The following is a 43,481-nucleotide window of genomic DNA, read 5'->3' as shown; positions in this document are numbered from 1 at the left end:
ACACCTTAGCGCCGATGATAGTGCAGATTACCTGTGTGAAAGTAGGTCATCGCCAGACACCTTATGTAGTAAACAGAACCCCCGTACTCGAAAGAGGCGGGGGTTTTGCTTTGCGCGCAAGAAACTCAATGGAAGGTTACGTTGTAAAAAATACTCGATCTCACCCTTGTTTGTAAGTCTTGGTATATCTCAGTCCATGTTAGAATTAAGCTTGTTGCTCTGTTCAAGGATTTAACTCATGTCTGGTAATACACTTGGTTTGTTATTTACGGTGACATCTTTTGGTGAAAGCCATGGTGCGGGAATTGGCTGCATCGTTGATGGTTGCCCACCAGGAATGGATTTGAGTGTGGAAGATATTCAGGCTGAATTAGATCGGCGTAAGCCAGGTACTTCACGGCATGTGACTCAGCGTAAAGAGCCAGACACGGTAGAAATTTTATCAGGGATCTATGAGGGTAAAACTACGGGCACGCCGATTGCCTTGTTGATTCGTAACCAAGATCAACGTAGCCAAGATTACGGCAAAATTGTGGAAACTTTCCGCCCAGGCCACGCGGATTACACGTACTGGCATAAATACGGTATTCGTGATCCTCGCGGTGGCGGGCGCTCGTCCGCACGGGAAACTGCGGTGCGCGTTGCCGCTGGGGCGATTGCAAAAAAATGGCTACGCGAGAAATATGGCATTGAAATTCGTGGCTATATGAGCCAGCTAGGCGAATTAGAAATTCCATTTAAGAGCTGGGATGAAGTCAACGGCAATGCCTTTTTTGCCCCGAATTCAGCAATAGTACCGCAGCTTGAAGATTATATGGATGCGATCCGCAAGGAGCGTGATTCAGTAGGCGCGCAAATTACCGTGGTGGCCGAGCATGTGCCAGTGGGCTTGGGCGAGCCAGTATATGACCGTCTAGACGCAGAGATTGCTTACGCGATGATGAGTATTAATGCAGTAAAAGGCGTTGAAATTGGCGCGGGCTTTGCAAGTATTGCGCAAAAAGGCTCGGTACACTGCGATGAGCTGACCCCAACTGGTTTTGCAAGCAATCATGCTGGCGGTATTTTAGGCGGTATTTCTACTGGCCAAGATATTGTGGTGAATTTGGCGGTTAAGCCTACATCCAGCATTGCTCAAGAGCGTCATTCGATAGATAAAGACGGCAATCCTGTGCTAATGGCAACCACTGGGCGGCATGATCCATGCGTGGGCATTCGCGCTACTCCGATTGCTGAAGCGATGTTAGCTTTAGTATTGATTGATCATGCTTTACGCCATCGCGCTCAGTGTGGTGATGTAAAAGTAAGCACCCCACAGATTCCTGCTAAAAGGATTTGATCATGCTGAAACGATTAGCTCTTGTTGTTTTATTATTAAGCGGCTGCGCTATGCCGCCGTTTGTGGCCTCGGTAAGCGTACGGCATACTTTGGCGAGCGCGCCTAGCGCGCAGAAATTTACCTTTGAGCGCGATGCCTCACAAGTGCAAAGCTTAGCGCAGCGTGATTTTGAAGAAGACGTATCTGCCGAGCTAATGAGTAAGGGCTATGTGTATGTGCCGAATATGAGCGCAGCAGATTGGTTGGTGCGATTGCAGTATCAGGTGGATGGCGGTAAAACCATTACCTCACAAGAGCCCATTTGGGGGACAGTAGGTTTTAGTACTTACTATCGCCGAGTTTCTACCTCAAGTGGTGTAGTTCTAGTGCCTTATACCCGGGCAGAGAATGGTATTGTTGGTAGCCGCCCCGTGAGTGACACCGTTTTTAGCCGGCAGTTAAATTTAGATATCCTAGATAAAAATGATTTAGCTGCTGGGCGCTTTGCCAAAATTTTTGAAGGCAAAGCCATCAATCGCAGCCGAGATGATGCGATTGAGCCCGCAGTGCCTTGGTTGATTCGTGCCTTGTTTGAGCAGTTTCCAGGCGTTTCTGGCTCAACACGTGAAGTTAAAATTATTTTGCCAGAACAATAATTGATTGATTTACGCAAGCCGCAAATAAAAGACGATTAGTATTTAAAACGGGCCTATTCTAAGTCTTTTATGGCTGGGGTGCTTTTTTGTGAATGAAAAGACGCTTGCGTAATCGCCATCATTAATTAAATCGGAAAGTCCTGTGACACCTGAACAATATTGTGAAGATAAAGCTGCAAAAAGTGGCTCTAGTTTTTATTACAGCTTTCGATTTTTGCCATTAGAGCAAAGGAAAGCCATTACCGCTTTATATGCTTTTTGCCGTGAAGTGGATGACGTGGTGGATGAATGCCATGAAGAAGCCGTGGCTAGAACTAAATTGGCATGGTGGCGGAGTGAAATTGGTCAGTTATTTGCAGGCTCGCCCCAGCATCCAGTAACTCAAGCTTTATTGCCTGCGATTAAAAAATACGATTTGCAACGCGAGTTATTTATAGAAATCATCGATGGTATGGAGATGGATCTAGATATGGCCCGCTATAATAGTTTTAAAGATTTGCAGTTGTATTGCTACCGCGTGGCCTCAGTTGTTGGGCAAATGGCAGCGCAAATATTTGGCTTTACCGATCGCGGTACACTTAAATACGCCCATGATTTGGGTCTTGCATTTCAATTAACCAATATTATTCGTGATGTGGGTGAAGACGCGCGCCGTGGCCGCATCTATTTACCTGTGACTGAATTGCAGCAATTTAATGTGCCCGCTGCTGATATTCTAGCCTGCCGTGATACGCCTGAATTTAGAGCATTAATGGATTTTCAAATTGCGCGTGCCGAGCAATATTATGCGCAAGCAATGAGCCAATTACCTGCGGTAGATAAAAAGCAGCAGCGTACTGGCTTGGTGATGGCGGCTATTTACCGTGCCACTTTAAAAGAAATTCAAAAAGATGGCGTAGGTAAGGTATTGAGCCAGCGCATTTCTTTAACGCCAATTCGTAAATTATGGCTGGCTTGGAAAACGTGGTGGTTTTAAATAGTAAGCCATCCGTAGCGATATTAGGCGGGGGCTATGCCGGTATGGCTGCTGCTGCTGAGCTAGCGGCAGCAGGTATTAAGGTTAGCGTCTTTGAAGCCGGTAAAGTCTTAGGTGGGCGGGCTAGGCGGGTAGAGTTGGCCGAGCAGTCTTTTGATAATGGTCAGCACCTAGTGATTGGTGCGTATACCGAGCTACTGGCCATGATGGCCAAGGTGGGGGTGGATTGCGAGGCGGCCTTTTTGCGCATGCCTATGGAGCTGGTGGTGGAGCCTGGCTTTCGCTTAGCTTGCCCCAAACTACCTGCCCCTTTGCATTTGGCTGTTGGCTTGATTTTTGCCCAAGGTTTAACTTGGGCAGAGCGTTTTGCTTTGCTGCGGGCGATTCGCGCTGCACAAGCGGCGGCTTGGCAGTTGGCCGAGGATGTTAGCGTTAGCCGCTGGCTAGCGGATCAACGTCAGCCTAAGGTATTAATTAGCCGCTTTTGGCAGCCCCTCACTGTGGCAGCTTTAAATACCCCGCTTGAACTGGCGTCTGCACAGGTTTTACTCAATGTGCTCAGAGATAGCTTGGGTGGTGTGCGGGCCGCTTCAGATTTATTACTGCCTAAGCTTGATTTCTCTGCTTTGTTCCCTGATGCGGCGGAGCGGTTTATTCAGCAGCGCGGTGGGCAGGTTTATCGCTCACGCCGGATTACCCAGCTAGAAAAAACGCCTGAAGGTTGGCGTTTGAATGGAGAGCCTGAGTGCTTTGATGCCGTTATCTGTGCATTGCCTCCTCATGGATTATCGCCTGTACTGGCTACGCTGCCGCAGTTAAAGGCTTTGGGCGATTGGATATACCAGCCGATTGTTACGGTTTATCTGCAATACGATCAAAGCACGCGGCTGGCAAGGCCCATGCAGGGCTTGAGCGATTCGCTGGCGCAGTGGGTGTTTGATCGTGGTTTTACGCACGGTATGGATGGTTTGATTGCAGTGGTGATTTCGGCCACTGGCCCGCATCAGTTTTTGCCACAAGGAGAACTTGTAGCGGCAGTAGTGGCAGAGCTGCATCAGCGCTTGGCATTGCCTGCTGAGGTGCTATGGCAGCGGGTGATTACAGAAAAGCGCGCCACCTTTGCTTGTACGCCCTCTATGCAGCGCCCAAGCAATAAAACAACGGAGCACGGTTTTTGGCTGGCTGGGGACTACACTAGGGGATTAGCTGGCAGCGGTGATTACCCAGCAACTCTAGAGGGTGCGGTAAGAAGTGGCGTGGCGGCTGCCCAAGGCGTAGTGCAAGAATTAATGATTAATACAATTGAGGAATGACATGGGTGATTGGAAAAATTATCAGGCACCGGTTGGTGCATTTCGAAGCCGTGTGATTTTAGTGACCGGTGCAGGGCAGGGGATTGGTGCTGCAGCGGCTTTGGCTTTGGCTGAGTACGGCGCGACGGTGATTTTGCTGGGCCGCAACGAGAAAAAACTCGCCAAAGTATACGATGAGATTGAAGCTGCGGGCTATCCGCAGCCCGCCGCGATTCCCTTTGATTTGGCTAAATCGGGCGAGGCAGAAATTGCCCAAATGGCGGTGCTTATTCAAAAAGAATTTGGCCGTTTGGATGGGATTTTACATTGTGCGAATGGCTTTAGCCATTTGTCGCCGCTCGCCAATCAAAAAATGGACGAGTGGATGGATATGTTCAAGGTGAACGTCGCCGCGCCATTTGTGCTGAATCGCGCGCTATTCCCGCTGCTTAAAGATGCGCCTGATGCAAGCATCTTGCTGCTGGGTGAAACGCATGCTTTTGCCCCCAATGCGTATTGGGGTGGTTATAGTGTGAGCAAAGTTGGGCAAAAAAATCTGGTCGAAATCGCGGCTTCCGAGTGGGACAATATGGAAAACTTGCGGATTAATCTCTTAGTGCCAGGCCCAATTCAATCGCCATCACGCTTAAAAACCCATCCGGGTGAAACACGCGAAAGCTTGCCGCCTACTGAATCCATCGTGCCAGCAATTTTGTATTGGATGGGCGATGCCAGCCGTGGGCAAAGTGGTCAAACACTGCAGTTTCTCAGTGAGCAGTAAAAAATATCAGGGAGTGTGGAACTTGCTAGCGATTATTTGCTCCTAGTAACAGTGCTATAGCTTTAGTGCTATCTTCATCCCCTTAGTGCCCCACCGCTGGTGGGGCTTTTTTTTGCGGATTAGGTGTTTTTAGCACAAAAAAATCGCCTCAAGAGAGGCGATTTTTTTACATCAAGTAGATCTTATTTGCCAAAATATTTGCTGTAAATTTTTTGGTAAGAGCCATCTGCTTTTACATCCGCCAAGCCTTTGTTTAATTTGGCAAGTAGTGCCGCATTGCCTTTTTTAACTGCAATACCGTAAAACTCTTTATCAAAGCTGGTGTCGTCAATCAGCTTAAAGCCTGAGTTTGGATTGTTGATTAAATAGTTTTTAACCACACTATTGTCACCAATCACAGCATCAACACCACCGGCTTTTAATTCTTGCAATGCCAAGACGATAGTTTCAAAGCGACGAATATTGGTATTGCCTTTGCCAAAATGCTTTTGCGCGACGATATCACCCGTTGTGCCGTTTTGTACGGCCATTTTCTTGGTTTTAAGGTCGGTTAATTTAGCCACAGGGCTTTTGGCAGAAACAACGATTAATTGCTTGGCTTCAAAGTATGGCGCAGTGAAGTCCATTGATTTTTGGCGTTCTGGGGTAATGGTTACAGCGGCAATAACGATATCGCGCTCACCATTGTTTAAGCCAGCAAACAGGCCTTCCCAAGGGGTATTGATCACTTTAATAGGCAGGCCAGCTTTGGCTGCAATCGCGTGAATTAAATCTGCGTCAAAACCTTCGACTTCTTGTTTTTTGTTTAAAATTTCGAAGGGAGCAAAGGTGGCATCGGAGCCAACTGTCAGTGGGCGTTCGGCAAGTGCAGGAGCAGCAATCAGGCTAGCGGTAACAAAAGCAGCAAATAACTTACGTAGGTTTTTCATTAATCCATCCTTGTTTATGAGTTTAATAGCATTACGAAACTGACGATTCTAGTCAATGCTGAGCTTCGCCAATTGCATTGTGAATTTTGCCAATAATGGCTTTTACCCCATTACCCCGCGATGCAGATAAAAAACGGGTCAGGCCTAGCGATATTAGCCATGCCTCGCAATCAAAAGCTTGAATTTCTGCGCGCGTTTTTCCTTGATAGGCGGCGATAAGTAAGACTAGCAGTCCTTTAACGATGCGTGATTCACTGTCTGCAGCAAGCTGTATCTGCTCTTCTTGCCAAGCAATAGTCAGCCAAGCCGTGCTTTCACAGCCTACGATGCGGTTGGCATCGTTGAGCTCGCTGGCGGGCAAGGGCGGTAAATCACGGGCCAATTGTACGAGCAGGCGATTTTTGCCCTCCCAGCCGTGCGCACCCGCTAGTTTGCTCTCTATTTCTGCTTTATTCATGCTAATAGTTCCAGTGTTTCGCTGAGGCCAGCCAGTAGCGCGTCAATATCGCTGTGGGTGTTATACGCAGCAAAAGAGGCGCGTAAGGTGCCAGATAAGCCAAGGCTAGCCAGTAAAGGCTGGGCACAGTGATTGCCTACCCTTACGGCAATGTCGCGGGCATCTAAGAATTGGGCGACGTCGTAAGGATGGGCGTGAGTAAAGGCAATTGATACAACAGGCCCTTTTTGTAGGGCGTTACCAATCAGGCGTAAGCCCTCAATTTGGCTGAGACCCTGCTCTAATTGCAGCCGTAATGCGTGCTCGTGCTGGGCAATGGCGGCGCGGTCTTGCCCTTGTAGCCAATCTAGCGCAGCGGCAAAACCAACGGTCTGGGCAATCGCGGGTGTGCCTGCTTCAAAACGGGCAGGGGCTTCGGCATAGCTGGTTTGGGCAAACGAAACACGCTCTATCATTTCGCCGCCACCTTGCCAAGGTGGCATGCTGCTTAATATTTCGCTGCGTGCCCATAAAGCCCCGATGCCAGTTGGGCCATAGACTTTATGGCTAGAAAACACATAAAAATCGGCGTTTAGCGCTTGCACGTCGATGATCTTATGCGCCACTGCTTGCGCGCCATCGATTAACACCTTGGCACCATATTGATGTGCGCTGTTAATGAGCTCGGCAATGGGTAGCTCGCTGCCGATGGCATTAGAAATGTGCGTAAGGCCAACTAGCTTGGTTCTATTTGAGAGTAGGGCATGAAAATGTTCAAGATCTAAGCCGCCGTCGCTCAGTAACTGAATTGGCTTGATGATGGCACCGCAGCGTGCGGCCAACATTTGCCACGGCACAATATTGGCGTGGTGCTCTAAGGTGCTGAGTAAAATCTCATCGCCTGCTTGTAAATTGGCCGCCCCCCAGCTCTGCGCCACTAAGTTGATCGCCTCGGTCGCGCCTCGGGTGAAAACGATTTCATCGCTGGAGCGGGCATTAATAAAACGCGCTACGCTGCTTCTGGCATTTTCAAAGGCATCGGTTGCGGCAACGGCCAGCCGGTGCGAGCCACGGTGCACATTGGCATTGGCCGTTTCATAGAAATGACGCTCAGCATCCAAGACGAGTAGCGGCTTTTGAGTGGTGGCCGCATTGTCGAGGTAAATAAGCGCTGGTGCACGCGCCAGTAAAGGAAACTGGGCACGTAGGGCGTAGGCATCAAACATGGCGGCTCAAAGTCGAGATGGGAGGCGATTGTAGCGTGCAAGTGGGTTATAACGCACGTGCATCCTAGGGGATAGTATTTACTAACTACGTTTATGCACACTAAAATCTAAATCTTGAATTACAAAAATCACGGAGAACCCGTTGTTTTATAGTGAAAATAGGCGCTGAATTTAGCGATGCCTCTTGGTTTTGCCTTCTGTTTAAGCCCATTAACCTAGGTGTTTTTTATCGCTAAAGTTGTGAGTCAGCATGTGCATGGTTTAAGCTTTGCACTTGGCCCATCTTCCTTTGCAAGCCCCTTATGACCACTCCATTTTCTGCTGCTCCCTCCTATAAACAAGCTGTGTCTGCGCTGATTGTGATTCACACCCCAGATCTACAGGTATTGCTCTTAGAACGAACTGATTTTAATGAAGCCTGGCAGTCTGTTACTGGGAGTCGAGAAGCCGATGAGTTATTGGAGCAAACAGCGCGCCGCGAGGTGTTTGAAGAAACAGGGCTAGATACGCGGCTGTATAAATTACGCGATTGGCAGCAAAGTCACGATTTCGAAATTTTTGAAATATGGCGTCATCGCTATGCACCAGGCACCAGCCACAATACCGAGCATGTATTTAGCCTAGAAGTGCCATCCACACTGGATATTACCCTTGCCCCTGGCGAGCACCGGCGGTTTAAATGGGTGAGTTGGTCACAAGCTGCCGAAATGGTGTTTTCGCCATCCAATGCCGATGCGATTCGCAGCTTGCCAGAGCGATGCGCGCATTAGTCGGCAAATTAGATTAAAAACCTTGCTGATGCAGCTGTTTAAACTTGGTCTATCAGCCATTTTTTGAGTAGGGTATGCAGCTGCAAGGGGATGATGGGCTTGGCCAGGTGATCGTTCATGCCGACTTCTATACAGGTTTTTTTATGCGATTCCAGCGCGTCGGCCGTCAGTGCAATCACGGGGGTGGTGTCGCCTCTGGCGCGCATTTGCCGAGTGGCTTCTAGGCCATCCAAAATTGGCATTTGTAAATCCATCAGCACTAAATCATAGTGGCGGCTAAGTAGTTTATTCAGAGCTTCTTCACCGTTATTGGCTTCATCACAGGTTATTTTAGCTAGCGATAGCAGCTCGCGGGCTACTAAGCGGTTGATGGCGACATCGTCAACCACCAGTACATGTTTGCCTTCAAATGTGATGTCTTGCTCAGAGACACCTAGGGTGGCGGATTCGTGATGTACGTCAGGGGCGATGGGTAAATCTAGGGTAAAACTAAATTGGCTGCCTATTCCAAGCTGGCTCTTTACCGTAATGTCGCCCCCCATGAGGGCCACTAGTTTTTTACTGATGGATAATCCAAGTCCCGTGCCGCCAAAGCGGCGAGTCGTGGATGTGTCTGCTTGGCTAAAGGGTTGAAATAGGCGCTTGATTTGCTCTGCAGTCATACCTATCCCTTGATCTCTAACGGCAAAAGTGAGCTGTGTATTATGGCTACGAAGCTCCAAATGTACTTCGCCTTGCTGGGTAAATTTGATGGCATTGCCGAGTAAATTGATCAATACCTGTGTTAAACGTAAGGCATCACCTTGGCGCCATTCTGATAATTGCGCAGGCACAGTGAGCTTAAGCAGTAGCCCTTTTTCTTCCGCTCTAAATTGTAAAAGTGACATCACTTGATCCATGGTATGGCGGCAAGAAAAGACTTCATTTTCTAGCTCTAGGCGATCCGCTTCAATTTTAGAAAAATCGAGAATATCGTCAATCAAGGCAATCAGTGTGTTGGTAGATTGGGTTAGCTTAAGTAAGTAATCCTGCTGTTTTTCATTAAGCTCGGTATGTTTAAGCAAGTGTGCAATGCCATGAATCGCGTTCATCGGTGTGCGAATTTCATGCGACATATTGGCTAAAAAGGCGCTTTTAGCGCGCGTGGCGGCTTCGGCTGCTTCTCTGGCGCTATTGAGCTCGGTCACATCCATCATGGTGGCTTCGATATGGCTAGGCTCGCCATCGGCGTTGTAAAGCAGGCGGCTGGTGGTGAGTACATCCAGTATCTGCCCATTGTGGCGGCGGATTTTAATGGCGTAGCGGCTGACTCGTTCGTGCTTTAAAACCAGTTCTTGTAGTTGATTTCGCTCTTGCGGGTTGGCAAAAAAGTTGATTGAGGACTCTCCTAAAACGTCTTCTGAGCTATCTGCGCCAAGGATATTAAGCATGGCGGTATTGATGGCAAGGATTTTTCCGCTACTCAGCTCGGTTTTTAAATAGCCAGTCAGCATGCTTTCTACAATGGCTCTAAAGCGTGATTCGCTTTCTCTGAGGGCTTTTTCGATGCGATTTCTTTCTGCTAACTCGTTTTCTAAATGCTGGTTGACTGTGCTGAGCTCTTGGGTACGAATGGTGACGCGGTTTTCTAGCTCATCGTAAAGACGCGCGTTTTCAATCGAGATGGCCGCTTGTGTGGCAAGGGCAAGAATGACTTCTTGCCGAGCAGGGGTAAAGGTACCCGCCGCCAATGGGTTTTCTAAGTAGTAAACACCAAGTAACACCCCTTGTTTGATGATGGGGCCACTGAGTAGCGATTTTACGCGGGTGCTATGCACATAGGGGTCGCGCTGGAAACGCTCATCTAAGCCTGCGTCATCAAGAGCCACTGTTTCTTGTGTACGCCACACATACTGCAAAATAGATGCGGCAACCGGTAAGCTGTGGCTATTTTTGGGGCGAACAATAATGGTGTTGTTTTCAATGATACCCACTGTTTTGAGCCGTGGTTGCCCATCTTCTGCCAAGATTAACGCACCCATAGTGGCACCAGCGCTTTCGATCATTAGCTCGGTTAGCCTTAGTAATAACGGATCGAGTGCAATTTCACTGGCGATGGCTTGCGAGGCTTTTAATACCCCTGAGGAGGAGAGCGCTCGGCCACTCAACATATCGTCCTCGGGAGGGATCAGTTGCCAAACGCTGCTAAACTCATGCCGCAGTGATTTGGCTAAACCTCTGGCCCCCCAGTGCTGCAGGCTGAGGATTGCCTCTTTTAAATGGTGAGTGGCGTAGATGGGAAAACCATGCTCAATCCATAGTTTGCAGGTTTGGATTTCACCCAGCGCCACATCTTGAATAAAGCCTTGATTGCGTGCGGCTGCCGTGGCTTGATGGCAATGGCGTAGTGCGATTTCATGTTGGCCAAGTAAGCGCGCGATCTGCGCATCGAGCATTAATAGTTTATGGGAGAAATTGGCTGGGCAATCCAAGCTCCATAGGGCGAGTTGCTCACGTAATGCTTGAATTTCTTGAGTTTGCTCGTGGCTAGGTGCATTGGCGCTTAAACCCATGGCGAGCAGCCAATGCGCATCAAAATTAGAAATAAACCCCATGATATAGCGGCAAAGTGCGAGGCCTTGGCGGGCGTGGCGAATTACTTCATCGTAGCGGCCAGCAAACAGCATGCGCTGCGCGTGGTAGATATGATAAAAGCACAGCGATGAGCGCTTATCCCCTTGCTCGCATTCCAGTACGAATTGTCTATCTGCAGAGCTGCGGCCATCCCAATTGTCTGAAGTAAACGCCGCCACCGAGATGCGTAATGCGCGCAGGGTATCGATGGCCCATTGGTTTTTGTTGGCGATGCACGTTTGTAAGGTTTGTTCGATGCGCTCGTTTAATTTGGCCAGTGGCAGGCCGCTGATAAAGCGATGCAGTACATCGGCACAATATAAATAGCCGGTGAATTGCTGATCGCCAGTCATGAGGCCCGCATTGATGCTGTCTTGAATGAGCGGCAAAGAATCGTGTAGTGGTTTAACCCAGGGCAAGCAGCCCACTGCGTAGGGCCAACCGGTTTTGCATTTAAGCGCTAAGCCATCTAATTGCTGGATAAGTTGATAGCCTAAGCTGGCAAATTCAAAGCCACGCTGGCGCTGGCCAAAGAGCGAGCCAAGTAAGACGCCAAACGTGCCGTAACCTTTACAAATCTCCATGGAGTTGCCGTGCTCTAAGGCCGTAAGCACCATGCGGGAAATAATAAAAGGGTAGTAACTAGGGTGGCCAAATGAGGTGGCGGTATCTAAGTTAAGCAGGGTTTTTTGAATAAGCTGTTGGCAGGGGTCGCTTAATAGCGGCAATTGGAGCAAGTCGCTGGGAGGGCGGTTTGCCATGCGCGCTTCGATTTGCTGCAAAATATTTTGAAAGGCCGCTTCTGGGTCTTGCGGCCAAGCTAGGCCGAGTAGTTCTAATGCCTCACGTCCCGCCTCAATGGCACCTTGATAATCGGCGCTTAGCGTTTTGCCAATAATTAATAGGTTTTGAAACTCGGCTTTTTCTAGCGTGCTATGTAAGCGTGGCATCGTGGCTAAAATATAAGCTTCTGATGTGGCTAAATCACCAGATAGAAAGGCGGCCTGAGCTTGGGTGTAGTTTAAACGTGCCAGCAGAGGGTAGTCGTCTTGCCAAAAGCTTTCATTATCCAGCAGGCGTTGTGCATTGCTGGTAAAAAGCTTGGCACTAGCATGCGCGGCTAAGGTGATGGCTTTGTCTGCTGCCTGTAAAAATAAATGCGCCAAAATGCGATTTTGTTCGGGGTTTTTTGCCTGTAATACCGCATTTAAGCCCGCACTAAATTGCTGCACAATAATAAATAAATGTTCTTGTAAGGCGGCGCCTTCGTGCAGGCTAAGCAGGTGATAGGCAATGCGTAGATGCGTTTCTTCTTGCTGGGGTTTGTTGAGAATGGAATAAGCAGCTTGTTGCACACGATCGTGCATAAAACGAATTTGTTTAGGCTTGCCTGCATCATTGGGGATTTCTGTCATAAGCTCGGCTTGGCGCAAGATCGTTAAGCTATCTTGCGTGACGCTACTGCTAAGCCCCGTGATGCTGGATAAATCGGCTAGATGACAGGTATTACCAAAGCAGGCTGCTGAGCTGACTAATTGCTGCACATGACTGGGTAGGCGGTGCAGCTGTTCAATCACCAGCTCAACCACATTTTCTGCCACATTGTAGGTGGCCAGCAAGGGGATATCCCACACCCAGAGGTGCGTGCTTCGGTCCCAGTGGATCAGCTCTTCATCGACTAAGGTGCGCAGTAATTTGCCAATAAAAAATGGATTGCCACCGGTTTTTCTATGAATAAGGCAGGCCAAAGGCATGGTGTGATCTGCTAAATGCAAAACATCGGTAAGCAGGTTGTTGACTTGTTCGGTTGTGAGCGGTGCAAGTTCGATAAAGGTGCTACGTACATCTTGAGTTTGCCATTCTGCCTGCGCCAATAATAAGGCGTGACCGGTGCTGACTTCTGAGTTTCTATAAGCCCCAATTAATAATAAGTTTTTGTTATGGCTGTTGGTGAGTAATTGGCCCATTAAATCTAAGCTGGCAGGGTCGGCCCATTGTAAATCGTCTAAAAATAAGACCAAGGGCGATTTGGCTTGGCAAATGCCTTGGATAAAATCTACCAAGGTTTTGTTGTAGCGATGGCGTAATTCGGCAGGGCCAAGCTCGGCGACAGGGGGTTGCGGGCCAAGTAACCATTGCAGGGCTGGAATAGCATCAATCAAAATTTGCGCATTGCTGCCGACAGATTCTAAAACGCGGCGTTGCCATTGCTCTGGATTGGGTTCGGCCAGCCATTGCCTCACTAATTTATCAAAGGCGCTGGATAGTGCGGCGTAGGGAATACTGCGCTGAAATTGATCGAACTTGCCTTCAATAAAAAAACCATCCGACATAATAATATCGGGGCGTAGTGATTGCACCAGTGCACTCTTGCCTATGCCCGAATACCCAGCGATTAACACCACTTCTGTGGCTTGTGTGCGGCTGCGAGCAAAGGCATCTAACAGGCTAAGCCGCTGCTGATCGCGGCCATAGAGGGTGTTTGATGGATGCAGCACACCAGGCTCATCGTCTTCCCCTAGTGGAAAGAGTGCGGTTTGGCCGTTGCTTAGCCGCTCGGTGCAGCGTTGTAAGTCATTAGCTAGCCCTGCTGCGGTGTGGTAGCGCTTCTCGGGGACTTTTTCGAGTAGCTTCATAATGATGGCGGACAGTGCTAATGGCGTATCCGATATCTCACTAGGGGACGCCGGTATTTTTGCTAAATGGGCATGGATTAACGATAGGGTGTCGTTGCTATTAAAAGGCAGCTGGCCTGTAAACATGCGGTAGCAAATAACACCCAAGGTGTAGAGATCGCTGCGCGGATTAACATCTGAGCGTAAACGCCCCGTTTGCTCGGGTGAAAAATAGGCCGCGCGATGTATTTGTGGATCGGCTTCACCGCCATCGGCCATGCCAACAAAACGGACGTTATGATCGGGAGCAAGAATGATATGGTCTGGCCATAGCCTGCCGTGGGGTTTGCCGCAGGCGTGCAGAGCGGCGAGTGCTTGGGCTATTGCGGTGGTGCGTTGCAGCTTTCTGGCGAGCGTAATGGCTAATTGCAATGTGGTGCTGGGGCTATGTCCAGATTCGTTCATTAAGTCTTCTAGAGTGCGGCCGGGGCAATCCTCTAAAACTAAGACCATAGCAGCGCCATGCTTGAAAAGATCGAATATTCTGGGGGTGTGCTTGGTTTGAATTTGTTCGAGTAATTCGCGTTCAACGGTCAGCGTGATGCTGGCTCTAGGGAGGGCTTGAATACGCAAAATACATGGCGTGCCATCACTACGAACGCCGCGGTGCATGCTGCCTGTCTCGTCTTGATAAAGCGTACTTTTTAGACTGTAGCCAGGGATGTTCACTCTTACTCCAAGCGAAAAATATTTAGATGAATGTGATCTTGTGTGGGGCGGTGGTTCCAAATCCTGTGTGCATTATATTAACCAAATGCTGTGTGAACTGAATTATCTAGGGCGGGTAAATACCCGACCTAGGACCCCCCTCCTTGCTGTGCGGTATTCTCTGCAGACAAATGCCTTTGTGATCCTTCTAGGGCACCGCTTTGTCCGTACTCAAAAAGGCTTTCGAATACATACTGTTATCTCAGCCATCTGCTGTAATTTTTAGCACTAATTCGCGTAATACACGATTGGCGTCTTCATTGGCTACTTGGCAGGTGCCGGCATTTTCGTGGCCGCCACCGCCGTATTCCAGCATCAACTCGCCAATATTGGTTTGTGAGCTGCGATTAATAATCGATTTGCCGGTGGCATACACCGTATTTTGCTGATGTAAACCCCACAGCATATGAATTGAGATATTGCATTGCGGGTAAAGCGCGTAAATCATAAAGCGATTGGTGGCGAAAATAGTTTCTTCATTTCTTAAATCAAGTACTACTAAATTATCGTAAATACGGCTGCAGCTAGTGAGTTGTTCTTTCGCTTGTGGGGCGTGTTCAAAATAAACTTCAATTCTTTCCTGAACATCGGGCAGGGCTAAAATATCTTCAATGCCGTGGCTGCCGCAGTATTTAATTAAATCCATCATGAGTTGATAGTTGGAAATCCTAAAGCTTTTAAAACGGCCCAAACCCGTGCGGGCATCCATTAGGTAATTGAGTAATACCCAATCTCTAGGGCTTAGGATTTCTTCGCGGGTAAATTCGGCAGAGTCTGCTTTATCTACCGCAAGCATCATCTCGTCACTAATATTGGGGAAAACACTTTTCCCGCCGTAATAGTCGTAAACCACACGGGCAGCGGAAGGGGCTTTGGGGTCAATAATATGATTGGTTTTTTCACCGACGGTGCGAATCGTTTCGGAAAGATGGTGATCAAAAGATAAAAAAGCACCCGCCACATAGGGCAAGTTGGTGGTGATATCGTTGGCGGTCACCGCGATCTTGCCATCCTGCATATCTTTAGGATGCACAAATAAAATATCGTCGATCATATCCAGCTCAGTAAGGAGCACCGCGCAGACAAGACCATCAAAATCGCTGCGGGTAACGAGGCGGTATTTTTGTTCTGACATGGTGCTATTTCCTTCGGAGTTTAAGACGGTTGTTTAATGACCGACATCGCTGTGGCCACCACGCTGGCAATATCGCTGGCATTGGTAGGGATCAGCATGGTGTTGCCTTCTTTAGCAATATTGGCAAAGGCGGCCACGTATTGCTCAGCTACTTTTAAATTAACGGCTTCGTGCCCGCCGGGTTGGCGAATTGTTTGCGCCACCATATGAATAGCTTCGGCGGTGGCTCTAGCCACAAGCCGCAGCGCTTCAGCTTCACCTTCCGCCTGATTGATGGCTGATTGCTTGTGGCCTTCAGAGGCGTTAATGGCGGCTTGGCGTTCACCTTCGGAGCGCTGGATAGAGGCTTCGCGCTGGCCCGTGGCAAGGTTGATCTGCTCTTGCTTTACCCCTTCAGATTGCGCAATACGGCCCCGTTTTTCACGTTCGGCGGTAATTTGCTGCTGCATAGAGTGCAAGATTTCTTTGGGTGGGGTTAAGTCTTTGATTTCGTAACGTAAGACTTTAACGCCCCAACTGCGGGCCGCCTCATCTAAGGCGCTGACGACTGCCGCATTAATGTCATCGCGTTCTTCAAAGGTTTTATCCAGCTCCAGCTTACCAATGACAGAGCGTAGTGTGGTTTGGGCCAATTGCATAATGGCCATGACGTAATCTGACGTGCCATAAGAGGCCAGCTTAGGATCGGTTACTTGGTAGTAAAGTAGGCCATCTACTTGCAGCTGGGTGTTGTCTCGCGTAATGCAAATTTGGGATGGCACATCGAGTGGGATTTCTTTTAACGATAGGTTGTAAGCAATGCGATCCACAAATGGCACGATAAAACTCAGGCCAGGCTGTAAAACGGCATGAAATTTACCAAGGCGCTCCACAATCAGCGCGTGCTGCTGTGGCACTACTTTGAAAGTTTTGGCGACAAAAATAACCGCAATAAACAAAAAGATAATGGGAAAGCCGAATTCCATTAGGAGTGCCCCAGTGGTGAATGGTTAAGTGTAAGTGAGCTGCCGTGGGTGGCAACGATGATGTAATCATTTAAGCCAGTTGGCGTGTCTGCTGCCAGCTCGGCATCCCACAGTGTGCCACGATAGCGAACGCGTGCACGGCGTTCTCCTTGCCATTCCACAATTGTTACGTGTTGACCAATATCGCTGCTGATTTCCTCGGGCTGTGGGGTACGTGTACTTTGCCAACGTTTCAGTACGGCAACGGCACTCAAGCTGACTACCGCCGCCGTGATGGCCTGTATGGTAAACGTAAGTCCAAAAAAAGCCATCCCCGCTGCGCTGAGCAAGCCAAGGGCGATTGCAAGTAAGTAAAAAGTGCCAGTCAGCATTTCAAATCCGGCCAGCAGTAATGCAGCAATTAGCCAGAGTGTTTGTAAACTCATCACGTCTAATCTTATTGATATGAATAAGTGATTCGGTATAGCTGAAATACCTAGGCTCTGGCAAGCAGCAAGGAAGCGTTCCATCAGTTCTTTGATGGAAAACAGACAGTTTGTGGTTTTTTTATTACGAGTATTTTTGTGTTGTACGTAAGAAATATGACGGGAGGATGTGGGGTCGTCTGTAAAAGTGGATACACAAATCGTAGGTAAATTAAAACGATCTTAGGGGCGCAGCAATTAGCGCCCCTACGTTTTTCTGGTGAACGTAGGGGGCTAATTTATGGGTTCAGATGGCTTAAAGGCAGGTTGGTGGTGTTTTTGAATTCTTTGAGAACAAAGCTCGATTTGATATCGGCAATGCCAGGATGCTGGAGCAACTGGCCCATCACAAATTTAGAGAAATGCGTCATGTCTTCAAAGTAAACCTGCAGCAAATAATCCATCTCGCCCGTCATGGCATAGCAATTCACTACTTCTGGCCAATCTTGAATGGCCGCCACAAATTCTTGCAGATGGCTATGGCCGCGTTTTTCTAAAGAAACGCGGATAAATGCTTGCAAACCGAGGCCAATTAAAAGTGGATCCAAAAGTGCAACATATTTACGAATAACACCACTATCTTCGAGCTGTTTGAGCCTGCGCAAACAAGGTGAAGGTGATAAAGCGATGATTTCAGCGAGTTCTACATTGCTCAAACGGCCATGTAACTGAAGCTCGTTAAGAATTTTAATATCAGTCCTATCTAGTTCCATGGTGTTTTCTCCCCTTGTTTTATGTTTAATTGGTGTTAAATTGCATAAATATTTATTTTATTGGCATTTTAGAAACAAAATTGCTCGACACTTTTTGTAGAATGGAAAGCTAGTGTAGAGCAGTTGCTGTGAAAAATACCATTTAGGAGAAGTCTTGTGTATACCGATGAAGCAGCAACCCTCAGGCCAGATATGCAATTGTCCGTACCGGACGCAGTTTTAGATCTCCATTCCTACCCTGTGCCGCAGTACACCGACGTAGAACATCAAACATGGGCCACCTTGTTGGCGAATCAAAAAGCAGTTTTACCTGGTCGGCTTTGCCAAGCTTTTTTAGAGGGTATTGAGCAAGTTGGGTTCCCCTGTGATCGCATTCCTAGTTTGCTGGAAATTAGCGATAAAGTGGAAGCGCTTTCTGGTTGGAAGCTGACACGTGTTGCGGGAATTGTTCCTGATGAAGATTTTTTTAAATTACTAGCACAGCGAATTTTCCCTTCAACCGATTTTATTCGTAAGCCTGATGAAATCGGTTACACGCCTGCTCCCGATATGTTCCACGATTTAATGGGGCACGTGCCTTTATTGGTGAACCCACGTTTTGCTGATTTTTTTGAAGCTTTTGGCCGTGCGGGAGTCCGTGCATTTGAGTTAGACCATCCTGCAAAAGTGTGGCTGGCTCGTTTGTATTGGTACACGGTTGAGTTTGGCCTGATTCAAGAAAACGACGGCCTGCATATTTTTGGTGCGGGCATTGCCTCGTCCCCCAAAGAAGTGATGTTTAGCTTGTCTGATCAAACGCGTAAGCACGCGTTTGATATTGAGCGTGTAGCAGCAACGGCATATGACATTTGGCATATGCAGGAAGACTTGTTTGTGATTGAAAGTTTTGATGCCTTAGAAAAAGAGTTTTTACAATGGACCGCTAAGCACGGTTTAAATTAACCCATACAAAGATGCCGTGGCGATATTTTGTGCTGCGGCATGTTTGGCTGGGATCACCTACTGGAGAGATAGATGAAAATGGAAAAACCGAGCATCAACCCACTTGCAACAAATGGTTTCGAGTTTGTTGAATACACCGCCAATAATCAGCAAGGATTAGATAGCTTAAAGACTTTATTTACGTCTTTGGGCTTTGTAGAAATTGCCCGTCATCGCAGCAAAAACGCCAGCTTATTCCGCCAAGGCGAAATCAATTTTATTGTGAACGGCGAATCAACTCAGCCAGCTCATGAGTTTGCTGCCGCTCATGGCCCATCCGCTTGTGCGATGGCTTGGCGCGTGGCCGATGCCGATCGCGCTTACCAATATGCTATTGAGCATGGCGCTAAGCCGTTTAATCGCCCGATTGGCTTTATGGAGTTAAATATTCCTGCGGTTGAAGGGATTGGCGGCTCGGCGCTGTATTTTGTAGACCGTTATGGTAAAGATCAGAATATTTACGATGTAGATTTTGTGCCACTTGAAGGCGTAGATCAGTATCCAGTAGGCGTGGGTTTATTTGAAGTTGATCATCTAACGCACAATGTCATGCGCGGCAATATGGACGTGTGGTCGGGCTTTTATGAAAAAATCGCCAATTTCCGTGAAATTCGTTACTTTGATATCGAAGGCAAGCTGACTGGCCTTGTTTCACGCGCTATGACTAGCCCATGTGGCAAGATTCGTATCCCAATTAACGAATCGTCTGACGATAAAAGCCAGATTGAAGAATTTTTGCGTCAGTATCAAGGCGAAGGCATTCAGCATATCGCCATGGCATCAAATGATATTTTTGCCACAGTAGAAGCTCTGAAAGCCAGCGGCACACGTTTCCTTGATACCCCAGACAGCTACTTTGATCGCACCGATGCCCGCCTACCAGGCCACGGTGAAGATTTAGCGCGCCTGCGTAAAAACCGTATCCTGATTGACGGCGCGCCAACCGAAGGCGGCGGTATTCTGCTGCAAATCTTTACCGAAACCGTGATCGGGCCAATTTTCTTTGAAATTATTCAACGTAAAGGCAATGAAGGTTTTGGCGAAGGCAACTTTAAAGCGTTGTTTGAATCGATCGAAGAAGACCAAGTTCGCCGTGGTGTATTAAGCGCGGATTAAGCTTTTGTCCCCATAAAAACCCGCCACAGGTGAATGCCTCTGGCGGGTTTTTATTTTTAAATCTGACTTTTTGTTTTCATTTGCCAATAATAAGGACGTGTAGGGCGGGTAAAGCTCAATCCTATCAACTTAAGCAATCTGCCATTTGTAGGGCGGGTGCAACCCGCGAGTTATGTTGAAAAAAATGCGGGTTGCACCCGCCCTACGATGTTTCCTTGCAATAGATAGATCTAAGTTGATTGCTTAAGATTTAATGATCAACAAATTTCCTTTAAGTTGATAGGATTGGGGTAAAGCCCCATGTGCGCTAAGCAAAAAAATAATGATATGAATTAGCTGGTTAAATCTTAAACCACAGAGAACACAGAGACCCACAGAGTTTCACAGAGAAAATAAAGCCCTGTTTTGTGCTTTTCTCTGTGTCCTCTGTGCTCTCTTTTTTCTCTGTGGTTCAAGGTTTAGCGCCATTTCATGCATAGTTCAGGCTCTATGTAACTTTTTTAGCGCATATGGGGTGACCCGTGAGTCATGCTGAAAAAACGCGGGTTGCACCCGCCCTACATGTATTGCAAATATTGGCTTATAAGGAAAAACCATGGGAAGCCCACAGGTTTGTAGCGGTGCCTCTTTGCAATGCAGCTTTGGCGCGGCGCCAGGCACTTTAAATATCTTGCCGCTAAACCGCTGCATGGCCGGTGGCATGCCTGCTGCCAATATTATGGATTACATTCCCATTGTTAATGTTGCGCCGTTTGGTACTTGCATGAGCCCGGCTAATCCTATGGTGGCAGCGGCAACGGCGGCGGCGTTGGGTGTGCTCACGCCTATGCCGTGCATTCCCGTGACGGCCGCGCCGTGGATTCCTGGCGGCGCGCCTACGGTGCTGATTGGCAGCATGCCTGCACTTAACTCCGGCGGCATGCTGATGTGTAACTGGGGTGGGGTGATTAAGATTGTGATGCCAGGGCAGATGCAGGATTTAATCGCCTAGCATGCACGGCCATGCCACAATGGCGGGCTTATAAAACTGCAGTTTGATCTATGTCTACAAGCAACCCATTTAGCCAGCTTAATTTGAGTACTGACGAGCAGCGTGTTTGTGCGCTGCTGCTAAAACAACGCCAGTGCACCAGTGTAGAGCTGATCAGTAACGCCAAAATCAGTCATCCCGCCGCGATTATTGATGCAATTAATCAGCAGCTCATCGCTAGCCAAAGCACATGGTGCATTCTGTGCAGCGCAACTCGTAGTGTAGGTAGGCAATCTGCCGCACCCGTTGGCTATTATCGCCTGCTTAAAAAAATCATCTAGTGTGGCATTTAAGCTTCGGGTTTTAACCACGCTTTAAGCTTAGAAACCGGCTTGCCATCCTTACCAAGCGTTTTGCCCTCGTTATCAAAGAGCTGGATTCCGCCCTCGGCAATGCCCTGATTAAAGGTTTGTTTTTCAGCGATCTGCCCATTGGGGTGGAAGCGCAGCTGCTCGCCATGCTGCAGCCCCGTTTGGTAGTGCTCTAGCTGTGCAACTTTGCCATCATTAAAAAAGTTTTTTAATGGGCCATGCAGCTGCCCCTGCTGATAAACACATTCGCGTTGCAATCTCCCCTGTGGCGAGAAAAATAAAGCGGAGCCGTGCAATAGCCCCGCTTGATAGCTGAGCTTTGCCGATGGTTTGCCATTGGGATGCATCATTAGCATCGGCCCGTGCAGATCGCCATTTTTATATTGCATGGATGCAAGCGGCCTTTTTTGATCGAACACTTTAAATGGCCCATCTAGTGCGCCTTCGTTCATCGTGCCAATAAGCTTGCTGCTGCCGCGTTCTAGTTCAAAAGGCTGGGGCATGGTGGCCTCGATGTAGCTTCCCCCTTTGTAAAAGGGGGAGATTGAGGGGGATTCGCTTTTGTAATTAGCTCTATGCTGTGCAAATCCCCCCTAACCCCCCTCTTTCAACGGGGGGGACAAGGTCATCAAACTTAGAGCTGGTTTTGTAGGGTGGGCATGTCTTTGTGCCCACGCGACGCCATCAATTAATCTTCACCAGCCCACCTTTAATCGTCAGCATGCCGCCGCCGTCTACGGTTTGCTCTGCGCCGCCTTTGTTCATTAGGCTGACGCCGCCATCATTGGTGAGGGTGGTTCCCGCTTTATTATCCAGCGATGTGCCAGCCTGATTGGTCAGCGCCGTGCCCGCTTTATTGGTAAGGCTGGTGCCTGCCTGATTGGTGAGGGCGGCGTCGCTTTTAGCGGTGTAGGCGCCGCTGCTTTCTATGCTGATGGTGCCGCTGACTTTAATGCTGAGATTGCCATCCACGGTGATGGTGTAATTGCCGGTGACTTTTTGCGTGAGATCGCCGCCTACTTCCCGTGCTTCGTCGCCGCCTGCTTTTAGGCTGCGCTTGCCTTTGATATCGGTGGTTTCGTCACCCTTGCTCACCGTGAGCGTGCGGTTGCCTTTGTCGATGGTGGTGGCGTCGTTGCCTTCTTGCACAGTGCGGGTTCGGTCGTTTTTTACCGTGCGGATTTCATCGTGGCCGATGGTATGGGTGGCGTCGTTCAAAATATTGGTTTTAAGGTCTTTTTGTGCTTGTAGAAATACCTCTTCGGCGTCTTTTTTATCTTCAAAACGCAGCTCATTAAAGCCGCCACCGCCTTTGGATGAATTGGTTTTGATGCCCGATTGCGTTTGATTGGCGGGCAGGGCGTAGGGCAGGCTGTTGTCGCCGTTGTAAACGCAGCCAGTGACCAGTGGCTTGTCTGGATCGCCATCAATAAAGGTCACCACCACTTCTTGACCGATGCGTGGAATAAATTGCGCGCCAAAGGCCTTGCCGCTCCACGCCTGCATCACCCGCACCCAGCAGGAGCTGGTTTCGTCTTTTTTGCCGTCCTGATCCCAGGGGAACTGGATCTTGATGCGGCCATATTCGTCGGTCCAGATTTCCTCACCGGCTTTGCCCACCACCAGCGCAGTTTGTGTATGCATGCGCGGCTTGGGGGTGAGGCGTGGCGGATGGTAGGGTGTTGCCTTGGGGATGGCGCTAAAGCGGTTACGATAATGGGCATGGCTGGCATCGTGCGTAACGGCGGTGACCACCCATTCAATATTGGCGGCGGCATTATCGTGGCCGCTCAAGGTAAAAGTGTGGCCGGGAATCAGCCAGCGGCAATCGCTCTCGCCAATAAAGCGCGTCTCCTGGCTGCGTAAACCCGCCACGCGGATTTTGCCCAGCACGTCGCCTCTGGCCTTGGCCGTGTAGCCACCCGGATGCTCGTACACCGAGCGCGCGCCATCCACCGCCTTGGTCTGCGAATAAAGCGATGTGCTGGCGGTGGTGAATTCGTAATCGCTGGTGTTGTAAGCCGTGGAAACCGCTTGCTGGCACAGCTCGCCACTGCGGATGCCGTGTAATTCCCTTGCGCCCATATCCTGCCCCAGCCAAGCGACGGTGCTGGCATTGGGGCAGGCGGGGAAAGCATCGTTGCTATCGGCCAGCACCAGCGTGTGTTTGCCATCTTCATGAGTGAAAAACCAGAAAATCCCTTCGTCTTCCATCAGGCGGGAAACAAAAGCAAAATCGCTCTCCCCATACTGCACGCAGTACTCGCGCGGATCATAAGTGGCATCGAGTTTCAGCGAATAATCGCTAAAGCCATGCACCGCAAACACCGCCTTTACTATATCCGGCACGCTTTTGGCCTGAAACACACGGTTATTACTCGCCAGCGTCAGCCACCACAGCCAGGGGCGCAGCGTTAGGCTGTATTTATCTACCGTTGCATCACCCGGCAACTGCCGAATCTCCGCACACAACAGATCCAGCGGCCGCGTTTTAGCATCGTGGCGCAAGGTGGCCGTAATGTGCGTTGCGATGGCTGCATCCATGGTGAGCGTGGTGCCGCTGTAGCCCGCCAGCGTGATGGCCCCTAACTGATTCAAACCCTCATCCCCCGACACGCCATCGGGGTAAAGATCCGCAAGGGCTGAGGCGGATAGGGAGATGGAAGTGGCGGTGTCGGTGGGGCGGGTCATGGGTAAAGCCTCATCAGGGGAGGTGTGATTTTTTGTGTCTTTTAAATTTTTTTATTTGTTTTATTTAAATTAGGCTGCAATTGTCGTTTGTGGGGTGCCACGTCGCTATGGTTTTTGATTTAAAGATCAAATGTTTCTGCATTGAGTGCTGGGTTCATATATAAATGCCCACAAAATGCTTGCTGAGTAATGGTGTGGCCAAGGTGATCCGTTACACCAACAAGGCAAGCATTGGCGATTTTAGGGCAGGGTAATTGCATCGTGATTTTGCCTGTGTTACCCAGTTTATGGCTCCAACTACTATCGGGATCTTGACGATAAAAATGGTAATCAAGCCCCCCTGCTTGGTATTGGTTGATGAATACGGCTATTTTGTATGTGCCTATGTTTACTGAGCTGAGCCCATCCGCAATACATGCATCCATTAGTTCTTTTATACGGGTAGTATCAATAACATGCATATTATCCCAGTCAATTGCATTTGCATTGGCTGATCCGGGGGTTAATACATAATCTAAATGCAAGGCATAACCATAGCAATTGGCACGAGAAAAGCGGATCGTCTCTAGCTTGCTTCTTAGTCTATTTTTAGTTTGATTTACTTTATCACTTTGTGATTTTTGATTGAGTGCCTGTTGTACTTGGTAATATTTTAATTTTGGCATTACAAGCCTTTTTCTGGTTTTTTATTAAAAATTCGACCAAAATCCGCCTGCGCAGTTTCCAGCTTGGTAGCGCAGCACTTTAAAATGCCATATTCCTGTAAATAGGTTTTTATATCCACAAACAATGGCTCGGCTATTCGGGCCATGCCACCCATAGGTATTAGAGACGGATACTGTGGCCCCTAATGGGGCGGTGCTGCCTGTAAATGATAATTTTCGGCGCAAGATTGAAGGCGGGCCTAATAAGGCGGCTTCGTTGTGGTCTCTGGCGGCGCTTGAGTTATATTGCCCCAGCCCGATAGCCTGCCAATACGCGATATGGGCTAAGCCAAAATCATTAATGATAAAGCGGCAGCCTGAAAACTCTGAGGTTAAAAAATAATTACAGCCTGATGTATTTAACTGCAACCAACTTACCGCTGTAATGGTATTGTTTTGCCAAGGAAGCCAATAGACTAAAGCAACGGGCCACCCAGGGTAGAGGGTGCTATCTAAAATATAATAGGGGTCATTGGGATAGTCACAAATGTATTTAGGTCCAATATATGACGTTCCTACATTATTCTGTTGTAAGAGGTCTCCAGCTAGGATTACGCTGTTATGAGTAGCTGGACCATTGAAAAAAGGTAAATTATCCCAGAATGGCATTGTCTGGCCTCAAATATTAAAATGAATAAGCATTAATAAATTTAAACTAAATTCAAATTAGACAGCATCGAGAATGCCTCTTCCTCTTCGGCCTGCTTTCTGAATTGTTTCCAAAGACCTGGGTTATGATCATTTGCAGGCTGCAGCCAATTAAAAACAGGACTCTTGTAAAAGCAAGTGCCCGTGCTGACGGCAATTTGGGGTAAATCTCGTGTAGTTCCCCATACCACGCAGTCTTTGCGTAAATTAGCCAGCCCTTGGGCAATAGATTGCATTTCGCCAATATTAGTGTGTATTTCGCCCACTTCGCATGCAGCCAAAACAATAAAAAGGCTGCCACATCGGCCTAGGATTCGATTAATTCCTGCATATCTGCCCATCTCGACCATGGTTTTACCATGGCCGACGATGATGAGCATTGAGCCAAAGCTATCCATCCAAGCGAGGCTGTCTAGCTTAACTAAATCTGCAATGCCTGAATGTTTTCTTTGCAGCTCGGTGGCGGCTTTTTTGCCATCTGCATCGATATAGGTAATCACAGTATCTTTCATTGCTATATCCTTTTTTTATAATTTATTTGGAATGGATATTCACTCCAGCACCCATTCCGCCAATTTCCCCACAACTTCCCCCATCAACACATTATCCACATCCCTCGCGCCTGCTCCTCTGCATCGGGCTAATACCGCCGCCACAATGCCGCTTTCAAATTCAAAGGTTTTCCCCGTCGCATCCGTATAGCGTTTTTTTAATTTGCCTAATTTGGTTTTTATTATTTCACTGAGAATGGCGTCGTCCAGTGAGCGGTAGGGTACGACGGTCATGCGGGCTAAAAAAGCCGGGCGGAAGGATTGCAGTAGGGTGTGGCGTAGATCGTCGGCGAATTGGCTTGTAGCAAAGGTTTGTGGGGGGGTGTCGATAATCAGCTCGGCCCCTACATTGCTGGTGGCGAGGATGACGGTGTTTTTAAAATCCACCACCAGCCCGCTGCCGTCTTCCATCATGCCTTTATCAAACACGTTGTAAAACGCTTCCAGCACATCGGGGTGGGCTTTTTCGATTTCATCGAGTAGCACCACGCAGTAAGGTTTGCGCCGCACTGCTTCGGTGAGCACGCCGCCACTGCCGTAGCCCACATAGCCGGGTGGTGCGCCTTTTAGCTGGCTGACGGTGTGCGCTTCCTGATATTCAGACAAATTAATGGTGACCAAATTACGCTCGCCGCCGTAGAGCGCGTCGGCCAGTGCGTAGGCGGTTTCGGTTTTTCCCACGCCGGTGGGGCCGGGCAGTAGAAACACGCCGACCGGTTTGGCTGGGTCGGTGAGGCCAGCGCGGTAGGCTTGGATGCGGCTGGCGATGGTGTCCAGCGCGCTTTGTTGGCCGATAATTCTTTGCCCCATGCGCTTGGCAAGGGTGCGGATGGCGTAGGCCTCGTCGGCCAGCATTTTGCCGACGGGAATGCCTGTCCAGCCTGCAATCACAGCGGCGACAATGCGCGAATCCACGCAAGTTGGCACCATAGTGTCGTCTTGGCGGATCGCGTCTAAGCCGCTTTCAAGGCGTTTGATTTCTGCGGGTAGATCGCTTAGTTTTTCTTCTTCTTCGGCGCTGTGCGGGGTTTTTTTGGATAGCGCGATCAGCTCGGCGTGGCAGCGGAGGATTTCTTTTACCGCCGCTAGCTCGTCCTCCCAGCGGCTGGATAATTCTTGCGCTTGGTTTTTTAGCTGGGCTTGTTCTTGCTGCAGGGCACTGATGCGCTCTTGGTGTGGCACGCCGGTGAGCTGCTCTCTTTGCAAGCGGCTTAGCTCGTCCTCCACCGCCAATTGCCGGTGGCGAGCGGCTTCTAGCTGCGGCGGCACATCGTGCTGGGCCAGCGCCACGCGGGCGCAGGCGGTGTCGAGCACGCTGATGGCTTTGTCTGGCAATTGGCGGCCGGTGATATAGCGGTGCGATAGCTTTACCGCATCGCCAATAGCGGCATCTAGGATTTGTACGCCGTGGTGCTGCTCTAGCTCGGTGGCCACGCCGCGCAGCATGGCGATGGCGGTGGCCTCGTCGGGCTCTTCCACTTGCACTAATTGAAAGCGCCGAGTGAGCGCGGGGTCTTTCTCAAAGTATTTTTTGTATTCCAGCCAAGTAGTGGCGGCAATGGTGCGCAGCTCGCCGCGTGCTAAGGCGGGTTTGAGTAGATTGGCGGCGTCGTTTTGCCCTTCGGCAGCACCCGCGCCCACCAGCGTGTGGGCTTCATCAATAAATAAAATAATCGGGATATCTGAGTTTTTAACCGCTTCGATCACGCTTTTTAAGCGTTGTTCAAACTCGCCTTTTAAGCTGGCTCCGGCTTGCAGCAGGCCTAAATCCAGCACCAAGAGCGCCACGTTTTTGAGCGCGGGCGGCACTTCGCCAGCGGCAATTCTAAGCGCCAAGCCTTCTACCACGGCGGTTTTACCCACGCCTGGTGCGCCGACTAAAATCGGGTTGTTTTGCCTGCGCCGTAGCAAAATATCAATCGCTTGGCGGATTTCGGCATCACGGCCCACAATCGGGTCGATCTTGCCCGCGCGGGCATCGGCGCATAAATCTTGGGTGTATTGCTTGAGTATGCTGGGGGTGTTGGAGGCGGCTTCTGGCGCGCTGATGGTGTTGATTGCCGTGGATGGCGGTGCGGGAGGTGCTTCGAGCGAGGCGGCCGTCCATAGCTCAAACTGGCTGCGCAGCATATCGCGGTTAATGCCCAATAGCGATGAAACGCCGTTGAGCAGCAGGCTGCGTAACTCTTCGTTTTCTAAAATAGCCAGCAGCAGCATGCCAGAGCGGATACGCGGGGTGCGGCTCACTGTGGCATACACGGCGGCACTTTCAAGCAGTTTTACCGTGTGCGAGGCAAAGGCTGGGGTGCGGGTATTGCCCCGTTTAAAGCGCTCCAGTGCGGTGTTGATCTCACTGCTCAGCGCGTCGCGGGTGATGCCGCAGCAGGGCAAGATCTGCGAAAAATCGCCACCTTCAATTTCAATCAACTCCAGCAAAACGTGTTCAATTTCGATATAAAAATGGGTTTGAATCAAGCAGCGCTGGGCGGCGCGCTCTAAGGCATCGCGGCTAACGGGGTTAAGCAGGGCAATCAGTGCGCTTAAATCGAGGCTCATGGCGATCCTTCACTAGGCACTTGGCATTGGCGATTGCTGATCGGCTGGGGTGAGCCTAGCCAAGTACTCAACCCTAATAAAAATGGGCTGGCCGATTTAGCCATAGGGGTGGCAGGCTGGCCGTCGATATAGTCATTGGCGGTTTTGGCGCTATCGGCCAGTTTTAGCACCAGCCTGCAACGCATTTCGGGGCCAAAATAAAACGCCACCAGCGCCATCAATGGCGGGTAGAGCGCCCCCGTTGGCAGATAGGCAAAGTATTGTTCTAGGGAGAGCGGGCCAAGGATGAGTTTGATTCCGGCGTGCTCATCCCAGACTTTTTTCCCCGCCATGGCGTTTTTTCCTAGGCATTGATTTTGGCCTCGGCTGCCGATACAGCTGATGTGGCTGCTGGGGATATCGCTCCATGCGCCATCAAAGGGACTTATGCTGATTGCGTCGCCCCAGTAACTTTTGACTAAGGCTTTAAACCCTTCAGCGGAGCGCCTGCGATTGGCCAAAATGGGGGTGTGCGCCAGTAGGGCCGCATCAGAAATCGCCAGGCGATGATGTAAGGCTTTGGGTAAAATGCCAGTGAGTGCTTGTAGTACTGGCTGAATAGGGCTTTGCTGCGGGCTGGCAAAGGGTGCGGCGATGCGGTGTTTACTTTGCACTCGGTACAGTTGGCCGAGAATGCGTTGATGAAATAAATCTAAAAACGCCGCTGGGCTGTGGTCTTTTTGTAAGCGCCGTGTTTGCAGCCAATCTTGGTAGGCGTAAGGCAGGGGGCCATCGGGGCCGCCTAGGCCAAATAGAAAGGCTTGTAAGCAGAGCTGCTCGTTTTGCTGGCTGATTTCCCCCAGCGCGCTGGCGTAAAACAGCGGGTAGAGCGGGCCAGATAGGCGCACCGTTTCTTGCCGAGGATCTAGCCCCGTGCCAACCGGCGTGCGGCTTGGATTGCACTTCTCCAGTAGCGCTATGGCTTGAGCAAACTCAAAGCGGTAGGGCGCTGCGAAGAGTTCGGTGATGAGGGTGTTAGCTGGCATGTTGGTTTCTGCTTTGCATGCGGCATGGCTCATGGTTTATGGGGGGCGTAATGACGTGCACACACAATTCAAAAAGGTCTTTTCAGTGCCTTCGGCACGTTGATTTAGGTGCGGCATCCCCACGAAGTCTTTGATTTCTGCTTCGCCAAGAAAGTAAGCAAAGAAGGCGACCCCGACCAGCACGAAATCCCCTCGCTGCGGACAATCGAGGCGGCGTCAATTCAACTCGCTTCGCTCAAACACGAATTGACGACTACCCCGCCCCGCTTATTCCTCGTGTCGCGGCTTCAAGGGGGAGGGTAAAAGCCCCGTGCTAAGAGCGTGGTTTTTGCGTTTTTTCTTTGATTGCGTTGTGTACATTCAAACTCAAACAAGGTTTGCTTCAAACTCCTTGTTTTTCTCCGTGAAACTCCGTGTTCTCTGTGTCCTCTGTGGTTCAAGATTTGGGTTTTCATCTTTCTATAAACTCACAGAATAAGTGGATCCCCCACCAGTGGTTGCCATGTTTTTATTTCTCGGTCTTTTTCTACCAGTACGGTGCGGATAAAGCGGTTTACGCTGGCGTATTGCGAAAAAAACTGTGCCAGTACGCCAGCAAATAAGACGCGGCTGCTGCCGGCAAATTGGTTTGGGTCTAGTTCTAGCCGTACTTCCAGGCCATTGCGCCAACCGCGCCATGCTTCTGTGCCCACTTGGTCTACCGTGCGCTTGGCACTAATCTGCATAATTCCTGCGATCTGCTGCCGTGTTGCCGTGCTATTGCCAAGGTTATAAAGGCTGAGCATTTCACGTAGCGCATCGAGCGCCTGTGGGCCTTCGCATAAAGACAAATGATTGAGCGATAGCTGCGAAACCAAGCGCCATTGTGCCTTGCTGGCGTAAGCAATTTGCGGCGTTGGTGGGGCCATAAGGCGCACTTTGGCGACGGTGCCAGGCTTTTCAAAAGCCAGCTCGGTGCCCGCCGCCAGTGATTCGGCAAGAAAGCGATTAGTGCAAAGTAGCTCGGCGGTTAGCGTGGGGGCGGGGGGATCGTCGGTTTGAAAATCGGCGTTCACCCACGTGAGTAGCATATCGCTGCCACGCCGCTGGCCAAGGCCTTCCACGCGTCTGGCGTGCCAGTAGCAGCTGGCGTTGCCGTGGTTTAGGCCAAAATAGCGCGGCACAATTTGCGCGCCGTGGGATTTACTCGCCCGTACTTGGCCGATGGCATAGATTTCGGTGGCGTGCTCGCGGTGGCTATCGGCAATCACGCGGTACTCACGGCTTTTGCCGTTGGGGCGTAAGGGTTCGGAGCTACGTGGGAATAAATTAATCACTGGTACGCAGCCCAAAGCTAAATCACTGGCTTGCAGGCTAAGCCGATTGGCGGGTTTATCGCTAAAGGCAATGATCAGCTCCAGATCTTGCATGGCATCGTCAGGGGCGCGGAGTGGTAATGCAAAGAAAGCAAATTTGGCAGGGCAGCTAAAGTATTCCAGTAGCAGGCCATGACTGGCGTGGCTTTCATTTGGCAGCAAGGCTTCTTGCTCAGTAAAACCTTGCGCTTCAGGTAGGCCATGAATGCGCTGAATGTGTTGTGCGCTGCGGGTAAATACCGCAAGGCTGTGTGCGGCAAGCAGATCATAAAGCGTGGCCGAATTAACGGCAGAGCCTGCTAAATGCACGGTGATTTTTTGTAGGTTTATCGCCGCCCAGCCTTCTTTTGCGCTGCAATGTAGGCTGATTTTTAGCGCGGATTGTGTATCAGCAAGGCCAGTGATTTTTTGGCTTTCTTCTGCGTCTAGCAGCAGCGCATCCACAATTTGCAAGGGCCATACCGTGAGCGCGGCGGTGGTTCTAAAGTAAATGCTGTCGGTTTCTTGCTCGCTGCGTTTATGGTTCACAAATAAAGAAGTGCCGCGTTTAATTTCTAGCCCGCTTGCGCCTTGTGGGGCATCGCTTTGAAAACAAGCAATTGCCGTAGATGGCATAGGGCGTAGCGCATAGGGGTAAAGCTCTTCTAGTAAGGCGCTGCTAAGCTGAGAAAAATCGTCATCTAATTGGCGCTGTAGACGGGCATTTAAAAAAGCAAAGCTCTCTAGTAGCCGTTCAATATGTGGGTCGGGACATTCGTATTCAGATAATTCCAGTCTATGGGCAATTTTTGGATAACGCGCAGCAAAGTCTGCCCCAGCGTGGCGCAGCCAAGTAAGCTCGCGCTGGTAGTAATCTAGCAAAACCGCGTCAATTGAATCGCTCATTTAAACCTCAATACTTTGAGTGTTTTCTCAAAGTCAGATATTTTCAGTTAATTCGTCTTACGTTGCACGGGGCTTAATCTCCCCTTGAAGCACGCCGAAGCGAGGAACAAGCGGGCGGGGTTTCGGCGAGGACTGTTTGAGCGAAGCGAGTTCCGCAGCCGCCGCTCGATTGTCCGCAGCTGAGGGGCCTTCGTGCTGATGGGGTCGCCTTCTTTGCTTACTTTCTTGGCGAGGCAAGAAAGTGAGTCCCCGCGGGGATCCCGCACCAAAATTAACGTGCTGAAGGCACTGAAAAGATGTTTTCTTTGCAACACCACAGTAGGCTCTTTGGACTCGTATTTTGGGGTCTATTGTCGAAGCTCTATTACGGAATCAGCACCTTTTTTTAATTTGGGGCGAGTTAACTCATAGTCATTTGGGTTAAGGCACATGAACTGAACTTCTGCTTTTGGAAAATTACCTAGTAAGTAAGGTGGCTGTGCTTCCGTTGTGTTTATGACCTGTAGCTTCTTATTTTCACTTGCACAATATTGGTTGGCCTCACGAAATGCTTCAGCTTTTAATACACCAGAACCAGAAAATCCTGTTGCGGCTTGGCGGGAAACCATGAAGGTATCTTGCCCAATGGGCACGACTCCTGAATTTGATGCACAACTACAGAGAAAAAAGATTGTGCAGTAAAAAAATTTCATGGTTTATACCTAGCCAATAATGATTTTTTCATGAACTAAGAGTTGTTCTTTTTGCTTATGGGTCGCTGTGCTTCGCTTCGAATATTCCCTACATGTCTACCTCTTCCACACTGATCCCATCCTCCGTTTGCTTAATACACAGCACAACCCGCTCATCCTGCGTGCCACGTAATTTGGCGTAGATGCTGAGGGCAGCGCTTCGGCCGTCGGTGCTGAATATTTCGATTTGTATATTTATTAACCGTGCCTCAAACACGCTGATGGCTTGTTTGATATCGCGGATAAAATGGCGGCGATCCTCTACAAAGCCCGTTTTAAAGCTACTCCAGTCGGCAATGCCGTAATCCAACACGCTGTAACCCTCTAGCCAAGGCGTGCTGGAGCGGCGGGTATTCAGTAAGCGGGTTAATTCCGAGCAAACCGAAGCCAGCGCAGCCGCTTTGTCATAGCGACGCAGCGGCATGGCTTCTGGTTTTCCGAGTGCATCATCGCTAAGGCGTTCAAACAGCGGGACGCGAAATGAGAGTTTGTCAGCCATAAGCGCGCTGGCTTAGCCCCTTAACCTTTAATGAGTTTATTAGCGGTTAGATCCCATGTGCTGGCTGCGGTGCCTTCTTTATCGCCGCTGTCTTTTTGCGTGGTGAGTTCCCACTTGATTTTGGTGAAATTTAAAGAAAGCGTTTCTACCGGCTTGCCACCCGAGCCACCACTTACGCTGACATTAGAAATCAGCACATTAGTAAGGGTGTAAACAATAAAGGCCACAATCTTGCCGCTATCGTCAGAAGCATTGCGGCCAATGGTGATCTTTACTTCGGCAATGTCTTTACCGGCGCAGCAGTATTGGTTGAGCAGTGGGGTAGAGGCATCAACAAATTTGGTGGTGGTAAATTCACCAATATGTGGCTTGCCCGAGGTGCGTTCTGAATTGCTGACGTCATTGGTGACTTGCATGGCGACATTGTGGCTGTACGACATCACTTCAATTTTGTCGACATAGCCTTCGAGCATGCACTCGCCCTTAATATCGGCACCCAAATCAAGAATAATGGCATCCATCGTTTAAAGCTCCCTGTGATGACGTGGTGTTGATTGACTGCTTGGGTGGAATCGGTTTTGTAGGGTGGGCAAAATGTTTTATCTTGCCCACGCAGACTCTTCACGGCTGACCTGTCTTTAATGTGTGTGGCCGCGTGGGCACAAAAGCGTGCCCACCCTACATGTTTTACCTTTAAGCCGCAGGCGGTGGCAGCTCTGCCACTAAGCGGATCGATGCAGTGAGCTCTTCTAGCTGAAAGTGCGGGCGTAGAAATACCGTGGCGCGGTAGGAGCCGGGCTTGCCTGCTATTTCGGTTACGTCCACCCTTGCTTCCCTGAGCGGGTATTGCGCTTTGATTTCTTGTGGCGCGTTATCGTTGATCAGCACGTAATCGGCGATCCAGTTGTTCAGATAACTTTGCACATTGTCACGCGTCATAAAGCTGCCGATTTTGTCGCGCATAATCACTTTGATGTAATGCGCAAAGCGCGATGCGGCCAGCACATACGGCAACATGCCAGAGATATTGGCATTGGCATTGGCTTGTGGCGTGTTGTAAAGCTTGGGTTTATTGGTGGTTTGCCCACCAAAGAACACGGCTAGATCGGTGTTCTTTTTGTGGCAAAGCGCGATAAAGCCTAAGTCATTCAGCTCTTTCTCACGCCTATCGGTAATCGGCACTTCGGTAGGGCATTTCAGGGTTTTATCCCCCGATGCGGTAGAGAAAGTATGCGATGGTAGGCCCGCCACTGCGCCGCCGCCTTCCACACCACGGATTGCAGCACACCAGCCATAGAGTGAAAACGCATTGGTAATGCGCTGTGTAAGCGCCCATGCGGCATTGCCCCATAGATATTTATTGGCCTCGGTGCCGTCTACGTCTTCAACGTAATTCATGCCTTCGGTGGGCAAGGTATCTGGGCCATAAGGCAGGCGCAGCAAGACATGTGGCAGCACTAAGGACACATAGCGTGAGTCTTCGCTGGCTCTAAAGCTTTGCCATTTAATCAGCTCGCTGCTTTCAAATAATTTAGCTAAATCACGCGGCAGGCCCAGCTCAGCAAAGCTGGTCATATCAAATAGCTTAGGATTGGCGGCGGCAATAAAGGGCGCGTGTGCGGCTGCGGCTACATTGGATAGTTTTTCTAGCAGGGCAATATCTTGTGGGTGACGGCCAAATTTATAATCGCCCATCAGTACGCTGAAAGGATGGCCGCCAAAGGTGCCATATTCTTCTTCGTAAATTTGTTTAAACAGAGCGCTTTGGTCAAATTCAACCGCTTTTTCTAGATCGGTTTGTAAGTCTTTGCGCGATACATTAAGTAAGCGCAGCTTAAGCCGTGTGCCGGTTTCGGTATTCATCACCAGATAATGCAGGCCTCGCCATGAGGCTTCCAGCTCTTGCACATCGGGGTGGTGCAAAATTTGATTGAGCTGGGTGCTGATCATTTTGTCGATATCGGCGATGCGGTGGTTAATCATAGCCACCGTGTCTTTATCGATGGTCATCACCCCATCAAGTACCTGAGTTGCAAACTCACCCAGTAAATCAATCGCATGAGGTTTTTGGCTGTCATCTAGCGCCATACGGCCATCTTTAATAATGGTATCGAGTAGCCCTAGGGTAGCGGTTGATCCGCCTGCCGCTGGCGCAGCTTGTGTTTCTGGCATGGTGATTCTCCGGCGGGTTTAAGCAACAGGGGCAGGGGCTGGAATATCAGCGGGCAGGGCCGATTTAATTTCTTTTAGGCCTTCGGTATTGGCAACGACGTCTTGCAATAATTTATCTAAATCATCATTGCCATCGAGCTTGCCTAAAAGATCACGTAGCCGCTGGCGGGCTTCAAAGAGCTTTTTCAGCGGCGCCACTTTATTCACGATGCTGATCGGATCGAAATGATCAAAATCTTTGCTCTTAGGCACGGCATTTTTATCGTTGATATCTTGTGGTTCATAAAAATTAAGCTCGATATTGAGCTTGCTGCCGTCGCCAGCAATGGTGTTATCCACTTGAATGGCAAGGCGTGGATTGATCGATTCCAACACGTCGATAAAGTTATCTCGATCAATATTGATAAAGCGTCGATCACTGAGCTTGGGCAGCTTTTCTTTGGGCTGACCAGATAGATCGGACAAGATGCCGACCACAAGAGGGAGCTCTTTTTTCTCGATTGCATTGCCAATTTCCACGTCGTAAGTAATTTGGACGCGGGGAGGGCGAACGCGATCTAGCTTGTGTTGTGTGCTTTCTGTCATGACGGCCTCATGCACGATGAATAGGGTGTGTCTGTTGAATCTAGAAGACGATTCTTGTAATTGCAAATATTTAGTTGGAAGTTTTAAGAAAGTTATTTCTATAATGATCATCAGGTAATAATGTTATTTGTGTAAGTATATTCGAGGGTTTTGTGCGGGATTCTCAAAAACTATATCGCTGGGTCTGCTTACCGCTGCTTTGCATCGCACTGGCGGGCTGCGGCCTGCTAAAGCCTTCGATCAAATTAAGTAGCGTGTCCTTTTCGGTGGCTTCCATGGCCAATGAAGACACGCCTATCCCTATTGATTTAGTGGTGGTGGACGATGAAGAGCTGCTTAAACGCCTCTTAACCCTATCCGCCGCGCAATGGTTTGAACAAAGGGCTCAGTTACAGCGCGATTTCCCTAAGGCGCTGTTTGTTTGGAGCCGTGAGCTAGTACCAGGGCAAAGATTAGATATTGTTGATTCCCCATTAAAGGGCCAACCAGGCCTAGCCGTACTGGTCTACGCCGCATATAGCTCGCCAGGCATGCACCGATTACGTTTAGATCAGCAAAAGAGCGTGCTGCTGTATTTGGATAGCCAAGATGTACGTTGGGTGGCTGGGGATTGAGGTTTTAAAACGCTGGATAGCCAGGTCATGTTTCATGTAGGGCGAGTGCAATCCGCTAGATTGAAGGCGTAAAACTAAAAATGGCGGGTTTCAGCACTACAAAGGCTTAAATAATCAGGGGATAGCGTGGGTCAAATTCCAGAAGCAATTTGTTGGTTTGAGGGCATGCAGCTTTTGCCGCAGCACTTTCAACAGCAGTCTTTGCGCGCCGAAACGCTGGCTGCGCAGTATGCCCTTACCGCGCAGCCCTATTTCTGGGGCGTGCTTAATCTGGAGATTGATGAGGCGGCTTTAATCAGCGGCAAATTACGCGTGTTGGCGCTAGAGGCCATTTTGCCCGATGGTTTATGGGTATGCCTACAGCCTGGGGTGCATCCTCCTTTAGAGCTGGATTTAAAAGCCCCCATCATGGCCGAGCCTAATCGGCTGGCGACATTTTATATCGTAGTGCCACCGTTGTATCGAGCGGGCGAGCTGGATCGTAGTGGTCGGCGCTATCGTTCGGTGCTGGGTAAAGATATTCCTGATTTAGTCAGTAAAGAATCACCCGCTTCGCTCACTTTATTGCAGCCCAATCTTACGCTGGCTAGTGAGCAGCAGTGTGCCGATGGGGTGTGCTTGCCTTTGCTGCGGGTGGAAGAAGTAGCAGGTGGTTTTGCCAAAGTGCTTTATTTTGCGCCACAGCCGCGGGTTTGGCCGGAATCGCTATTGGGGATGCAAATTGCTAATTTATGTAAAAACATCGGTGAAAAATGTGTGTTTTTGGCTGGGCGTTTAAGGCTGGCACAGCAGGCCAATAATGAGGGCGATATGGCGCGGCTTAATCGCCAGTTGGCGGCGCTTTGGGCCAGATTGCCTGAGCTAAAAAGTGTCTTGGATAGCCGCGTGGCTCACCCTAGTGCTTTGTATCAAATTCTATGCGGCGCGGCGGGCTCGGTATGTGGCTTGAACCCTATCGCGGGCGTGCCTGCTTTTCGTGCTTTTAATTATCAAGAATTATTGGGCTGTTTTGAGGAGGTGATTGGCTTTATCTCGCAGGCCATTGCCCAGATTCGCGTGGGCTATGCGCGTTATCCCTTTAAGCACGAAGGCACAGATTTTATGATTATGCCGCCCGCCACATTAAAAGACAGTGGGCAATGGGTGATGGGATTGCGCATGCCCAATGGCATGGCTGAAGAAGCGGCGGGATTGTGGCTTAAAAATGCGGTCATTGCCTCCTTATCTTTGGTTGAAACCTTACAAAAACAAAGAATGCAGGGTGTGGCTTATCGCCAGCTAGATAGACAAGAGCAGGCGAGTTATAGCGTGGGCGAAGACACGCGTTTATTTATGCTGTATGAGTTTTCTGGCTGGATTAAGCCGGATGAGCTCTTATATATTGCCGCCGCCAGCAATGATGCTGGGCCACTCAGCATCGAGCTATTTGCACCTGAGGCCGATGATATTCCGGTGCTGAGCGAGGCCAAAAATGGCTGATTTCACCCGCCAGTCGCTACCTTTAAAGCAGGCTTTTTGCCAAGTTTGGGAGGAGTGGCTTTTACTCTCTCCCAGCCTTTTAACCAGCGCAGAGCCCAAAGAAAGCTTGGTGCAACGCATGATTGAAGAAACCAGCATCTTGGCTAAGCGAGTGTATCGATCAGTGGTGATGCAAGCGGGCGTGGCCAGCGCCAAAGATGCGCAAACCATGCAATACGCGTTTGTGGCTTTGCTCGATGAAGTGCTGCTCTTTAGCGATTGGAGTGGGCAGAGCAGTTGGCAGCTTACACCCTTGGAGTTTCGCTTATTTGGCACCCGCACGGCAGGTGAATCGCTGCCTGATGACATCGAGCAAATGCTGGCAAGGCAAGACCCTAGCGAGCGTGATTTAGCCGCCGTTTATTTAATGACGCTGGTGTTGGGGTTTCGCGGCCGCCTGCGTATGAATCCTAGCCAATATGGTGAGTGGTGTAAGGCCTTATTTGCCCAAGTTTATCAGCGTGAGCCAGATCATCATCGGCTGGGAGCCGTGTTAGAAGGGGAGAGCATGAGCCAGCCCTTGCAGCTAAGCGAGCGAAAAATGCTACCCGATGGGTTTAGGCTGGGTTTGATGATTGCTGGTTTGCTGCTGGTGATGCTGGTGCTTAGCCAGCTATTTTGGCGGGATATTTATCTGAGTATTGAATTGGCTCACCCAGCGCTGAGTGAGGCTAAGCCGTGAAGCTGCTGATTATCTTGCTGATTATTGTTGTACTGCTTTTGCTGCTTTGGTTTGTGCTTAGCAAGATGGATCGTCTTGGACGTGGCTTTATTGATTCAGTTAAAAAAATGGAAAAAGACAGTGGCATTGAGGGGCGCTATCAAGTGCCTTGGCTGCTGCTCTTGGGCGATGATCAAAAAAGTGCGGAGGCTTTATGCCGCGCTTGGCAATTAAAAAGTGAGGAAAAAACTGCGTGGTTTGGGCGTTTTTGGTATGCCAGCGATGCCGTAGTATTGCTTCCTCCGCACGATATTTTTATGCAGGCCGATGGCGCATTAGCCGCCTTATCGTCGTGGCGGCGTTTATTGGGGGCTTTGCTGAGGGTGCGCGGGCAAAGGCCAATCGACGCGGTGATCTGGGCTATTTCTGCCGAACGTTTACAGGCTAAGGGCGAGGTTTTACACGCTGAAATTATGCTGTGTAAGCAGTTTCAAGATGCACAGCAAAAGCTGGGGCAAACCCTGCCGGTGTATTGGTTGATTACCGGTTTGCAAGAGATGGCGGGCGGTAAAGAGCTGATTGAATCTTTGCCAGATCAGGCGCAAGACTGTGCCTTGGGTTGGTCTTCTACCTTGCCTCTGGCCAGCACCTATCAGCGTGAATGCTTGGATAAAGCCATCAGCCAGCTACAAAACCAGCTTGGCGATTGTATCGGTGAAATTGGTGCATTACATGGTGGCGTCAGCGATGCGTTGTTTTTACTGCCACGGCAGTTTGATGCGCTACGCGCACCTTTACAGGCTTTAGGCGATGCCGCCTTCCAAAGCAATGCGCTGGGTGATGCGCCGGTGCTGCGTGGGCTGTATTTTGTGGGCGCTTATCAGCCGCCGCAAGACGATATGGATGGCTTTGCCCCTGTCGGCTTCCAAGTCACAGAAACACCTATTTTTGCTGCGCGCTTATTACGTCAACGCATCGCTGCCGAGCGGGGCTTGGCGCAGCCTATCGTGCGGATTATGTCTTTGCGTCAACGTTGGCATCGCTATGTGTGCATCGGCGTGGGCGTGTTTTGTGCGGTTTGGTTATTGGTTATGGTGTGGATTTGGCAGAATGAGCGCCAAGAAGCAATCACGCTGAATCACCTGTTAAGCGAGCTTGGATCGGGGCAGAGTGAGGTACAAACCGAGGATGACCCTGCCAGCCAAGCGGCGTCCAGCCTGTGGCGTGTGTTAACTAATGCGCCACGTTTGCACTTTGCAAGTTTTGTGTTTCCAGGCGCTTGGTTTTCTTCTTTTGATCAGGATTTGGATAAAAAAATTGCCAGTTTATTTAAAACCCAGTGGTTTGCTTCGCTCTATGATCAGTTGCAAATAGATTTAGCCCTTTTGCAGGCTGAGGGGACAAGTAGCGATATAACGAGTGGCGATAGCACCAGCAGCCCAGAGAATTGGCCGCGTTATGTGAGTGCGCAGCGCTTGATGCATCAGGCTAGTTTGCTTGAGCAAGATGTGATTTTATATAACCGCGCACTCAGGGGTGGGAGCGATGCTTTAAGCAGTATGGCTAATTTAAGTAATCGGCTGTGGGAAACAGATTTTCACCCAGATCGTTTGCATTTAAGAGCCAAGCTTGAGGGGGTGTTACGCCAATACGCTCCTGAAATGGGCAAGCTGATTCGCTTACAAGATGTGGCTAAAGAAACCGAGCAGCACTTTGCTGAGCTAATAAAGGGCTGGTTGGATCGTTTATATGGGGATGCTACCTTCACAGAAATGGCCGATAACGTCCAAACCCATTTAAATGAGTTGCAAAGTAATAATCGCAATAGCTATGCCGAGCTAGATACGCTGCAGCGGCAAATTGCACTGCTCAGAAGGTTGATTGCGGCGAGCAATAGCGCATGGAGTAGCGCCTCAGGCCAAGACTTAGTGCCTGGCTATAGCGCTTTATTAAATCATGCCCGATCGAGCAGCTTTGTCGGTAAAGAGGTTGTGCAGCAGATTGAAGCGCATGCCAGTAGTGTGCGCAAAGCGTTTCAAGAGCGTTGGTCCAATCAAGATTCATCGTTGACAGCCCAAGGCGCGTTGGGGCTTAGAGAAGAAGTGGTGCAGTTGCAAAGCTCAATTCGCTATTTGCTTGAGCAAGATTTTGTGGTGCAGGCCCACTCGGCTGGGCTTAAAACTGTGGCGCTGGGTGGCTTAAAAGGGATGAATACAGAAACACTCAATACCGCGATGGAGGCCTATCAAAGCAGGCAGCATTATCAGGCGCAAAACTTGCCGAAAGTGCCGGATTTATATCGTTCTGCCCTCAGCGATTTAGCCAGCAAGAGCACTGCTATTACCATGTGGCATGTATTAGGTGGGCATGTTGCCGATGAGGCTCAGAGCCGTGCGGATGATAGCTTGGATGGATTGATCCATGCCGCGCCCGCTATAAGCGTTGCCTTTATCGACCTAGGCCGCAGTGATTTATCGAATGAGCTCAATAGAGAAATTACCGAAAGGGCGCTGCAAAGCATGCGGCAAGCCGATGCCCAGTTGGCAGAATTAGCGCTGTATCAGCCCAAGCAAGCCACGTTTTCTTGGTGGGATGGCAAAAAAAATGCCAGCTACAAGGCCTTTAAGGCCAGTAACCCACTTGAGCTACAGCAGTATTTAGCACGGCAATTAGAGCAACTTGCCAGCGTGGCGATCAATCAAGGTATGGTGCTGGAGTGGCTGGCGGCGCACCCCAAAGGCGTACCGGTGAAAGATATGCAAATGATTCTGCGATGGCGCAGCTTGGCGCTGGATCTGAAAAAATTTAAAGAAAAAGCCCCTGATAGTGGTGTCATACTTTTAGCTCAGCTGATTAGTAAAGAGCTGAATGAGATGGATGTAAACACTTGCCACAGCGCCTTGCAGCAGCTGGAACTACCTGCGGGGCCTGGATATTTCTTTGAGCGGGCACAGCGTTTAGTTAATCTAGCTAATGAGCGCTGCACAGGCTTACGGGCACAAAGCAGTGCCTATGCATGGCAGCAGTTAGCCCCCTATTTTAATCAATACCTTGCTGGGCGTTTTCCTTTTGCCGCCAATACCGGTGCTGCCGATGCCGATGTGGAAAGAGTCAGCGTATTAATGCGCCTGATTGACAGCTATTTGCCCATTGCCCTAGCTGGGGTTGACGAGGGGGATGTCGCAAATATGCAGGCAGCACGGCTGTATTTACAAGGCCTGCAAAATGCGCGTGAGCTTTTAGGGCCGCTTTTATTACGTGGCACCGTTGAGCAGCCGCAGCCCTTGGGTGTGGATATTGATGTGCAATGGCGCAGTGATAAAGACAAAGAGCAGGGTGCCGATCAGGTGATTGAATGGAGCTTAGGCCTTGGTGCGCAGCGCTTACGCTACCCGCAGGGTGAGCGAGCAAAATTGCGCTGGTTGCTTGGTCAGCCGGTCACGTTTGCTTTGCGCTGGGCCAAAGATTCGCCACGCCTGCCGGCGGAAGATGCCTTGCAGCCCAATTTAATGGTGAGCGAGCAAACGGCCGAGTGGCGCTATGGCGGTGCATGGTCTTTGCTACGTTTCTTGCGTAATCATCAAGCACCAGCGGGCATGGTATTTCAAGATGAATTTGCCTATCCAGCGCTGCTGTTTAGCTTGCCCATTCATGGCCCAAGTAAAGATAACCCGCACGCACAAATGTTTGCTCGTTTTGGGGTAAGTGCCGTGGGGGCAAAAACGCTATTGCCGCTGCATTTAATCAATGCCCTACCGCTCAAAGCACCTGCCTCACCCTTTAGGCAAATCACCATGCCAGATTCAAAAACTGTGGCGGAGCTAAAATGAGTGAAGAGTTAGTGCCAAGTGGCCTGATGGGTGGCATTGAATCGCTATTGCAGCCAATTTCTAATGAATCGCCTTGCGGCATGTCGATCCGTTATGAGACGGAATACGACGTGCTGCGTGAAGCCAAGCGTGAAGACGATACCAGCTTGCCCACCGGTATTTGGCAATCTGAAGTAAAGCGCGGCGATTGGTCTACGGTTGAAAAATTAGGTCGGCAGATCTTACAAACGCGCAGCAAAGATTTAACCGTGGCCGTTTGGCTAGGCGAGGCATGGATACATCGGCGGGGGATTGAAGGCTTGAATGCCGCGCTGTGTTTATTATCTGAGCTATGCAAACGCTATTGGGAGAGCATATATCCATTGCCAAGCGATGGTGATATGAGCTTTAGAACTGGCCCCCTCGCTTGGGGAGTGCATTCCTTTAGCACAATACTGCTCTCTAGAATGCCTATGCCGGTGCTGGATCAGCGTAGCGAGTTAGATTCATTTACCTTGGCAGATTGGCGCGTATTACAGAGGCAGCTAGGGCTAGATCAAGGCAAATCAACCAGCAAGGCTTCGCAGCTACTGTTGGATGCGGCCGTTAAGAAAACACAAAAAATAAATGAAGTGGTGCGAGGGGCAGATGTGCGCATTCTGCATAGTGCGTATGAGTTTATTGTGCAGGGCATCATGCACTTGGCCGCACTATCGCAAGATTGTGATGAAAAAATGGGCAACGACGCGCCTACGTTTAAATCCTTGCTCGTTTTGATGCAAGAATATGACGGAATTTTAAAAGATTGGTTGGCGATGCATCCTCAGCCCATCCCTGTTGTTACCGAACTAGTTTTACCTTCGCCCGCAGAGAAAAAACCAACGATGGAAGCGCTCCCTTTCAGCCAGCCCCGTAGCCGAGAAGAGGCCTACCGACAATTACAATTGATTGCCGATTACCTCGCCAAAACCGAACCCCACAGCCCCGTGCCTTACTTAATTTATCGCAGTGTGGAGTGGGGTAATAAACCTTTAAGAGATCTTTTGGCCGAGTTGATTTCTAGTGATGCAGAAGCCAGAAAATTATGGACCTTGATGGGGGTGTTGCCTTGATTAATATTGAAAGTAATCTTGCGCTTTAAGCAGATTTAATGATCGAAGCTGCCAAAAAACGCCTCACTCTGCTGGGCTCAGGGGAGGTAAAAAACACCGGAGCAATGCCGTTCACTTAAGGTGTTGGTTTTGCTTCCCCCTTTTACAAGGCTCTGTCTGCGTTAACAGTTGAAATACGTTCTTCTCGCTATACTGAAATATAGGTCGCAAGGAGAAAGCATCATGAAATCTTCTGTATTTCACGAATGGATGAAATCTTTGCCGCAATTG

The 43,481-nt window shown here is 49.7% G+C and carries 36 protein-coding genes; 15 read left to right on the top strand and 21 right to left on the bottom strand.

Annotated features, from left to right (window positions below; all coding sequences use genetic code 11):
• Positions 1 to 238: 238 nt before the first annotated feature.
• The 5 genes from aroC to R6242_RS18360 all read left to right on the top strand — a co-directional run bounded on the left by aroC (position 239) and on the right by R6242_RS18360 (position 5,023).
• Entirely contained in the window at positions 239 to 1,339 is a 1,101-nt protein-coding gene (aroC, locus tag R6242_RS18380) for a chorismate synthase (protein WP_318429651.1), read from the top strand.
• A 2-nt stretch (positions 1,340 to 1,341) separates the two neighbouring features.
• Positions 1,342 to 1,974: a DUF4136 domain-containing protein gene (locus R6242_RS18375; RefSeq protein ID WP_318429649.1), complete on the top strand. Its 633-nt coding sequence runs from the start codon at positions 1,342 to 1,344 to the stop codon at positions 1,972 to 1,974.
• A gap of 142 nt (positions 1,975 to 2,116) precedes the next feature.
• On the top strand, positions 2,117 to 2,950 hold the full coding sequence (gene hpnD / locus R6242_RS18370; protein WP_318429646.1) for a presqualene diphosphate synthase HpnD: 834 nt from the start codon (positions 2,117 to 2,119) through the stop codon (positions 2,948 to 2,950).
• Entirely contained in the window at positions 2,920 to 4,263 is a 1,344-nt protein-coding gene (gene hpnE / locus R6242_RS18365; RefSeq protein ID WP_318429643.1) for a hydroxysqualene dehydroxylase HpnE, read from the top strand. The genes hpnD and hpnE overlap by 31 nt, the downstream gene beginning before the upstream one ends.
• 1 nt (position 4,264) lies before the next feature.
• A complete protein-coding gene (locus R6242_RS18360; protein WP_318429641.1) occupies positions 4,265 to 5,023 on the top strand; it encodes an SDR family NAD(P)-dependent oxidoreductase in 759 nt (252 codons plus the stop codon).
• Between the two features lie 182 nt (positions 5,024 to 5,205).
• Here the strand turns inward: R6242_RS18360 and R6242_RS18355 are convergent, their stop codons facing one another.
• The 3 genes from R6242_RS18355 to R6242_RS18345 are packed head-to-tail and all read right to left on the bottom strand — an operon-like array spanning position 5,206 to position 7,614.
• A complete protein-coding gene (locus R6242_RS18355; protein WP_318429639.1) occupies positions 5,206 to 5,952 on the bottom strand; it encodes a basic amino acid ABC transporter substrate-binding protein in 747 nt (248 codons plus the stop codon).
• Positions 5,953 to 6,004: 52 nt separating this feature from the next.
• Entirely contained in the window at positions 6,005 to 6,409 is a 405-nt protein-coding gene (locus R6242_RS18350) for a SufE family protein (RefSeq protein WP_318429636.1), read from the bottom strand.
• Complete coding sequence (locus tag R6242_RS18345) at positions 6,406 to 7,614, bottom strand: SufS family cysteine desulfurase (RefSeq protein ID WP_318429634.1); 1,209 nt, start codon at positions 7,612 to 7,614, stop codon at positions 6,406 to 6,408. Before R6242_RS18345 ends, R6242_RS18350 begins: the two co-directional genes overlap by 4 nt.
• Before the next feature lie 302 nt (positions 7,615 to 7,916).
• On the opposite strand from R6242_RS18345, the gene nudB reads away from it, so the two are divergent.
• A complete protein-coding gene (gene nudB, locus R6242_RS18340) occupies positions 7,917 to 8,384 on the top strand; it encodes a dihydroneopterin triphosphate diphosphatase (protein ID WP_318429632.1) in 468 nt (155 codons plus the stop codon).
• A gap of 38 nt (positions 8,385 to 8,422) precedes the next feature.
• On the opposite strand, the gene R6242_RS18335 is transcribed toward nudB, so the two are convergent.
• The 5 genes from R6242_RS18335 to R6242_RS18315 all read right to left on the bottom strand — a co-directional run bounded on the left by R6242_RS18335 (position 8,423) and on the right by R6242_RS18315 (position 17,657).
• Positions 8,423 to 14,341: an AAA family ATPase gene (locus R6242_RS18335; protein ID WP_318429630.1), complete on the bottom strand. Its 5,919-nt coding sequence runs from the start codon at positions 14,339 to 14,341 to the stop codon at positions 8,423 to 8,425.
• 241 nt (positions 14,342 to 14,582) lie between these two features.
• Positions 14,583 to 15,515: an exopolyphosphatase gene (locus R6242_RS18330; RefSeq protein WP_293938160.1), complete on the bottom strand. Its 933-nt coding sequence runs from the start codon at positions 15,513 to 15,515 to the stop codon at positions 14,583 to 14,585.
• A gap of 20 nt (positions 15,516 to 15,535) precedes the next feature.
• On the bottom strand, positions 15,536 to 16,480 hold the full coding sequence (locus R6242_RS18325) for an SPFH domain-containing protein (RefSeq protein ID WP_293938158.1): 945 nt from the start codon (positions 16,478 to 16,480) through the stop codon (positions 15,536 to 15,538).
• Entirely contained in the window at positions 16,480 to 16,905 is a 426-nt protein-coding gene (locus R6242_RS18320; RefSeq protein ID WP_318429626.1) for an NfeD family protein, read from the bottom strand. Before R6242_RS18320 ends, R6242_RS18325 begins: the two co-directional genes overlap by 1 nt.
• Before the next feature lie 278 nt (positions 16,906 to 17,183).
• On the bottom strand, positions 17,184 to 17,657 hold the full coding sequence (locus R6242_RS18315) for an Lrp/AsnC family transcriptional regulator (RefSeq protein WP_130107422.1): 474 nt from the start codon (positions 17,655 to 17,657) through the stop codon (positions 17,184 to 17,186).
• Positions 17,658 to 17,813: 156 nt separating this feature from the next.
• On the opposite strand from R6242_RS18315, the gene R6242_RS18310 reads away from it, so the two are divergent.
• From R6242_RS18310 to R6242_RS18295, 4 genes are all read left to right on the top strand, one after another.
• Entirely contained in the window at positions 17,814 to 18,599 is a 786-nt protein-coding gene (locus tag R6242_RS18310) for a phenylalanine 4-monooxygenase (protein WP_318429623.1), read from the top strand.
• A gap of 72 nt (positions 18,600 to 18,671) precedes the next feature.
• On the top strand, positions 18,672 to 19,754 hold the full coding sequence (hppD, locus tag R6242_RS18305; protein ID WP_318429621.1) for a 4-hydroxyphenylpyruvate dioxygenase: 1,083 nt from the start codon (positions 18,672 to 18,674) through the stop codon (positions 19,752 to 19,754).
• 595 nt (positions 19,755 to 20,349) lie between these two features.
• Positions 20,350 to 20,745, top strand: a complete 396-nt coding sequence (locus R6242_RS18300) for a DUF4280 domain-containing protein (protein ID WP_318429619.1) — start codon at positions 20,350 to 20,352, stop codon at positions 20,743 to 20,745.
• Positions 20,746 to 20,795: 50 nt separating this feature from the next.
• Entirely contained in the window at positions 20,796 to 21,065 is a 270-nt protein-coding gene (locus R6242_RS18295; RefSeq protein WP_318429615.1) for a hypothetical protein, read from the top strand.
• An 8-nt stretch (positions 21,066 to 21,073) separates the two neighbouring features.
• Here the strand turns inward: R6242_RS18295 and R6242_RS18290 are convergent, their stop codons facing one another.
• The 13 genes from R6242_RS18290 to tssB form a co-directional block, all read right to left on the bottom strand.
• Positions 21,074 to 21,598, bottom strand: coding sequence for a toxin-antitoxin system YwqK family antitoxin (locus tag R6242_RS18290; RefSeq protein ID WP_318429612.1), 525 nt, complete (start codon positions 21,596 to 21,598; stop codon positions 21,074 to 21,076).
• Between the two features lie 181 nt (positions 21,599 to 21,779).
• Positions 21,780 to 23,786, bottom strand: coding sequence for a type VI secretion system tip protein VgrG (gene tssI, locus R6242_RS18285; RefSeq protein WP_318429609.1), 2,007 nt, complete (start codon positions 23,784 to 23,786; stop codon positions 21,780 to 21,782).
• Positions 23,787 to 23,905: 119 nt separating this feature from the next.
• Complete coding sequence (locus R6242_RS18280) at positions 23,906 to 24,451, bottom strand: hypothetical protein (protein WP_318429606.1); 546 nt, start codon at positions 24,449 to 24,451, stop codon at positions 23,906 to 23,908.
• Positions 24,452 to 24,475: 24 nt separating this feature from the next.
• Positions 24,476 to 25,099 carry a hypothetical protein gene (locus tag R6242_RS18275; RefSeq protein WP_318429604.1) on the bottom strand — a complete coding sequence of 208 codons (624 nt, stop codon included), beginning with the start codon at positions 25,097 to 25,099 and terminating at the stop codon, positions 24,476 to 24,478.
• Positions 25,100 to 25,140: 41 nt separating this feature from the next.
• The gene (locus tag R6242_RS18270) at positions 25,141 to 25,650 is read right to left on the bottom strand and encodes a hypothetical protein (protein WP_318429602.1); all 510 of its coding nucleotides are present in this window, start codon (positions 25,648 to 25,650) and stop codon (positions 25,141 to 25,143) included.
• 39 nt (positions 25,651 to 25,689) lie between these two features.
• Positions 25,690 to 28,245 carry a type VI secretion system ATPase TssH gene (tssH, locus tag R6242_RS18265; protein WP_318429600.1) on the bottom strand — a complete coding sequence of 852 codons (2,556 nt, stop codon included), beginning with the start codon at positions 28,243 to 28,245 and terminating at the stop codon, positions 25,690 to 25,692.
• The gene (tssG, locus tag R6242_RS18260; protein ID WP_318429598.1) at positions 28,242 to 29,270 is read right to left on the bottom strand and encodes a type VI secretion system baseplate subunit TssG; all 1,029 of its coding nucleotides are present in this window, start codon (positions 29,268 to 29,270) and stop codon (positions 28,242 to 28,244) included. The genes tssH and tssG overlap by 4 nt, the downstream gene beginning before the upstream one ends.
• A gap of 467 nt (positions 29,271 to 29,737) precedes the next feature.
• Positions 29,738 to 31,510: a type VI secretion system baseplate subunit TssF gene (tssF, locus tag R6242_RS18255; protein WP_318429596.1), complete on the bottom strand. Its 1,773-nt coding sequence runs from the start codon at positions 31,508 to 31,510 to the stop codon at positions 29,738 to 29,740.
• 347 nt (positions 31,511 to 31,857) lie between these two features.
• A complete protein-coding gene (locus R6242_RS18250) occupies positions 31,858 to 32,202 on the bottom strand; it encodes a hypothetical protein (protein WP_318429594.1) in 345 nt (114 codons plus the stop codon).
• Between the two features lie 88 nt (positions 32,203 to 32,290).
• On the bottom strand, positions 32,291 to 32,740 hold the full coding sequence (gene tssE / locus R6242_RS18245; protein ID WP_318429592.1) for a type VI secretion system baseplate subunit TssE: 450 nt from the start codon (positions 32,738 to 32,740) through the stop codon (positions 32,291 to 32,293).
• Between the two features lie 20 nt (positions 32,741 to 32,760).
• Positions 32,761 to 33,261, bottom strand: a complete 501-nt coding sequence (locus R6242_RS18240) for an Hcp family type VI secretion system effector (RefSeq protein WP_293938131.1) — start codon at positions 33,259 to 33,261, stop codon at positions 32,761 to 32,763.
• Positions 33,262 to 33,433: 172 nt separating this feature from the next.
• Entirely contained in the window at positions 33,434 to 34,912 is a 1,479-nt protein-coding gene (tssC, locus tag R6242_RS18235) for a type VI secretion system contractile sheath large subunit (protein WP_318429589.1), read from the bottom strand.
• An 18-nt stretch (positions 34,913 to 34,930) separates the two neighbouring features.
• Positions 34,931 to 35,497 carry a type VI secretion system contractile sheath small subunit gene (tssB, locus tag R6242_RS18230; RefSeq protein WP_318429587.1) on the bottom strand — a complete coding sequence of 189 codons (567 nt, stop codon included), beginning with the start codon at positions 35,495 to 35,497 and terminating at the stop codon, positions 34,931 to 34,933.
• A 152-nt stretch (positions 35,498 to 35,649) separates the two neighbouring features.
• Here tssB and R6242_RS18225 point away from each other — a divergent pair, with 152 nt between their 5' ends.
• The 5 genes from R6242_RS18225 to tssA all read left to right on the top strand — a co-directional run bounded on the left by R6242_RS18225 (position 35,650) and on the right by tssA (position 43,211).
• A complete protein-coding gene (locus tag R6242_RS18225; RefSeq protein WP_318429584.1) occupies positions 35,650 to 36,111 on the top strand; it encodes a hypothetical protein in 462 nt (153 codons plus the stop codon).
• 126 nt (positions 36,112 to 36,237) lie between these two features.
• Positions 36,238 to 37,590, top strand: coding sequence for a type VI secretion system baseplate subunit TssK (gene tssK, locus R6242_RS18220; RefSeq protein WP_318429581.1), 1,353 nt, complete (start codon positions 36,238 to 36,240; stop codon positions 37,588 to 37,590).
• Positions 37,583 to 38,311 (top strand): DotU/TssL family secretion system protein, encoded by a 729-nt coding sequence (locus R6242_RS18215; protein ID WP_318429579.1) that lies wholly within the window; start codon positions 37,583 to 37,585, stop codon positions 38,309 to 38,311. The genes tssK and R6242_RS18215 overlap by 8 nt, the downstream gene beginning before the upstream one ends.
• Complete coding sequence (locus tag R6242_RS18210) at positions 38,308 to 42,120, top strand: type VI secretion system protein (protein WP_318429576.1); 3,813 nt, start codon at positions 38,308 to 38,310, stop codon at positions 42,118 to 42,120. Before R6242_RS18215 ends, R6242_RS18210 begins: the two co-directional genes overlap by 4 nt.
• Positions 42,117 to 43,211, top strand: coding sequence for a type VI secretion system protein TssA (gene tssA, locus R6242_RS18205; protein ID WP_318429574.1), 1,095 nt, complete (start codon positions 42,117 to 42,119; stop codon positions 43,209 to 43,211). Before R6242_RS18210 ends, tssA begins: the two co-directional genes overlap by 4 nt.
• The last annotated feature ends 270 nt before the right edge of the window (positions 43,212 to 43,481 follow it).

The sequence above is a fragment of the Iodobacter sp. CM08 genome (genome assembly GCF_033446605.1).
Classification (GTDB): domain Bacteria; phylum Pseudomonadota; class Gammaproteobacteria; order Burkholderiales; family Chitinibacteraceae; genus Iodobacter.
This window is presented reverse-complemented; position numbering and strand designations above follow the sequence as displayed.

Bases quoted from the DNA above. Each gene is read 5' to 3' on its own strand.
- aroC (WP_318429651.1), top strand. From the start codon at position 239: ATGTCTGGTAATACACTTGGTTTGTTATTTACGGTGACATCTTTTGGT.
- R6242_RS18375 (WP_318429649.1), top strand. From the start codon at position 1,342: ATGCTGAAACGATTAGCTCTTGTTGTTTTATTATTAAGCGGCTGCGCT.
- hpnE (WP_318429643.1), top strand. From the start codon at position 2,920: ATGGCTGGCTTGGAAAACGTGGTGGTTTTAAATAGTAAGCCATCCGTA.
- R6242_RS18360 (WP_318429641.1), top strand. From the start codon at position 4,265: ATGGGTGATTGGAAAAATTATCAGGCACCGGTTGGTGCATTTCGAAGC.
- R6242_RS18355 (WP_318429639.1), bottom strand. From the start codon at position 5,952: ATGAAAAACCTACGTAAGTTATTTGCTGCTTTTGTTACCGCTAGCCTG.
- R6242_RS18350 (WP_318429636.1), bottom strand. From the start codon at position 6,409: ATGAATAAAGCAGAAATAGAGAGCAAACTAGCGGGTGCGCACGGCTGG.
- R6242_RS18345 (WP_318429634.1), bottom strand. From the start codon at position 7,614: ATGTTTGATGCCTACGCCCTACGTGCCCAGTTTCCTTTACTGGCGCGT.
- nudB (WP_318429632.1), top strand. From the start codon at position 7,917: ATGACCACTCCATTTTCTGCTGCTCCCTCCTATAAACAAGCTGTGTCT.
- R6242_RS18330 (WP_293938160.1), bottom strand. From the start codon at position 15,515: ATGTCAGAACAAAAATACCGCCTCGTTACCCGCAGCGATTTTGATGGT.
- R6242_RS18325 (WP_293938158.1), bottom strand. From the start codon at position 16,480: ATGGAATTCGGCTTTCCCATTATCTTTTTGTTTATTGCGGTTATTTTT.
- R6242_RS18320 (WP_318429626.1), bottom strand. From the start codon at position 16,905: ATGAGTTTACAAACACTCTGGCTAATTGCTGCATTACTGCTGGCCGGA.
- R6242_RS18315 (WP_130107422.1), bottom strand. From the start codon at position 17,657: ATGGAACTAGATAGGACTGATATTAAAATTCTTAACGAGCTTCAGTTA.
- hppD (WP_318429621.1), top strand. From the start codon at position 18,672: ATGAAAATGGAAAAACCGAGCATCAACCCACTTGCAACAAATGGTTTC.
- R6242_RS18300 (WP_318429619.1), top strand. From the start codon at position 20,350: ATGGGAAGCCCACAGGTTTGTAGCGGTGCCTCTTTGCAATGCAGCTTT.
- R6242_RS18295 (WP_318429615.1), top strand. From the start codon at position 20,796: ATGTCTACAAGCAACCCATTTAGCCAGCTTAATTTGAGTACTGACGAG.
- R6242_RS18290 (WP_318429612.1), bottom strand. From the start codon at position 21,598: ATGCCCCAGCCTTTTGAACTAGAACGCGGCAGCAGCAAGCTTATTGGC.
- tssI (WP_318429609.1), bottom strand. From the start codon at position 23,786: ATGACCCGCCCCACCGACACCGCCACTTCCATCTCCCTATCCGCCTCA.
- R6242_RS18280 (WP_318429606.1), bottom strand. From the start codon at position 24,451: ATGCCAAAATTAAAATATTACCAAGTACAACAGGCACTCAATCAAAAA.
- R6242_RS18275 (WP_318429604.1), bottom strand. From the start codon at position 25,099: ATGCCATTCTGGGATAATTTACCTTTTTTCAATGGTCCAGCTACTCAT.
- R6242_RS18270 (WP_318429602.1), bottom strand. From the start codon at position 25,650: ATGAAAGATACTGTGATTACCTATATCGATGCAGATGGCAAAAAAGCC.
- tssH (WP_318429600.1), bottom strand. From the start codon at position 28,245: ATGAGCCTCGATTTAAGCGCACTGATTGCCCTGCTTAACCCCGTTAGC.
- tssG (WP_318429598.1), bottom strand. From the start codon at position 29,270: ATGCCAGCTAACACCCTCATCACCGAACTCTTCGCAGCGCCCTACCGC.
- tssF (WP_318429596.1), bottom strand. From the start codon at position 31,510: ATGAGCGATTCAATTGACGCGGTTTTGCTAGATTACTACCAGCGCGAG.
- R6242_RS18250 (WP_318429594.1), bottom strand. From the start codon at position 32,202: ATGAAATTTTTTTACTGCACAATCTTTTTTCTCTGTAGTTGTGCATCA.
- tssE (WP_318429592.1), bottom strand. From the start codon at position 32,740: ATGGCTGACAAACTCTCATTTCGCGTCCCGCTGTTTGAACGCCTTAGC.
- R6242_RS18240 (WP_293938131.1), bottom strand. From the start codon at position 33,261: ATGGATGCCATTATTCTTGATTTGGGTGCCGATATTAAGGGCGAGTGC.
- tssC (WP_318429589.1), bottom strand. From the start codon at position 34,912: ATGCCAGAAACACAAGCTGCGCCAGCGGCAGGCGGATCAACCGCTACC.
- tssB (WP_318429587.1), bottom strand. From the start codon at position 35,497: ATGACAGAAAGCACACAACACAAGCTAGATCGCGTTCGCCCTCCCCGC.
- R6242_RS18215 (WP_318429579.1), top strand. From the start codon at position 37,583: ATGGCTGATTTCACCCGCCAGTCGCTACCTTTAAAGCAGGCTTTTTGC.
- tssA (WP_318429574.1), top strand. From the start codon at position 42,117: ATGAGTGAAGAGTTAGTGCCAAGTGGCCTGATGGGTGGCATTGAATCG.